The sequence below is a fragment of the Comamonas sediminis genome (genome assembly GCF_041107495.1).
Lineage (GTDB): Bacteria > Pseudomonadota > Gammaproteobacteria > Burkholderiales > Burkholderiaceae_C > Comamonas > Comamonas sediminis.
In genome coordinates, this window is the sequence record NZ_JBGBDC010000012.1 from 55,753 (window position 1) to 111,654 (window position 55,902).

The 55,902-nt window shown below is 63.5% G+C and carries 51 protein-coding genes and 1 tRNA gene (2 of these 52 cut by a window edge); 26 read left to right on the forward strand and 26 right to left on the reverse strand.

What is annotated here, in order from left to right; all coding sequences use genetic code 11:
• Together AB7A72_RS22530 and tsaE are read right to left on the reverse strand one after the other, a co-directional pair.
• On the reverse strand, positions 1-122 hold the beginning of the coding sequence (locus AB7A72_RS22530) for an N-acetylmuramoyl-L-alanine amidase (protein WP_407065013.1). The gene continues 1,480 nt to the left of window position 1, outside the view; only the first 122 of its 1,602 coding nucleotides appear in the window; the start codon lies at positions 120-122; its stop codon lies off the left edge, out of view.
• On the reverse strand, positions 119-610 hold the full coding sequence (gene tsaE, locus AB7A72_RS22535) for a tRNA (adenosine(37)-N6)-threonylcarbamoyltransferase complex ATPase subunit type 1 TsaE (RefSeq protein WP_239808821.1): 492 nt from the start codon (positions 608-610) through the stop codon (positions 119-121). The genes AB7A72_RS22530 and tsaE overlap by 4 nt, the downstream gene beginning before the upstream one ends.
• A 51-nt stretch (positions 611-661) precedes the next feature.
• Here tsaE and queG point away from each other — a divergent pair, with 51 nt between their 5' ends.
• Positions 662-1,744, forward strand: a complete 1,083-nt coding sequence (gene queG, locus AB7A72_RS22540) for a tRNA epoxyqueuosine(34) reductase QueG (protein WP_407065014.1) — start codon at positions 662-664, stop codon at positions 1,742-1,744.
• A 19-nt stretch (positions 1,745-1,763) separates the two neighbouring features.
• Here the strand turns inward: queG and AB7A72_RS22545 are convergent, their stop codons facing one another.
• Together AB7A72_RS22545 and AB7A72_RS22550 are read right to left on the reverse strand one after the other, a co-directional pair.
• Positions 1,764-2,438: a DUF459 domain-containing protein gene (locus AB7A72_RS22545; RefSeq protein WP_369461233.1), complete on the reverse strand. Its 675-nt coding sequence runs from the start codon at positions 2,436-2,438 to the stop codon at positions 1,764-1,766.
• A 40-nt stretch (positions 2,439-2,478) separates the two neighbouring features.
• The gene (locus tag AB7A72_RS22550; protein ID WP_239808819.1) at positions 2,479-3,408 is read right to left on the reverse strand and encodes an AEC family transporter; all 930 of its coding nucleotides are present in this window, start codon (positions 3,406-3,408) and stop codon (positions 2,479-2,481) included.
• Positions 3,409-3,667: 259 nt separating this feature from the next.
• On the opposite strand from AB7A72_RS22550, the gene AB7A72_RS22555 reads away from it, so the two are divergent.
• From AB7A72_RS22555 to xerD, 3 genes are all read left to right on the forward strand, one after another.
• Entirely contained in the window at positions 3,668-4,633 is a 966-nt protein-coding gene (locus AB7A72_RS22555; protein WP_239812740.1) for a tripartite tricarboxylate transporter substrate binding protein BugE, read from the forward strand.
• Positions 4,634-4,999: 366 nt separating this feature from the next.
• Positions 5,000-5,980 carry a tripartite tricarboxylate transporter substrate binding protein BugE gene (locus tag AB7A72_RS22560; protein ID WP_027011016.1) on the forward strand — a complete coding sequence of 327 codons (981 nt, stop codon included), beginning with the start codon at positions 5,000-5,002 and terminating at the stop codon, positions 5,978-5,980.
• Positions 5,981-6,038: 58 nt separating this feature from the next.
• Positions 6,039-6,989, forward strand: coding sequence for a site-specific tyrosine recombinase XerD (xerD, locus tag AB7A72_RS22565; protein WP_369461234.1), 951 nt, complete (start codon positions 6,039-6,041; stop codon positions 6,987-6,989).
• A gap of 18 nt (positions 6,990-7,007) precedes the next feature.
• On the opposite strand, the gene AB7A72_RS22570 is transcribed toward xerD, so the two are convergent.
• The 4 genes from AB7A72_RS22570 to mfd all read right to left on the reverse strand — a co-directional run bounded on the left by AB7A72_RS22570 (position 7,008) and on the right by mfd (position 13,513).
• Positions 7,008-7,796, reverse strand: a complete 789-nt coding sequence (locus tag AB7A72_RS22570; protein WP_369461235.1) for an SOS response-associated peptidase — start codon at positions 7,794-7,796, stop codon at positions 7,008-7,010.
• Positions 7,797-7,924: 128 nt separating this feature from the next.
• Positions 7,925-9,076, reverse strand: a complete 1,152-nt coding sequence (argE, locus tag AB7A72_RS22575; RefSeq protein WP_239808816.1) for an acetylornithine deacetylase — start codon at positions 9,074-9,076, stop codon at positions 7,925-7,927.
• A 183-nt stretch (positions 9,077-9,259) separates the two neighbouring features.
• A complete protein-coding gene (gene serB / locus AB7A72_RS22580; RefSeq protein ID WP_312415179.1) occupies positions 9,260-9,973 on the reverse strand; it encodes a phosphoserine phosphatase SerB in 714 nt (237 codons plus the stop codon).
• 60 nt (positions 9,974-10,033) lie between these two features.
• Entirely contained in the window at positions 10,034-13,513 is a 3,480-nt protein-coding gene (mfd, locus tag AB7A72_RS22585) for a transcription-repair coupling factor (RefSeq protein WP_369461236.1), read from the reverse strand.
• Positions 13,514-13,771: 258 nt separating this feature from the next.
• Between mfd and AB7A72_RS22590 the strand changes: the two genes are divergently transcribed.
• Both AB7A72_RS22590 and ispF read left to right on the forward strand, forming a co-directional pair.
• Positions 13,772-14,668: an IspD/TarI family cytidylyltransferase gene (locus tag AB7A72_RS22590; RefSeq protein ID WP_373450682.1), complete on the forward strand. Its 897-nt coding sequence runs from the start codon at positions 13,772-13,774 to the stop codon at positions 14,666-14,668.
• 86 nt (positions 14,669-14,754) lie between these two features.
• A complete protein-coding gene (gene ispF / locus AB7A72_RS22595) occupies positions 14,755-15,258 on the forward strand; it encodes a 2-C-methyl-D-erythritol 2,4-cyclodiphosphate synthase (RefSeq protein WP_239808813.1) in 504 nt (167 codons plus the stop codon).
• A 70-nt stretch (positions 15,259-15,328) separates the two neighbouring features.
• Here the strand turns inward: ispF and AB7A72_RS22600 are convergent, their stop codons facing one another.
• The 4 genes from AB7A72_RS22600 to AB7A72_RS22615 form a co-directional block, all read right to left on the reverse strand.
• Positions 15,329-15,724, reverse strand: a complete 396-nt coding sequence (locus AB7A72_RS22600) for a GFA family protein (protein WP_369461237.1) — start codon at positions 15,722-15,724, stop codon at positions 15,329-15,331.
• A 108-nt stretch (positions 15,725-15,832) separates the two neighbouring features.
• Positions 15,833-17,350 carry a sensor histidine kinase gene (locus AB7A72_RS22605; protein WP_239808811.1) on the reverse strand — a complete coding sequence of 506 codons (1,518 nt, stop codon included), beginning with the start codon at positions 17,348-17,350 and terminating at the stop codon, positions 15,833-15,835.
• A gap of 167 nt (positions 17,351-17,517) precedes the next feature.
• The gene (gene ompR, locus AB7A72_RS22610; protein ID WP_021027409.1) at positions 17,518-18,249 is read right to left on the reverse strand and encodes an osmolarity response regulator transcription factor OmpR; all 732 of its coding nucleotides are present in this window, start codon (positions 18,247-18,249) and stop codon (positions 17,518-17,520) included.
• A gap of 313 nt (positions 18,250-18,562) precedes the next feature.
• Positions 18,563-19,351 (reverse strand): 3-hydroxybutyrate dehydrogenase, encoded by a 789-nt coding sequence (locus tag AB7A72_RS22615; protein WP_312415197.1) that lies wholly within the window; start codon positions 19,349-19,351, stop codon positions 18,563-18,565.
• Positions 19,352-19,464: 113 nt separating this feature from the next.
• Between AB7A72_RS22615 and AB7A72_RS22620 the strand changes: the two genes are divergently transcribed.
• The 4 genes from AB7A72_RS22620 to AB7A72_RS22635 all read left to right on the forward strand — a co-directional run bounded on the left by AB7A72_RS22620 (position 19,465) and on the right by AB7A72_RS22635 (position 23,686).
• Entirely contained in the window at positions 19,465-20,400 is a 936-nt protein-coding gene (locus AB7A72_RS22620; RefSeq protein ID WP_312462909.1) for an alpha/beta fold hydrolase, read from the forward strand.
• Positions 20,401-20,436: 36 nt separating this feature from the next.
• A complete protein-coding gene (locus tag AB7A72_RS22625) occupies positions 20,437-22,677 on the forward strand; it encodes a RelA/SpoT family protein (RefSeq protein ID WP_394680727.1) in 2,241 nt (746 codons plus the stop codon).
• Between the two features lie 83 nt (positions 22,678-22,760).
• Positions 22,761-22,837, forward strand: a tRNA-Val gene (locus tag AB7A72_RS22630).
• 621 nt (positions 22,838-23,458) lie between these two features.
• Positions 23,459-23,686, forward strand: coding sequence for a hypothetical protein (locus tag AB7A72_RS22635; protein ID WP_239808807.1), 228 nt, complete (start codon positions 23,459-23,461; stop codon positions 23,684-23,686).
• A gap of 318 nt (positions 23,687-24,004) precedes the next feature.
• Here the strand turns inward: AB7A72_RS22635 and AB7A72_RS22640 are convergent, their stop codons facing one another.
• The gene (locus AB7A72_RS22640) at positions 24,005-24,340 is read right to left on the reverse strand and encodes a Rap1a/Tai family immunity protein (RefSeq protein WP_369461238.1); all 336 of its coding nucleotides are present in this window, start codon (positions 24,338-24,340) and stop codon (positions 24,005-24,007) included.
• Positions 24,341-24,503: 163 nt separating this feature from the next.
• On the opposite strand from AB7A72_RS22640, the gene AB7A72_RS22645 reads away from it, so the two are divergent.
• Positions 24,504-25,193, forward strand: coding sequence for a hypothetical protein (locus AB7A72_RS22645; protein WP_369461239.1), 690 nt, complete (start codon positions 24,504-24,506; stop codon positions 25,191-25,193).
• Between the two features lie 57 nt (positions 25,194-25,250).
• On the opposite strand, the gene AB7A72_RS22650 is transcribed toward AB7A72_RS22645, so the two are convergent.
• The 3 genes from AB7A72_RS22650 to AB7A72_RS22660 all read right to left on the reverse strand — a co-directional run bounded on the left by AB7A72_RS22650 (position 25,251) and on the right by AB7A72_RS22660 (position 27,528).
• Complete coding sequence (locus AB7A72_RS22650) at positions 25,251-26,522, reverse strand: serine hydrolase domain-containing protein (protein WP_369461265.1); 1,272 nt, start codon at positions 26,520-26,522, stop codon at positions 25,251-25,253.
• Between the two features lie 280 nt (positions 26,523-26,802).
• Positions 26,803-27,099, reverse strand: coding sequence for a DNA-directed RNA polymerase subunit alpha C-terminal domain-containing protein (locus tag AB7A72_RS22655; RefSeq protein WP_239808804.1), 297 nt, complete (start codon positions 27,097-27,099; stop codon positions 26,803-26,805).
• A 204-nt stretch (positions 27,100-27,303) separates the two neighbouring features.
• Positions 27,304-27,528: a hypothetical protein gene (locus AB7A72_RS22660; RefSeq protein WP_239808803.1), complete on the reverse strand. Its 225-nt coding sequence runs from the start codon at positions 27,526-27,528 to the stop codon at positions 27,304-27,306.
• Positions 27,529-27,806: 278 nt separating this feature from the next.
• Between AB7A72_RS22660 and AB7A72_RS22665 the strand changes: the two genes are divergently transcribed.
• The 5 genes from AB7A72_RS22665 to AB7A72_RS22685 all read left to right on the forward strand — a co-directional run bounded on the left by AB7A72_RS22665 (position 27,807) and on the right by AB7A72_RS22685 (position 31,343).
• Positions 27,807-28,016, forward strand: coding sequence for a CsbD family protein (locus AB7A72_RS22665; protein WP_133859091.1), 210 nt, complete (start codon positions 27,807-27,809; stop codon positions 28,014-28,016).
• A 103-nt stretch (positions 28,017-28,119) separates the two neighbouring features.
• Entirely contained in the window at positions 28,120-28,647 is a 528-nt protein-coding gene (locus tag AB7A72_RS22670) for an MgtC/SapB family protein (protein ID WP_239808802.1), read from the forward strand.
• A 124-nt stretch (positions 28,648-28,771) separates the two neighbouring features.
• A complete protein-coding gene (locus AB7A72_RS22675; protein ID WP_369461240.1) occupies positions 28,772-29,377 on the forward strand; it encodes a lipocalin family protein in 606 nt (201 codons plus the stop codon).
• Positions 29,378-29,620: 243 nt separating this feature from the next.
• The gene (locus AB7A72_RS22680) at positions 29,621-30,478 is read left to right on the forward strand and encodes a siderophore-interacting protein (RefSeq protein ID WP_369461241.1); all 858 of its coding nucleotides are present in this window, start codon (positions 29,621-29,623) and stop codon (positions 30,476-30,478) included.
• Between the two features lie 217 nt (positions 30,479-30,695).
• Positions 30,696-31,343 carry a LysE family translocator gene (locus AB7A72_RS22685; protein ID WP_312462925.1) on the forward strand — a complete coding sequence of 216 codons (648 nt, stop codon included), beginning with the start codon at positions 30,696-30,698 and terminating at the stop codon, positions 31,341-31,343.
• Between the two features lie 100 nt (positions 31,344-31,443).
• Here the strand turns inward: AB7A72_RS22685 and AB7A72_RS22690 are convergent, their stop codons facing one another.
• From AB7A72_RS22690 to AB7A72_RS22705, 4 genes are all read right to left on the reverse strand, one after another.
• Positions 31,444-32,412 (reverse strand): hypothetical protein, encoded by a 969-nt coding sequence (locus tag AB7A72_RS22690; RefSeq protein WP_369461242.1) that lies wholly within the window; start codon positions 32,410-32,412, stop codon positions 31,444-31,446.
• Positions 32,409-32,969, reverse strand: coding sequence for a sigma-70 family RNA polymerase sigma factor (locus AB7A72_RS22695; protein ID WP_239808797.1), 561 nt, complete (start codon positions 32,967-32,969; stop codon positions 32,409-32,411). The genes AB7A72_RS22690 and AB7A72_RS22695 overlap by 4 nt, the downstream gene beginning before the upstream one ends.
• Before the next feature lie 103 nt (positions 32,970-33,072).
• On the reverse strand, positions 33,073-34,008 hold the full coding sequence (locus AB7A72_RS22700) for a hypothetical protein (protein ID WP_369461243.1): 936 nt from the start codon (positions 34,006-34,008) through the stop codon (positions 33,073-33,075).
• 139 nt (positions 34,009-34,147) lie between these two features.
• The gene (locus AB7A72_RS22705) at positions 34,148-35,359 is read right to left on the reverse strand and encodes an ABC transporter substrate-binding protein (RefSeq protein WP_312415237.1); all 1,212 of its coding nucleotides are present in this window, start codon (positions 35,357-35,359) and stop codon (positions 34,148-34,150) included.
• Between the two features lie 213 nt (positions 35,360-35,572).
• Here AB7A72_RS22705 and AB7A72_RS22710 point away from each other — a divergent pair, with 213 nt between their 5' ends.
• Positions 35,573-35,851, forward strand: a complete 279-nt coding sequence (locus AB7A72_RS22710) for a hypothetical protein (RefSeq protein ID WP_239808794.1) — start codon at positions 35,573-35,575, stop codon at positions 35,849-35,851.
• The gene (locus AB7A72_RS22715; RefSeq protein ID WP_369461244.1) at positions 35,835-37,871 is read left to right on the forward strand and encodes a VC_2705 family sodium/solute symporter; all 2,037 of its coding nucleotides are present in this window, start codon (positions 35,835-35,837) and stop codon (positions 37,869-37,871) included. The genes AB7A72_RS22710 and AB7A72_RS22715 overlap by 17 nt, the downstream gene beginning before the upstream one ends.
• 99 nt (positions 37,872-37,970) lie before the next feature.
• On the opposite strand, the gene AB7A72_RS22720 is transcribed toward AB7A72_RS22715, so the two are convergent.
• The 5 genes from AB7A72_RS22720 to dnaG all read right to left on the reverse strand — a co-directional run bounded on the left by AB7A72_RS22720 (position 37,971) and on the right by dnaG (position 44,859).
• Complete coding sequence (locus AB7A72_RS22720; protein ID WP_133858562.1) at positions 37,971-38,324, reverse strand: FKBP-type peptidyl-prolyl cis-trans isomerase; 354 nt, start codon at positions 38,322-38,324, stop codon at positions 37,971-37,973.
• A gap of 111 nt (positions 38,325-38,435) precedes the next feature.
• Positions 38,436-38,741, reverse strand: coding sequence for a winged helix-turn-helix transcriptional regulator (locus AB7A72_RS22725; protein ID WP_027010615.1), 306 nt, complete (start codon positions 38,739-38,741; stop codon positions 38,436-38,438).
• 285 nt (positions 38,742-39,026) lie between these two features.
• The gene (gene fdhD, locus AB7A72_RS22730; protein ID WP_312836160.1) at positions 39,027-39,857 is read right to left on the reverse strand and encodes a formate dehydrogenase accessory sulfurtransferase FdhD; all 831 of its coding nucleotides are present in this window, start codon (positions 39,855-39,857) and stop codon (positions 39,027-39,029) included.
• Positions 39,858-39,973: 116 nt separating this feature from the next.
• Positions 39,974-42,442: an RNA polymerase sigma factor RpoD gene (rpoD, locus tag AB7A72_RS22735; protein ID WP_239808791.1), complete on the reverse strand. Its 2,469-nt coding sequence runs from the start codon at positions 42,440-42,442 to the stop codon at positions 39,974-39,976.
• A 353-nt stretch (positions 42,443-42,795) separates the two neighbouring features.
• The gene (dnaG, locus tag AB7A72_RS22740) at positions 42,796-44,859 is read right to left on the reverse strand and encodes a DNA primase (protein WP_369461245.1); all 2,064 of its coding nucleotides are present in this window, start codon (positions 44,857-44,859) and stop codon (positions 42,796-42,798) included.
• Positions 44,860-44,993: 134 nt separating this feature from the next.
• On the opposite strand from dnaG, the gene AB7A72_RS22745 reads away from it, so the two are divergent.
• Complete coding sequence (locus AB7A72_RS22745) at positions 44,994-46,640, forward strand: acyl-CoA synthetase (protein WP_369461246.1); 1,647 nt, start codon at positions 44,994-44,996, stop codon at positions 46,638-46,640.
• A gap of 65 nt (positions 46,641-46,705) precedes the next feature.
• Here AB7A72_RS22745 and AB7A72_RS22750 read toward each other — a convergent pair whose 3' ends face one another.
• On the reverse strand, positions 46,706-48,523 hold the full coding sequence (locus AB7A72_RS22750) for a glutamine--tRNA ligase/YqeY domain fusion protein (RefSeq protein ID WP_369461247.1): 1,818 nt from the start codon (positions 48,521-48,523) through the stop codon (positions 46,706-46,708).
• A 207-nt stretch (positions 48,524-48,730) separates the two neighbouring features.
• Between AB7A72_RS22750 and AB7A72_RS22755 the strand changes: the two genes are divergently transcribed.
• The 7 genes from AB7A72_RS22755 to gsiC form a co-directional block, all read left to right on the forward strand.
• Complete coding sequence (locus AB7A72_RS22755) at positions 48,731-49,078, forward strand: hypothetical protein (RefSeq protein WP_027010469.1); 348 nt, start codon at positions 48,731-48,733, stop codon at positions 49,076-49,078.
• A gap of 156 nt (positions 49,079-49,234) precedes the next feature.
• A complete protein-coding gene (gene aroQ / locus AB7A72_RS22760; RefSeq protein ID WP_239808786.1) occupies positions 49,235-49,696 on the forward strand; it encodes a type II 3-dehydroquinate dehydratase in 462 nt (153 codons plus the stop codon).
• A gap of 8 nt (positions 49,697-49,704) precedes the next feature.
• A complete protein-coding gene (locus AB7A72_RS22765; protein WP_369461248.1) occupies positions 49,705-50,586 on the forward strand; it encodes an alpha/beta fold hydrolase in 882 nt (293 codons plus the stop codon).
• Between the two features lie 52 nt (positions 50,587-50,638).
• Positions 50,639-51,649: an isoaspartyl peptidase/L-asparaginase family protein gene (locus tag AB7A72_RS22770; RefSeq protein ID WP_312460471.1), complete on the forward strand. Its 1,011-nt coding sequence runs from the start codon at positions 50,639-50,641 to the stop codon at positions 51,647-51,649.
• 321 nt (positions 51,650-51,970) lie between these two features.
• Positions 51,971-53,875: a dipeptide ABC transporter ATP-binding protein gene (locus AB7A72_RS22775; RefSeq protein WP_369461249.1), complete on the forward strand. Its 1,905-nt coding sequence runs from the start codon at positions 51,971-51,973 to the stop codon at positions 53,873-53,875.
• A 100-nt stretch (positions 53,876-53,975) separates the two neighbouring features.
• A complete protein-coding gene (gene gsiB, locus AB7A72_RS22780) occupies positions 53,976-55,508 on the forward strand; it encodes a glutathione ABC transporter substrate-binding protein GsiB (protein ID WP_239808782.1) in 1,533 nt (510 codons plus the stop codon).
• A gap of 3 nt (positions 55,509-55,511) precedes the next feature.
• On the forward strand, positions 55,512-55,902 hold the 5' end (the start) of the coding sequence (gene gsiC / locus AB7A72_RS22785; protein WP_239808781.1) for a glutathione ABC transporter permease GsiC. It continues 530 nt past the right edge of the window; the window shows 391 of its 921 coding nt (coding positions 1-391); it begins with the start codon at positions 55,512-55,514; its stop codon lies beyond the right edge, outside the window.

Consider the following 55,902-nt stretch of genomic DNA (forward strand, 5'->3'; position numbering starts at 1 on the left):
AGCAGCACCAGACTGCCACCGCGCAGCACATCGCGGCGCGACAGACCGGGGTGGCTGGCGGACGCGCCGTCAGCAGGGGTGAAAGGGGCAGAGGCGGGGAGATATTTCGGGGTGTCGCTCACGCTGAAAACCCTTGGACGATGGAGGCACCTGCCGGGGTGAAGGCCTGCAGATGCACCTGGCGTTCTGATTCGTTGATTGCTTCAATACTGATAGCTACATCGGCAATAGGTGTTACCGCTGCAGCCTTCTGCGGCCATTCTGCCACTTTCAGGCCGGGGCTGGCAAAAATATCCCGGAAGCCGGCGTCTTCCCACTCGCGCGGATCATCGAAACGGTAGAAGTCAAAGTGCCAGATGGGGAAATCGCGTCCCTCATGCGGTTCGACCACTGCGTAGGTGGGGCTCTTGATGCGGCCCTGCACGCCCAGGGCGCGCAGCAGGTGGCGCACCAGGGTGGTTTTTCCCGCGCCCAGATCACCATGCAAAGTTAGGTAAACATTGGACAGTGCTGGCTGCGCAGCCAGGCGCGCGGCAAAGGCTTCCGTATCGCGCTCGTCTTTCCAGACACCTTGGAGCGAAGGATAGGAGGGGCTGGCAGTAGCGTTCAAAATGTCGTTCCCGGGCCGCGCGGGCCCTCAGGTTTTTTACAATGGCAGCACATGGACGCCGCTGATCCCACCTTTATCCAACAGATCAACGACTGGGCGCTGGAGCTGGGATTTTCCCAGATCGGCGTGGCAGGCGTGGATCTGTCGACGGCGGAAGCTGGATTGATGCAGTGGCTGGAAAAAGGTTTCCATGGCGAGATGCATTACATGCAGGCCCATGGCCTCAAGCGTGCCCGGCCGGCGGAGCTGGTACCCGGCACGCTCAGCGTGATTACAGCACGCATGGATTATCTGCCGCAAAACACCCCGCCAGACTGGCTGCGGCTGGAGTGGGAGCGCCATGCGCGGCCCGGCGAGGGCCTAGTCAGCGTCTATGCCCGGGGGCGCGATTACCACAAGGTGCTGCGCAACCGGCTGCAAAAACTGGCCGAGCGCATTGATGCTGCGCTCAGTGAACACAACCTGGCGCACCGCGCGTTCACCGATTCAGCCCCCGTGCTGGAGGCTGAGCTGGCCAGCCGCAGCGGCCAGGGCTGGCGCGGCAAGCACACGCTGGTGCTGAGCCGCGATGCCGGCTCGATGTTTTTTCTCGGCGAGATCTTTGTCAATATCGCCTTGCCCGCCACCGCGCCGGTGACGGCGCATTGCGGCCAGTGCACGGCCTGCATCGATGCCTGCCCGACGGCGGCCATCATTGCGCCGCAGTCCATCGACGCGCGGCGCTGTATCTCTTACCTGACGATCGAGCTCGATGGCGCCATTCCGGAGGCGTTCCGCGCGCCCATGGGCAACCGCATCTATGGCTGCGACGACTGCCAGCTGGCCTGCCCCTGGAACAAGTTTGCCCAGCGCGCGGTGCTGCCCGATTTTGATGCGCGCGGCGCGCTGATGGACCAGCAGCTGCCCCATCTGTTTGCGTGGGACGAGGCCACGTTCCTGCGCATCACCGAAGGCAGCCCCATACGCCGTATCGGCCATGAGCGCTGGCTGCGCAATATCGCCGTGGCCCTGGGCAATGCCTGGCGCGAGACCGGCGATGCGCGCTACGCCCAGGCGCTGCACAGCCGTGCGGACCACGACAGCGCCGTGGTGCGCGAACATGTGGCCTGGGGGCTGGGCCAGCGTAACGCCTGAGGGCTGGCGGGCTCCATGGTCAGCCGTTGAAAAAGCCCAAGGCCTTGAGCTGCGCCACCAGCAATTCGGTAAAGCGCGCATAGCCTGCGGCATTGGCATGCACCTGGTCGGCGCGCATGGCGTCATTGGCCAGCACCTCGCTCCAGGCCTTGGCGAGCAGCGGCACCTGCTCCTCCTTGGCCAGCGCTTCATAAATGGGGTGGTCCTGCACGCGGCCCGTCAATGCTGCGGCCATGTTGAACTCGGGCACGGCGACCAGCAACACCGGAATGTTCTGCGCCTTGCACTGCTGCAGCATGCTGGCGATCTGTGCCTGGGCCGCCTGCGCGCTTTGCCGGCGCAGCCAGTCGTTGCCGCCGGCGCAAACGATCACCAGCGCTGGATGGTGGGCCTGCAGCAACTGCGGCAGGCGCTGCGCAATCTGGCTGCTGGTCTCGCCGGAGATGCCGGCATTGATGACATTCCAGCCGGTACGCTCGGCCAGCAACTGCGGATAGGACTGGGCGGCGCTGGCGCCCACGCCCTGGGTCAGCGAATCTCCCAGCGCCAGCACGGTGGCTCCGGCGGGCAGCGCGGTAGCGAGCGGGGCTTTCTTGCTGCAGGCGGCCAGCCCGGCAGTGGTCAGGCCCCAAAGGGGGAGGAGGGCCAGGCGCCGGAGGCTATGGCGGCGCGCGGTGTCACAGGTTTTCTGCATAGCCGCCGAGCTTAACCGATGGCCCTCGCTGAACGCGTTGTTAAACCGGCCAGGCATCCAGCAGGCTGAGCGCAAACGGCAGACTGGCCACGCCGCAGAGGGTCGACAGGGTGACGAGTCCGGCCACATAGGCGCCGTTGTAGCCCATGCGGGCGGCCAGCACATAGCAGGTGGATGCGGTGGGCAGCGCCGAGAAGACCAGCAAGATGGCGGCCTGCTGGGCCGACAGCGCCAGCCAGTGCGCCATGCACAGCGCCATCAGCGGGGTGACAAAGTGGCGGATGGCCAGCACCGAGGCGCTGAGCAGCTTGCCGCGCGCCAGCAGCCCCAGCTGCATGCCGGCGCCCGCTGACATCAGGCCCAGCACGATCGAGGCCTGGCCGATGCGGGCCACCGTGGGCTCGACGATGGCGGGCAGGCGCAGACCCAGCAGATTGCAGACCAGTGCGGTGAGCGTGGCAACGATCAGCGGGTTGCGCAGCAGCTCGCGCATGAAGCCATGCTGCGAGCCCCGGGCCATCGGGTAGACGGCGGCAATATTGAACATGGGCACACAGACGCCGATCAGCACCGAGATCAGCTGCAGACCTGGGGGGCCGGCCAGCCGGTCGGCCAGCGCCAGGCCGATGAAGGAGTTGAAGCGAAAGGCGATCTGCGCGCTGGCGGCGGCATCGCGGTGGTCCACCCGCTTGCCCAGCCAGGGCCAGTGCGGCAGGGTGTAGGTCATCGCGATGGCAACCAGGCCGGTGGCCACGCCGGCCAGCATCAGGCTGGAGGTGCCTTGCCAGTCGATCGGGCTGCGGATGATCGAATAGAACAGCAAGGTGGGGAAGAGGAAGTAGTACACCAGGCTTTCCACCGGCTGCCAGATGGCCCGGTTCAGTGCCGTGTAGCGGCAGACCAGGTAGCCAATCAGGATCAGCGAGAAATCGGGGAAAAGCAGTTGGGCGTAGTTCACCGGCGCAAGCATAGCGGAAGGGCGAGCGCGGCGGCGCTGTGGCTGTCGCCACCGTGAGAAGGTCCTGCGCATGCCGGGGTGCAAGCCCTGCCAAAGCAGTTGCCGATTGCGCTATCTGCGGCCCCGATGCGGGAAAACACGGGCCATCGGCCGCGCGCTTTGAGGCAGAACAGCCGGCCAACACCGCTAGCATGGAGGCTACATACATGCCGTCGCTGTAGGCGTTCCTGGCCTGCACACACACATTAGATCCGAGGAGAGCTCCACGATGATGAACCGCCGACTGTGCCTGGCCCTGGCACTGGCACTGGGCAGCAGCGCTGCCCTGGCCGCTGACCCCTATCCGAACAAGCCCATCCGCCTGATCGTGCCCTTTGCCGCAGGCGGCACCACCGACATCGTGGCGCGGGTCATCTCCGAGCCGCTGTCCAAGGCGCTGGGCCAGCCGGTGGTGGTGGACAACAAGAGCGGTGGCGGTGGCACCGTGGGCGCAGCCGAAGCCGCACGTGCCCAGCCCGACGGTTACACCCTGAGCATTGCGACGGTATCGACGACAGCCACCAACCCGGCCGTCAACCCCAAGATGCCCTACAACGTGCAGCGCGATTTCACGCCCATCATCAATGTGGCGGCCACGCCCAATGTGATTGCCGTGCATCCCAGCTTCCCGGCCACCAACTACCAGGAGTTCATTGCCGAGCTCAAGAAGAACCCCGGCAAGTACTCGTATGCCACCCCCGGCACGGGCAGCATTGCCCATTTGCTGATGGAAATGCTCAAGTCCGAAACCGGTGTGAACGTGGTCCACATTCCCTACCGGGGCGGCGGCCCGGCCTTGAACGACACGGTCGCCGGCCAGGTCAACATGATTTTTGACAACCTGCCCTCGGCCTACCCCTTTATCCGCGACAAGCGCCTGCGCGCCATCGTCGTGGCGGCGCCCAAACGCGTAGCGGGCCTGGAATCCATCCCCACGTTTACCGAAGTGGGCGCGCCTGTCGTCAACCGCAGTGCCTATTACGGCATCGTCGGCCCCAAGAACCTGCCCAAGGAGATCGTGGACAAGGTCAACGCGGCCACCAAAAAGGCGCTGGAAGACCCGAACGTGCAAAAGCGCATCGCAGAGACTGGCTCGGACATCCTGGGCACCACGCCCGAAGTGTTTGCCCAGCAGATGAAAGACGAATATGCCGCCTACAAGGCAGTGGTGGACAAGCAGGGCATCCAGCTGGATTGATCCGCCATTCCTGGTCTGTTCTGCCTCAAGGCGCGTGTTCCCCTCGGGACCCTCTGCAAAACTCCCTGCCGTGGTCTGAACGCGGGCTCGGGCGATCCGCTGCGTTGTCTTCCTTGTCAATAGCTCGCTATTGACTGCAAAAGACGCCTTGCGGCTCATCCCGATCCGCGCCCATCCCATTGGGCGAGGGTTCTGCAGAGGATCCCTAGGGAAATCACGCGCCTTTTGTGCGGTTGCAGCACGGTGGCGGCCGTATTAATCCGGTATAAACGCGCTGTGCTGAAAAAGCATTCAGTGGCCGTGCGCCATGCGGGTGACCCCGGCAGGCGAACCACGGCCACACCATTTCTAATGAGGAGATTCATCATGCAACGTCGCTCTCTCGTGGGCCTGACCTTGATCGCTGCTGCCGCAGCCACCTTGAGCACTGGCGCTCTGGCCGATACAAAATACCCTAACAAGCCCATTCGCCTGATCGTTCCTTTTGCAGCTGGCGGCACCACCGATATCATTGCGCGCGTGATCGCCGACCCCCTGGGCAAGGAGCTGGGCCAGCCCGTGGTGGTGGACAACAAGGGGGGTGCTGGCGGCACCATCGGCGCGGTGGAAACGGTGCGCGCTGCGGCCGATGGCTACACGCTGGGCATTGCCACCGTCTCGACGGTGGCAACCAACCCCGCGATCAACCCCAAGATCTCCTACGACCCGATCAAGGACTTCACGCCCATCATCAATGTGGCGGCCACGCCCAACATCATTGCGGTGAACCCGAAGTTCCCGGCCAAGGACTACAAGGAGTTCGAGGCCGAACTCAAGAAGAACCCCAACAAGTACGCCTACTCGTCCTCGGGCACCGGCGGCATCCAGCACATGCTGATGGAGCTGTACAAGAGCCTTACCGGCATCCAGATGACCCACATCGCCTACCGTGGTGCGGGCCCGGCGCTCAATGACACGGTGGCCGGCCAGGTCAACATGATCCTGGACAACCTGCCCTCGACCCTGCCTTTCGTCAAGGACAACCGCCTGGTGCCCATCGTTGTCGCCGCGCCTGAGCGCCTGGCCGTGCTGCCCAATGTGCCGACCTTCAAGGAAGTGGGCCTGGAGCCGGTGAACCGCATGGCTTTCTACGGCATCCTCGCGCCCAAGGGCGTCTCCAAGGATGTGGTGGACCGCATCAATGCCGCCACCAAGAAGGTGCTGGCTGACCCTGCGGTGAAAAAGCGCATCGAGGACACCGGCTCGCTGGTCGTGGGCAACACGCCCGAGCAGTTCGCCGAGCAGATCAAGGCCGAGTTCGACGTCTACAAGGACGTCGTGAAGAAGCAGGACCTGAAGCTGGACTGACCGCCGCTTCCCAAGTCCCCAGCCGCCCGCGCAAGCCGGCGGCTTTTTTCATGCCATGATGCCGGGCATGGCTCGCTCTCCCTCTGCATCCACCCCCTCTGCCACCCCCGGCGGCGCCGCTGCGGCGCACCCGGTGATCGACCGCTTCATCGATGCGGTGTGGCTGGAAGACGGCCTGGCGCGCAATACCTTGGCGGCCTACCGGCGCGACCTGGTGCTGTACGGCCAGTGGCTCGCGCAGGAGCACCCGGGCCAGGCGCTGGAGCGCAGCGATGAGGCCCAGCTGCAGGCCTTTTTTGCCACCCGCATGGGTGACAAGTCCAGCACGGCCAACCGGCGCCTGACGGTGCTGCGGCGCTTCTTCCATTGGGCGCTGCGCGAGTCGTTGATCAGCGCCGATCCCACCCTGCGCATGCTGGCAGCACGCCAGCCGCTGCGGGTGCCCAAGACGATGACCTCGGCCATGGTCGATGCCCTGCTGGAAGCACCGGACGCCGGCAACCCGCTGGGCCTGCGCGACCGCGCGATGCTGGAGCTGATGTATGCCAGCGGCCTGCGCGTGTCCGAATTGGTCGAGCTGCAAAGCGTGCAACTGAGCCTGGCCGATGGCATCGTGCGCGTGGTGGGCAAAGGCAGCAAGGAGCGGCTGGTGCCCTTTGGCCAGGTGGCCCAGCAGTGGCTGGAGCAGTACCTGGCCGAGAGCCGGCCTGCCATTCTGGCCGGGCGGCAAAGCGCGGACCTGTTTGTCACCCAGCGCGGCAGCGGCATGACGCGGGTCGCCTTCTGGATGATCGTGAAGAAATATGCGCAGCGCGCCGGCATCACCGCGCCGCTGTCACCCCACACCTTGCGCCACGCCTTTGCCACGCATTTGCTCAACCATGGCGCCGATTTGCGCGTGGTGCAGCTGCTGCTGGGCCATGCCGATATCTCCACCACCACCATCTACACCCATGTGGCGCGCGAGCGCCTCAAGGTGCTGCACAGCCAGCACCATCCGCGTGGCTAGCGCGGCGGGCAGCGGCAATCAGATGCCCAGCGGGTTCTTGCGGCCCTTCTCGACCGGGTTGGCCAGCAGCTTTTGCGCGGGGTAGGCGCGCAGAAATTCCTTGGCCTTGTAGGCCGATGAACGCAGCCAGGCGTCATAGGCGCCTTCGTTCAGGATGGCGGGCATGGTCTTGTCGTTACCGGGCTGCTGGTAGCGGTTCATCAGCGCATGGGCATTGGCGTTGACGGTGATGATGGCGTAGCTCAGCAGCTCGGTGCCGTCGTCATCGGTCCAGCGGGACCAGATGCCGGCGACGCCCATCGGCAGGCCATCGACGCGGGCAATGCGCGTGGGCTTGGCCTTGCCGGTGCGGTAGTCGTCGGTGACAAAGGCCATCATCGGCACGATGCAGCGCTGGTTGTTGAGCCAGGCATCGCGAAAGGCGGTGCTGGTCGATGCATTGTCGGATTTCACGTTCACCAGTTTGGTGGCGCGCAGCTGGCCATCGGAGGCGGACTTGACCCAGTGCGGCACCAGCCCCCATTGCGCGGGCACCAGCAGGCGGGCTGTGGCCGCCGGCGCAGCGGCGGGTGCGGGCTCGGTAGCAGCGGCGGCGCCGCCCGCTGCTGCCTCTGCAGCGGCCTGCTCGGCCAGGGCCGCCTTGCGCGCCGCGTTCTCGGCATCGGTGGCGCCCGTCAGGCTGTTGGTGATGAAGAAGCCGGGCCGGCGCGGCGTCATCTTGCGCTCGCCCATCTCTGCAGGCGGCTCCACCTGGAAGGCGCTGAGGTACAGCTCGGGGGCTTTGAGGGCTTCGTATTGGGTGCTCATGGGCGCAATGTTACGTGAAGGCTGCAGCGGTGCCCGCTGGCGCCGGTTTCTGGCAGAAGATAAAAAGCCCACCCTGGGGCAGGGTGGGCTCGGTGGCAGGCACTTGCGGCCGCAGTGCGTATTTTAAATCAGAGCGACTGGCCCAGCTTGCGCAGAAAGCGCTCGCAGGCCTCGAGCTGGCTGATCTCGACAAACTCATTGGGCTTGTGGGCCTGCTCGATATTGCCCGGGCCGCAGACCACGGTGGGGATGCCCAGGTTCTGAAACAGGCCGGCTTCGGTGCCATAGGCCACCTTGCGCGTGGCCTGGTCGGCAGTCAGCGCACGCACCAGCGCAGTGATGGCAGCTTGCTCGCTGGCTTCCAGCGCCGGGGCGGCAGGGCCGGTTTCGATGTCGATGCGGGCATCGGCAAACTCGCGGCGCATGCGTGGCAGCAGCTCGCCGGTGACATAGCTTTGCACCTTGGCCTGGATGCTCTCGGCCGTCATGCCGGGCAGGTTGCGGAACTCGTAGTTGAACTCGCACAGCTCGGGGATGGTGTTGACCGCGATACCGCCCGAGATCTGGTTGGTCGTCATGGTCGTGAACGGCACATCGTAGAACTCGTCGTAGGGGCCATTGGCCTTGAACTGGTCGGCCACATCGCGGATGTGGCAGATCAGGCGCGCGGCGTATTCAATGGCATTGCAGCCCTTGGGGGTCAGCGACGAATGCGCTGCCTTGCCGTGCACCTTGCAGCGGTACAGGTTGATGCCCTTGTGCGCGACCACCACCTGCATGCTGGTGGGCTCGCCCACCACGCAGCCATCGGCCTGCTGGCCGCGTGCCTTCAAGGCGCGCAGCATCACCGGGGCGCCGGCGCAGCCCACTTCCTCGTCATAGGACAAGGCCAGGTGGATCGGCTTCTTGCGCGGCATCGCGATGAACTCGGGCACCAGCGCGATCGATGCGGCGATATAGCCCTTCATGTCGGCACTGCCACGGCCGTACAGACGGCCTTCTTTTTCAGTCAGCGTGAACGGATCGCTGTCCCAGTTCTGGCCATCGACCGGCACCACATCGGTGTGGCCCGACAGCACGATGCCCCCCTGGGTGCTGCCGTCATCGGCCGGCAGGGTGGCGAACAGGTTGGCCTTGTCGCCCTCGGGGGAGTGGATCAGCTCGACCTTCAGACCCTGGTGGGCCAGTGCATCACGCACGGTTTCAATAAGGGCGAGGTTGGAGTTGCGGCTGGTGGTGTCGAATGCGACCAGCTTTTCCAGCCAGGAGCGGGTGTTCATAGCGCTTCACTTGGTGTTACATGCAAGGGACCGAGTGTAGGGCGCTTGCGCCTTCGCGGCAGCGCGCGCTGCCTAAGCTGGGGTTGGGTGTTGGGGTTTTAGATGGGTTGGCCCAGTGGCTGGGACGGAAAGAAAAACGGGAGCATCTGGCTCCCGTTGTGATCCCGGTGGCTCGGAAGGCCATCAGCCCAGCACTTCGAGCAGGCGGTCCAGCCCGCCGGTGTTGATCGCCACCTTGGCCTCGGCGCGCACGCGCGGCTTGGCGTGGAACGCGACCGACAGGCCCACGGCACGCATCATCGGCAGGTCATTGCTGCCATCGCCCACGGCAATCACCTGCTCGGGCTCGATGCCCATCAGCGACGCCAGGCCCAGCACGGTGTTGCGCTTTTCCTCGCCGTCGCAGATATCGCCCCAGCTCTGGTCGATGAGGCCGCCGGTCAGCTGGCCGTCCTTGACCTCGAAGCGGTTGGCACGCACAAAGTCGATGCCCAGCAGGCTTTTGACATGGTCGGCAAAGAAGGTGAAGCCGCCCGAGACCAGCAGCACCTTGAGGCCGGCGGCATGCGCCGCATCGACCAGCGTCTTGGCGCCTGGGGTCAGGGTCAGGCGCTCTTGCAGCACCCGCTCGATCGAGGCCATGGGCACGCCCTGGAGCAAGGCCATGCGCTGGCGCAGACTGTCCTTGTAGTCGGTGATCTCGCCGCGCATCGCCGCTTCGGTGATCGCCGCGACCTCGGCCTTCTTGCCGGTGATGTCGGCGATCTCGTCAATGCACTCAATGGTGATCAGGGTCGAGTCCATGTCGAACGCGATCAGCTTGTAGTCGGACAGCTTTTGCGGCGTGGCCAGGTTCTGGAGGGTTAGGCCGGGGGCGAATTCGGTGGAGGCACTCATGGGAGCTTTACAGGGGTGAGAGTAGGGGGAATGATAAACGGGCGGGTTCAGACAGGCTGCTCAGGCCGTAGCCGCAGCGGCTGCCGCCACCGGCTTGCCCAGGCTGCGCACCACATCGCGCACCATCTGCACGCGGTCCTTGACCTCGGGCAGGGCGCGCTCGATGCGCAGCTTGTCGTTGCCGGCCAGCTTGATGGCCTTGTTCTTCTGGATCAGGCTGATGATGGTCATCGGCTCGATCGGCGGGTTAGGGTAGAAGGTGATGTTGATCACGCCGGGCGCGGCATCGACCTTCTGCACACCAAAGGGCTCGCACAGCACGCGCAGGCGGTGCACATCGACCAAGGTCTGGGCCTGCGGCGGCAGCTTGCCGAAGCGGTCCACGATCTCTTCGAGCAGGTTGTCGATCTGGTCGCTGGTCTTGGCGGTTGCCAGCTTTTTGTAGAACGACAGGCGCAGGTGCACATCGCCGCAGTAGTCGTTGGGCAGCAGCGCTGGGGCATGGAGGTTGATGTCGGTGGCAGCAGACAGGGGGCTGAGCAGGTCGGGCTCCTTGCCTTCCTTCAGGCTGCGCACGGCCTCGGACAGCATCTCGTTGTAGAGCTGGTAGCCGATCTCCATCATGTTGCCGCTCTGGTTGTCGCCCAGCACTTCGCCGGCGCCCCGGATTTCCAGGTCATGCATGGCCAGGTAAAAGCCGCTGCCCAGCTCTTCCATTTGCTGGATGGCTTCGAGGCGCTGCGCGGCCTGCTTGGTCAGGCCATCCAGATCCGGCACCATCAGATAGGCATAGGCCTGGTGGTAGCTGCGGCCCACACGGCCGCGCAGCTGGTGCAGCTGCGCCAGGCCAAACTTGTCGGCGCGGCTGATGATGATGGTGTTGGCGCTGGGCACGTCGATACCAGTCTCGATGATGGTCGAGCACAGCAGGATGTTGTAGCGCTGGGCCACAAAGTCGCGCATCACGCGTTCGAGCTCGCGCTCGGGCATCTGGCCATGGGCCACGGCAATGCGGGCTTCGGGCAGGATTTCTTCGAGCTTCTGGCGGCGGTTCTCGATGGTCTCGACCTCGTTGTGCAGAAAGTAGCACTGGCCGCCCCGCTTGAGCTCGCGCAGCACGGCTTCGCGGATCACGCCGGTGCCTTCGCTGCGCACAAAGGTCTTGATCGCCAGGCGGCGCTGCGGTGCGGTGGCAATCACCGACAGGTCACGCAGACCATCGAGCGCCATGCCCATGGTGCGCGGGATGGGGGTGGCCGTGAGCGTGAGCACATCGACCTCGGCGCGCATGGCCTTCATCGCCTCTTTGTGGCGCACGCCAAAGCGGTGCTCTTCATCGATGATGAGCAGGCCCAGGTTCTTGAACTGGGTTTTTTCAGACAGCAGCTTGTGGGTGCCGACCACGATGTCGACGGTGCCGTCGTCCAGGCCCTTGATGGTGGTGCTGACCTCTTTGCCGGAGCGAAAGCGCGACACCAGCGCCACCTTGATCGGCCACTTGGAGAAGCGGTCGGCCAGGGTCTGGTAGTGCTGCTCGGCCAGCAAGGTGGTGGGCGCAAGCAGGGCCACCTGCTTGCCACCGGTGACGGCCACAAAGGCGGCACGCAAGGCCACCTCGGTCTTGCCAAAGCCCACATCGCCGCAGACCAGGCGGTCCATTGGCTGGGGCGAGATCATGTCCTGGATCACCGCATGGATGGCGGCGCGCTGGTCGGCGGTTTCCTCAAAGCCGAAGTCGTTGGCGAACTGCTCATAGTCCTGCGGGCTGTAGCGGAAGGCATGGCCTTCGCGGGCGGCGCGGCGGGCGTAGATGTTGAGCAGCTCGGCTGCCGTATCGCGCACCTGCTCGGCGGCCTTGCGGCGGGCCTTTTCCCACTGGCCGCTGCCCAGCTTGTGCAGGGGGGCTTCTTCGGCGGATACACCGGTGTAGCGGCTGATCTGCGCGAGCTGGCTGACGGGCACATAGAGCACCGCCTTGTCGGCATATTCCAGGTGCAGGAACTCCTGCAGCGCCGGTGTGCCATCGGGGTTCTTCTGGCCCACATCCATGTTGATCAGGCCGTGGTAGCGGCCAATGCCGTGCTGGGCATGGACGACCGGGTCGCCGACCTTCAGCTCGGACAGGTCCTTGATCAGCGCCTCGACATCGCTGGCCTGCTCCTGGCGGCGCTTGCGGCGGGCACCGCCGGTGGCGGCGAACAGCTCGGTCTCGGTGACAAAGTCAATGCCTTGCTCGGCCCAGCGAAAGCCCTTGGCCAGCGCTGCCGTGGCAATGCCGACCGGCTCGTCGGTGGTCTGCTGGAACTCGGCCAGCGAATCAAAGGCCGGTGGGTTGAGGCCGCTGGCGCGGAAGAAGTCGAGCAGGCTCTCGCGCCGGCCATCGCTTTCGGCCAGCAGCAAGGTGCGGGCCTGGCGCTGGGCAATGTGCTGCTGCAGCTTGGCCAGTGGGTCCTCGGCACCGCGCACCACGGCCAGGTCGCTGAGTTTCTGGAAGATGGCGCTGTGCTCCACGTCTTCCAACTGCGGGCGCAGCGACAGCTGGGCCATCTGCTTGGCGGTGGCGTAGAACTGGTCGGGGCTCAGGAACAGGCTGTCAGGCGGCAGCACCGGGCGTTCCGGGTCGCCCTGCACGAGGCGGTAGCGGTCGCGCGTGTCTTGCCAAAAGCGCTGGAAGGCCGGCTCGATATCGCCATGCAGCACCACGGTGGCCTGGCCGCCCAGGTAGTCGAACACGGTCGCGGTCTCGTCAAAGAACAGCGGCAGGTAGTACTCGATACCGGCGGTGGCCACGCCATTGCCCATGTCCTTGTAGATGCGGCTCTTCGTGGGGTCGCCTTCGAGCATCTCGCGCCACTTGTTGCGGAAGCGGGCGCGGGCCTCGTCGTCCATCGGGAACTCGCGCCCGGGCAGCAGGCGCACATCCTTGACCGGGTAGAGGCTGCGCTGGGTGTCGGGATCAAAGGTGCGGATGGAATCGATCTCGTCATCGAACAGGTCGACCCGGTAGGGCACGAGCGAGCCCATGGGGTAGAGATCGATCAGGCCGCCGCGCACCGAGTATTCGCCATGGCTCACCACCTGGGAGACATGGTTGTAGCCCGCCAGGGTGAGCTGGGCCTTGAGGCGCGCCTCATCCAGCTTTTGCCCGGCCTTGAACGCAAAGGTGTAGCCCGCCAGGAAGGAGGGGGGCGCCAGGCGGTACAGCGCCGTGGTGGCGGGGATCAGCACCACATCGGCCTCGCCCTGACTGATGCGCCACAGCGCCGCCAGCCGCTCGCTGATCAGGTCCTGGTGCGGCGAGAAGGTGTCATAGGGCAGGGTTTCCCAGTCGGGAAAGAGTGCGACGCGCAGCTCAGGTGCGAAAAAAGCCAGCTCATCCTGCAGACGGTGGGCGTCGCCCGCATCGGCGGTGATGATCGCGGTGACGCGCTGGCCGGCCGCCTCCCGCGTGGCCAAGGTGGCGAGCAGCAAGGCATCGGCGCTGCCGGGAGGCATGGGCAGCTGAAAACGTTTTCCGGCGGTGAGTTTGGGGAGTTCCATAGGGGGTCTACAACCAGTCCATAGACGGACTACAGCCCGGGGCGGCATGCCGCGCCTGGGCCTATCAAAGCCAAGCGCGCCCAACGGGCGCACCTGACCACACCAAGTTCTAAAAATATCCAGGGTTCTGCTGCTGAATCCACGCCCCAAGCCAGGGGTGCGGACCGGGTGGAGGCGCAAGGCCTCTTTTGCAGCGGAACCCTCCATCACGGGTCTGGCTGACAGCCCCATGCGACCTCTGCATTCTAAAATACCCCCATGAACCAGACCGTCCGCAACGAATTGATCCCTGCTGTACCCAGGGCCGCACCCGACGTGGCTGCGCCGCTGACGGTGCCCGCAACGGTGCCGCCCGCAGACCCGGGCGCCCAGACCCAGGCGCTGGGCCAGATGCGGCAGGAGGTGGTGGCCAGGTTCTGGGCCTTTTTGCCCTGTGCCGGCGTGGGTGCCCGGGCGGTGGATGCCAACCGACCAGCCCATGTGCCCAAGCAATACCAGGAGGTGGCAGGTTGGCCGCTGGTGTTGCACACCTTGGCCGCCTTCATCGCGGCCAAGCCGCTGTCGGGCGTGCTGGTGGGTGTCAGCCCCGGCGATGACTTTTTGCAGCGTTACCAGCGGCCAGGCTTTGCGATCAGCCCCTGCGGTGGCCCCAGCCGGGCCGATACGGTGGCCGGCGGCCTGCGCAGCTTGCTGGGTGACTCGGGCCTGGGTGCCCAGCCCCATGACTGGGTGCTGGTGCATGATGCGGCGCGCTGCCTGATCAAGCCCGGCCAGATTGAACAGCTGATGCAGGAATGTGCGGCCGATGAGGTGGGTGGCCTGCTGGCACTGCCATTGCCCGATACACTCAAGGCCGCTGCCACCGATGTCCATGGCCAAAGCCGGGTCAGCAGCACCTTGCCACGGGTGGACAAATGGCTGGCGCAGACGCCGCAGATGTTCCGCATCGGTACGCTGCTTGAAGCGCTCGAGCGTTGCAACGATGTGACCGATGAAGCCAGTGCCATCGAGGCGCTGGGCTTGCAGCCCCGCCTGGTGCCGGGCAGCAGTTTCAACTTCAAGGTCACCTTTCCGGATGACTTTGCGCTGGCCGAAGCCTTGCTGCTGCAGCGCATGGCCAGCGGGGACAGCCAGGTGGCCGCACTGTTTGAATGATTCCCCGGTGATGCGTTGCCAAACCCTCGCGTGAGGGTTTGGCAGTGGCTTGCACCGCGGGGTGATGTAGATGGACGAGATAAGGGATGCAAATGCTGCAAATGCGCATTGGTGAGGGTTGGGATATTCATGCGCTGGTGCCCGGGCGCGACTTGGTTTTGGGTGGCATCAAAGTGCCGCACACCACGGGCCTGCTGGGCCACTCGGATGCCGATGTGCTGCTGCATGCGATCACCGATGCCTTGGTGGGCGCCGCTGGTATGGGCGATATCGGATCGCATTTTCCCGATACCGATGCCGCTTTCCGGGGCGCAGATTCGGCCGTGCTGCTGGCCGAGGCCATGCGCCGCGTCGCGGCCAAGGGCTGGCAGGTCAACAATGTCGACAGCACCGTGATCGCCCAGGCACCCAAGCTGGCGCCGCATATACCGGCGATGCGCGCCAATATTGCCAAGACCTTGGGTATTGATGAATCCCAGGTCAATGTGAAAGCCAAGACGGCCGAAAAGATGGGCCCGGTGGGCCAGGGCGCGGCCATGGAGGCGCGTGCGGTGGTGCTGCTGGTGCGTGCGGCTGGCGAGCAGGGCTGAGCAAACGGCTGCCTTGAAAGGATGACGCCCTGCCAGAGGCGGTCATCGTGGCCGCTGTGAAGGCGCCTTCTCAGCTCTCTTCGTACTGCGCCAGGACTTGCGCCCCGGTGAGCTTGGGCGTTTCGTTGGCCAGGTCGTAATAGGCCGGTTTTTCGTCGATGAAAATCTGCGCCGACAGCTGCAGGCCATCCTCATCCTGGAACAGGCCGGCCGACAGGAAATGTTCGTTGGTGGCCAGCAGGCGGTAGAACAGGTGCGTGCCGCAATGGCTGCAAAAGGCGCGCTCGGCCCAGGGAGACGAGGCATAGCGGGCAACGGGACCGGTCAGCTCCACCTCGGTGCCGCCATGCAGCGTAAAGGCGGGGCCCTCACCCCAGCGTCTGCACATGCTGCAATGGCATACATGGACATCTTGTACGGTCGGTGCGGTCACATGGACTGCACCGCAAAGGCACTGGGCTTGCATGTCAACTCCTTGGGCAGGCATTGAGGTGCCAGCATTCTATGCACAGACATCGCTTTGTGCCAGCGCTGTGTGCCCGCCGGCATGCGAAGCCATGCCGGCGGGCGCTTCTTACTGCAGATCTGCCAGATTGGTCGGCGCGCCTGGCAGATGCCGCTTGATCTGCGGGCGCAGCAGGCGGCGCTTGGGCTCCTTGCCGATCGCCTGGTCGGGCGCGCGGCGCAGGTAGATGCTGGTGACCAGGCCCGTGCTGCCGTCCGAGGCATTGACCATGCTCAAGCGTCCGCCCATGCGTTGCACGGTTTTCTCGACGATCGACAGGCCCAGGCCTGCGCCTGCCGCAGCGGTGCGCGCGGTGTCGCCGCGGTAAAACGGCTTGGTCAGGCTGCTCAGCTGGTCCTTGGAGACGCCCGGGCCATGGTCGCGCATGCGGATGGTGACCGTGCTTTCGCTGAACTTGACGGTGATGTCCACCCGGGTGTGCGAGGCACCCGGTGTCTTGCCATAGCGGCGTGCGTTTTCCAGGACGTTGGAGAGCACACGCGAGAGCTCGATCTCATCGGCGTTGACCATCAGCTCTTCGGGCACCTTCATGTGCACCTGCAGCTCCTGGTGGTCCTGCACCGCGTAGACGCAAGAGGACACGACGCCATAGACATTGACGGGGGCGAGCTTGGCAGCGTGGTCGGGGCGGGCGTAGTCGAGGAACTTGTCGATGGTGGCATCGAGCTGCACGATGTCGGCGACCATGTGCTCGCGCGCGACCTGGTCGAACACGCTCATCTCGGTCTCCAGCCGCAGCCGGGCCAGCGGGGTGCGCAGGTCGTGCGAGATGCCGGCGAGCATCACCGCGCGGTCTTGTTCCAGCTTGGACAGGCGCTCACTCATGCGGTTGAAGCCGATGTTCACCTCGCGGATTTCGCTGGTGACCGCGTCTTCATCGAGCTGCGCTGCAAAATCGCCTTCGCGCAGCCGGTTGGTCGCGCTGGAGAGCTGCTTGAGCGGCCGGTTGATGAGGCCGGCAATCACTGCCGCTCCAGCCAACGACAGCGCCGCAGCGGTCAGCACCCACACCAGCCAGGTCTTGCCGCCGGCCGGGTTGAAGCGCGAAGGCTCGATCAGAAACCAGTTTTGGTCGCCATCGATGGTGAAGCCCACCCACAGGCCTTCTTCGCCGTTGACGCTGCTGGCCACGATGGTGCTGGGGCCCAGGCGCTTGGTGACTTCCTGCGTCAGGCGCGCGCCCAGCGGGGTGGAGTTGTCGATGGATTCATACACGTCCTTGGGCTCACGCGGGACGATGCGCACGCCTTCCTGGTCTGCCATGGTCTTGACCAGGGAGACGCGGGCGATGGCATCGGAGTGCATCAGCGCGGCACGGCTGAGGTTGACCAGCGAGGCGATCTGCTGGGCTGTCTGGATGGCGCGCGGTTCCGTCTCCAGCGAGCGCAGGGTCTGCACCCAGGCCAGGATGCTGCCCGTCAGCAGAATGGCGAGCAGAAAGAAGGTGCGCCAGAAGAGATTGAGGCCGACGCGGGTGCGCTTGTTGCTGTGCGCGGCCGCTGTGGTGCTGCCTTCCAGCGGGGCCAGGCCGGATTGGTCGGGATCGTTGACGGGGGTAGGAGCCATGGGCCGTGTGCGTGTAGAAGAGTCGGATCAATAAAGACCGGGATTGCCTGGTATTTTCGCTGTAAAGCCGGTGGGGCACCATGCCGTGCCCCAGCGTGGGGGTATCTCCCAAAAAAAACCGCCTCTCAGCCAGGCTGGGGCGGTTTTTGGGGGGTGACGGTCAGGAATCAGTTGGCGCCATCGGGTACGAAGACATAGCCCACGCCCCAGACGGTCTGGATATAGCGCGGTGCGGCTGGGTCGACCTCGACCAGCTTGCGCAGACGCGATACCTGTACGTCCAGGCTGCGGTCAAAGGGCTCGAACTCACGGCCACGCGCCAGCAACGCGAGCTTTTCACGCGACAGCGGCTGGCGCGGGTGGCGCACCAGGGTCTTGAGCATCGCGAACTCGCCGGTGGTCAGCGGCAGCTCTTCGCCGTCCTTGGTCAGCACGCGGGTGCTCATGTCGAAAGTGAAGGGGCCAAAGTTCACCACTTCGTTTTCGCCCGAGGGGGCGCCAGGCGCTTCCTGCGGTGGGCGGCGGCGCAGCACCGCATGGATACGGGCCAGCAATTCACGCGGGTTGAAGGGCTTGCCGATGTAGTCATCGGCGCCGACTTCCAGACCCACGATGCGGTCGACATCCTCACCCTTGGCGGTCAGCATGATGATCGGGGTGCGGTCATTGCTGGCGCGCAGGCGGCGGCAGATGGACAGGCCGTCTTCTCCAGGCATCATCAAATCGAGCACGATCAGATCCACCGTCTCGCGCAGCAAGATGCGTTGCAGGCCTTTGCCATCTTCGGCAATCATGACTTCAAAGCCTTCGTGCGACAGGTAGCGGCGCAGCAGATCGCGGATACGTGCGTCGTCATCAACGACCAAGATTTTGTCGACGCGATTGGTGGCAGTAACCATGGGCGGAGTCCTCCGGTTGATATGTAATATTTACATTTTGACCGGTTTTTGTGAAAAGTGCGCAATCCAGCACGTTTTTTTGACCCAAAGTTACAAAGTTTGCGTTACATATGCAGTCTGGGAGATGCATTCTTACGCAAAAAATCGACTTTTTCCTGCATTTTTTAAGGAATTTTCTGGTTTTAAAGAACCTGGTGCGACAGATTTCAAAAATGTTTCATAACTATGCGTTTGGTGCATGGATGGCGCTAGGCCAGAAAAAAGGCGTCTTCGCGCCTGGGTGAGGGGGCTCGCGCCCCGACCGGATCCTGCTTTATTGCGCGACCCAGCCTCCATCCATGTTCCAGGCCACGCCGCGCACATTGTTGGCAGCGGGCGAGCAGAAGAACACAGCCAGCTCCCCGAGTTCTTCAGGTGTGGTGAACTGCATCGACGGTTCTTTTTCTCCGAGCAACTGCTTTTTGGCCTCTTCATTGCTGACACCCATCTGGGCAGCCTTGGCATCGACCTGCTTTTGCACCAGCGGCGTGAGTACCCAGCCCGGGCAGATGGCGTTGCAGGTGATGCCGCTGGCGGCATTCTCCAAGGCGGTGACCTTGGTGAGCCCGACAATGCCATGCTTGGCGGCCACATAGGCCGACTTGCCGGCCGAGCCCACGAGGCCATGGACCGAGGCGATATTGATGATGCGGCCCCAGCCCGACTTCTGCATCGTGGGCAGTGCCAACCGGCTCGTGTGGAAGGCGCTGGTGAGGTTGATGGCGATGATGGCATCCCAGCGCTCGACCGGGAAATCCTGCACATTCGCCACATGCTGGATGCCGGCGTTGTTGACAAGGATATCCACCTGGCCGAAGGCCTCGGTGGCATAGGCGAACATGGCCTCGATGTCGGCGGCCTTGCTCATGTCAGCGCCGTGGTAGCCGACCCGCGCGCCCGAGCCGCTGCTGGCGATGACGTCTTGTACTTCCTGGATCGGGCCTTCTGAATCCCCAAAGCCATTCAAGATGATGTTGGCACCCTGGCGCGCCAACGCCTTGGCAATCCCCAGTCCGATACCGCTCGTCGATCCGGTGACGAGCGCTGTTTTTGCTTTCAACATCCAATATCTCCAGTTACTCGGTTAGTATTCATGCAAACGCTTGCATCCATCCTAAGGCAAACCCCAGCCACGGTTTGCCTGGTAGCGCTGCGTTCATCCATATAAGAGGGACCATGTACCAAGATCCACGCTTGCAGTATGTCACCTGTGCGGTGGCGGGGAATACGGACACGGGTCGCCAGAGTGCCACGCACCGCATGGCCTATTGGGAGTGGAACGACACCGGGGATCTGAACCACCCGCATGTGATCATCTGCGCCCATGGCCTGACCCGGCAAGGGCGTGATTTTGATGTGCTGGCGCGGCAGCTGGCGCTGCAGGCGCGGGTGATCTGCCCCGACGTGGTAGGCCGCGGCTACAGCGATTGGCTGGAGGACCCCGCCGGCTACCAGGTGCCCTTGTATGTGGCCGACATGCTGGCGATGCTGCAGCAGGTACACCGCGCGGCACCCATTGGCAAGCTCGATTGGGTGGGTACCAGCATGGGCGGTCTTATCGGCATCGGCCTGGCGGGCGAGCCGAGCATCCGGCCGCTGATGCCTGCACCCATCCGCCGCCTGGTACTGAATGATGTCGGGCCGACCATCGAGCCCTCGGCACTGGCGCGCATTGGCAGCTATGTGGGGCAGCATATGCTGTATGCCTCCGAGCAGGAAGCCGTGGCGGCCATGGGCCAGCTGTCCAAAGGTTTTGGCCCGCACAGCGATGAGGAGTGGCTGGCGTTGTCGCGCCCGATGCTTCGGCCCGAAGGCGCAGGCGCGGTACGGCTGCATTACGACCCGGCCATTGCACAGCCCATGCAGGCGATGACGCCGGAGATGGCTGCCGCCGGCGAGCAGCTGCTGTGGCGTTTGTACGAGCAGATCGATGCCGTCACCCTGGTGCTGCGGGGCGCAGATTCCGACTTGCTTTCTGCCCAAACGGCCCAATCTATGGCGCAACGTGGCCCCCGGGCACGGGTGGTGGAGTTTGCCGGTGTCGGCCATGCTCCCACCTTGGTATCTTTTGATCAAACGGCTGCAGTGCTGGCTTTTTTATGCGGTGCGTAGCGCACGTCCCTGTCAGGGCGTGATGGTGGTGACAACATGAAAAGTCTTACAGCAGTCGCTCAGCCCGCGCCCGGCGCGGAACATCTCCCCCCAGAACCCGTCTCGCCATTGGTGGCGGCCACTGCCAACGCCCTGCCGATGCAAGACAACGTTCTGGCGCGGGCCCGGGCCTTCTCTGTTCCGCTGATTGCAGAAGAGACGCTGGACACGGGCGAGAACGCGCTGCAGCACGCCGATGCCGTGGCTGCCATCCTCAAACATATTGGCGGCTCCGAAGCCATGCAGGCCGCTGCCTACCTGGTGCACACCAGCGAGCAGCTCAACAAGCCGCGCGAAGTCATCGGCAAGGCTTTTGGTGAAAGCTATGCGGTGCTGGCCGTAGAAACCGTGGCGCTGATGAAGGTGCAGGCCCAGGCGCGCCAGGCCGATGCCGGCCATCTGGTCGATGATCCGGCCACGCAGACCGAGAACATCCGCAAGATGCTGCTGGCATTCTCGCGCGACTTGCGTGTGGTAATGCTGCGCCTGACATCCCGCCTGCAGACCTTGCGCTGGTATGCGGCCACCAAGGGGCCAGTGTCGCCTGCAGTGGCGCGCGAGAGCCTGCAGGTCTTTGCGCCGCTGGCCAACCGCCTGGGTATCTGGCAGATCAAGTGGGAGCTGGAGGACCTGGCTTTCCGCTTTCTGGAGCCTGACACCTACAAGAAGATCGCCAAGCTGCTGGACGAGACGCGGGTGGAGCGCGAGCTCTATATGGTGGGCCTACGCGAGCGGCTCGAATCCGACCTGCGCGCGCACAGCATCAGTGCCACCGTGGCCGGCCGCCCCAAGCATATCTACAGCATCATCAAGAAGATGCGCGGCAAGTCGCTGGGCTTTGACCAGCTTTTCGATATCCGCGCGCTGCGCGTCGTCGTGCCCACGGTCAAGGACTGCTATGCGGCGCTGTCCTTTGTGCACGAGGCCTTCAGCCCGGTGGAGTCGGAGTTTGACGACTACATTGCCAAGCCCAAACCCAATGGCTACCAATCGCTGCACACGGTGGTGCGGGACGAGCATGGCAAGGCCATCGAGATTCAGATCCGCACCCAGGCCATGCATGACCATGCGGAAAACGGTGTGGCCGCCCATTGGGCCTATAAAGAGGCGGGCACCAAGGGCTATGCCGGTGTATCGGCTACCAGCGACTATGACGCCAAGATTGCGGTGCTGCGCCAGCTGCTGGCCTGGCGCAAGGACATGGTCGGGCAGACCCAGGACAGTGGCCTGTTTGACGACCATATCTATGTGCTGACGCCCAACGCTGCAGTGATCGAGCTGCCCCAGGGCGCTACCCCGGTGGACTTCGCCTATTCGGTCCACACCGATCTGGGCCACCGCTGCCGGGGTGCCAAGGTCGATGGCCAGATGGTGCCGCTCAACACGCCACTGCAAAACGGGCAGACGGTGGAGATCGTTTCCGTCAAGGAAGGGCGGCCATCGCGCGACTGGCTCAATGCCGAGCTGGGCTACCTGGTCAGCTCCCGCGCCAAGGCCAAGGTGCGTGCCTGGTTCAATGCCCAGGTGATGCACGAGACAGTGAGCCGTGGCCGTGAGCTGGTCGAGAAGCTGCTGCAGCGCGAAGGCAAGACGGCCCTCAAGCACGACGACCTGGCAGACCAGCTGGGCTTCAAGACGGCAGAGGCGCTGTTCGAGGTGGTGGGCAAGGATGAACTGTCGCTGCGCACCATTGAGAACATTCTGCGTCCCCCCGAGCCGGTGCAGGCCGACGATGACCTGGTGCTGAGCCGCCCACGCAAGGCGACGGAAGGCTCGGGCAAGGGTGGGGTGCTGGTCGTGGGCGTCGATTCGCTGATGACCCAGCTGGCCAAGTGCTGCAAGCCCGCGCCGCCCGATCGCATCGGCGGCTTCGTCACGCGCGGCAAAGGGGTCAGCGTGCACCGCCACGATTGCAGCAATTTCCGCGAGATGTGCGCGCGCAACCCCGAGCGCAGTATCGATGTGGAATGGGGGCAGCCCACCAGCGGCCAACGCTCGGCCGAAGCGGTCTACCCGGTGGATGTGGCGGTGGAGGCCCACGACCGCCAAGGCCTGCTGCGTGATATCTCCGAGTTGTTCGCGCGGGACAAGACCAATGTGATCGGTGTGCAGACCCAGTCCGTCAAGGGCACGGCCTGGATGACGTTCACCGTGGAGGTCTCGGATTCGGGCAAGCTGGCCAAGGTGCTGGCCTCTGTGGCGACGGTATCGGGCGTCCGTTCGGTGCGCCGGAAATAGGGTCGAAAAGCACTATTTTCAAAAAAAGCCGCAACTTTCCATTTGGGCCGTTTTTTCTGGCTATAATTTGAGTCTTCAACGACAGGCGCGTAGCTCAGCTGGTTAGAGCACCACCTTGACATGGTGGGGGTCGTTGGTTCGAGTCCAATCGCGCCTACCAAATTTTCCCTCTGAAGAGAACCAGACTTCAGGATAACAGGGATTTGGTAAGAAACCTCTCCAAGGTTTCTATTTTGAACAAACCGCCTTCTGGGCGGTTTTTTCATTTCTGCGCTGCTTTTCAAGCTTTGGCTTATCCTGCGCCCGATCTGAGCCGTCAATCCCATTGGGGCGGCCGGTGAAAGCATCTTTGTTGCGTTCTTGTGTCCCATCTGCCTGGCGATGCAGGTCAGGTTCACGCCGGCGCGCAGGGCGTTGGTCGCGTAGGTGTGCCGCGTCTGCTACCCATGCAATGCGTCCTTGCGTTATGTGCAGTATTTGCAGAAGGCCTTGTAATTAGATCGGGTTGCCATCGCAGTGCGCGGCACAGCTGCGGCTAGGCTATCGCAGGGCTGAAAGCTTCATGCGCCAGGCGTGCATGCATCTTATGCATGCTTGGCCAGTGGTGCTGGCTCTGCGCTTCTTGGAATGCCGAGCAATGCCGGATTTTTGCGCTGAGCGTGCTCTCGGCGCTGGCTTGGATGAAGGGACGTCGGCCCACATCCAGCGGGACGGGCTGAGAGAGTAGGCTTCGTTGATTCCATCCAGAGTGACTCATGCGTTAGAGCCTGCACATTGAGAAATGTGCACCCGGTCGGTACTGGCCCGGTTCAAGAATGCGCATTCTGAAGCCCTGATTTTCACCCGTGACGCGATCAGGGATACGGCCCAGGCGTTGCCCAAGTCCTTCGCCTTCCACGCCTGGTATGAGTATGTGCGCATGGGCACCACGCCCGTCCTGCATATGTCGCATGATCCAGAAATCCTGGCGTTGCGGGTGAAACTGTTGCACCGGCAGTTTTGGGGTTGATGTAGTTAAAACTTGCTTTGAGAAAGTTCAATTCTCAAGAAGGTCTTCTTGAAGTATCGGCAGCTCTATCGTTGTATGCTGGAAAGAATGAAGTGCACGTCCATCTGGAAGCGCTGCGGGTGATAGAAATCCAAAATAAAAATTTTCATTCGGTATGAGGAAGAAGATATTATGCGTTTTATTTCTAAAATTTATTATCTGTCATAATGCTTTGAACTAGAGCGCCAGGCCCAAAGCTGGCGGTCTTAACGCGAGGGTAATCTCGGTTGTGGTGATACCATTCGGATTAATAAATGCAGAAATGTGAATTCTAAAAGACTACTTCTTGCAAGGAAAGTTCACTGTAAGGGCTATATAAACGAGAAGCGCCGCCTGCGCATCTCTCTTTTCGGGGTTTCCTTCCAAATACTTCTGCACCGCAGAGCTAATTTGTCCATTTTTTATGTTCTTGGGATAGCACACGGCCTCAGATTGGATCAGCATGTCACTGGCGCCCATGATATATCCCATTCCAACCCCGTCGTGCAACGCGTTGCCAGGTGTAAGACCATTGCGCTTGGTACTTGTGAGGTCGTTAAGAAGGTCGTTGCCGGAGTATGCGTTTGCGTTGGCGGCAGCTACGAGGCAGAGCGCGGAAATCAGATGGCGAATCAATTCAATCTCCTAAGCAAATGAGCGAGATCTTACAGTGCCGAGCGTGGCAGGGAACAACGCACGACCATCGATCTCCGGATCGCGGGGATGCTGTAGATAAACTGAGCACCACATTGCGGCATCGCTGCTATGCTCAAGGAATCGACTTCAGAAATTGGCTTCTATGCGTTACGTCCTGATTCCCGCTTTGCTTTTTTCACTGTCTGCTTGTACCACCATCCAAGTACAGAAGGCGCCAAGTGTTGAGCCAACCATCGGCACAGATCCGAGTATCGGAAGTACCTCCACTGCCACTGTTGGCTCTGCCGTGCTGTCGCAATACAAACTCTGGAAGAAATCCGGCATGCAGCTTGCCGAACCGTATTCTGGAAGGATTGGGGGCGCTCCCGTAGACGTCTCCCAGACTGACTATTTGGTCAAGGCAGTAGCAGACTCGAAAGAGGCCTACTGCACAGAGCGTATGACAATGCGCAATCTGCTCGGTGTGGCCATCAAACCCACATGCTTTTCTGGTCTCACGGCGGATGGCCATGTGACGGAGGTCATGGTACCGGCGGACTCCGTATGGTGGCACAAAGACTTGCCTCGCCCCATTGCGATTAGAGCGGTAGAAGAGTCCATTCTTCGGCCTGAGGCCTTTCGCAATGAGTTGGTATTTTTGGGTTCTGCGGGCAAGACACTGAGGCTGCTGTACCGCGAGTACTCCGGTGACTTTGTACGCCCGGCGTTTTCTCAGGATGTGGCCTACGACGTCGAGGCACTCCCCATGGAGATCCAATTCCGGACGGCACGTATCCAAGTGCTTGAGTTGCCGGGAAGCTCCATCAAGTACAGGGTTCTTTCATCCTTTTAACGGCCATCGAAAAAACCTGCGTAGGCACTTGGCTGGCGATGTTTTCGCTGGCCTGCATCAGCGCCGAGCCCGCATCAAATACCGCGCCAGCGCCTCAAACGCCGGCAATGAGGTTGGGTCATTTGCCGCATTCCCAGCCACCGGGTGCGAGCCATAGCGGGCAATGACCATTTCCGCTTTCGGATCGATATAGAGCGCCTGGCCATGCACACCGCGCGCGGCAAAGGCGCCGTGGTCGTTGTGCGTGATCCACCACATATTGCGGTAGCTCCAGCTGGGCAAGAGGGTGTAGCCGGCTTTGGCGAAATCGGCCGGCTTGCCGCCTTGGCGGATGTCGGCGATGGCTGCAGCGGGAATGATCTGCTGTCCGTTGAAAAAGCCCTTGTTGCGGACCATTTCGCCAAAGCGCGCAAGGTCTCGCAGGCCTGTGTTCAGGCCCCCGCCGGCAAACGGGGTGCCGGTTGCGTCTACCGACATATATGCATCCTGCTCGGCGCCCAGGCGGCTCCAGATCCGGCTGGACAAGAGCTGCGCGACGGATTGGCCGCTGACCCGCGCGATGATCCAACCGAGTGCATCGGTATTGGCGGTGCGGTAGCCAAAGGCCTCGCCGTGCTGGCCTTGCGGTTGTACGGTCTGCAGAAACTCGTAATAGCTGCGGGGGCCGCTGAAGTCTTTGGGTTTGGGCAAGGGATTGCCTGCGGCCGCATGGGCCCAGACCTCCGCGTTGGGATCGGCATAGTCTTCGCTGAACCGGATGCCGGTGGTCATGTCCATCACCTGGCGCACGGTGGCGCTGCCAAAGGCTGATTCGGAGAGTTCCGGCACATAGTCCGCCACCTTGCGCTCAGGGTCGAGCTTTCCTTCTGCGACCAGCATCGCTGCCAAGGTGCCGATAAAGGACTTGGTGACCGACATCGCTGCATGCTGGCCATCGGGCTGGAGCGCGCCGGCATAGCGTTCGTAAACGATGCGGCCTTGGTGCAGCACGACCATGCCGTCGGTGTAGTTGGCGGCCAGCGCGTCACGCCAACGCATGGTTTCTCCGGTATCCAGGCGCTTGAATTCCAAGCCGTCGATATCGTCACGCAAAGCCCTCGGCAATGGGGCGGCAGGCCGCAGGCCGCGTGAAACATTCACCGTCGGCATCAGCTCGCGAAAGTGCGCCACACTCCAGCGCATCGCGGGAAATTGGAAATAGGAGCCGTCTTCAAACCGCAGAATGCGGTTCGCAGGCGGCGGCGATCCGACCATCCAGCCCAGTTTGACGGGATCGCTGTCTGCGGCATCGGGGTATGCAGATGCGGGCACCGCTTGCGCTGCAGCCATATGGCAGACCAGCAAAAGCGATGCTGCGCCCAGGCCCGGTGCGCGTTTCAACCACTGCGTTACTGCCATCTGTAGCTCCATTCATGCATGCTCTTCGCCGTATCTTATAGAGCCCAAAAGCATGCTGCCTTCATCTGCCGCAAACAGTGTGGATGGGTGACGGGAATCATCGCGTTTTGCACGGTCTTCGCATCGAGGCGCTCGCTGTACGGGAGCGCACCAAGGTGGGCGGGGGGACCGGCGCGTACCGGTTTGTCTTGCGTGGCGGTTGAGCCTGTATTCAGGCGGTTGAAGCCAGTCCTAATCCTGCAGGCGCTGCAATATGCATTTTCTTCGAGGGGCGTTGGCCATCTTTGAGGTCAGCCAGATAGCACTGGCCGGGGAAGAACACTGCTTCGACCTCTCGCAGCGACTGCAGGCCAAAACCGGCCAGTTTGAGCAGCCGCTCGGGGTAGGCCGCAATGACTGCTTCCACGGTCGTGATGTTGTGGCGGGCCAGGGCGTTGAATGCGCGGTTGGAGAGCTTTCCTGCAAGCGGGGTGGCGTGCGCAAATGGCGCATCGTTCAGCGGAGACATCAGATAGAGACAGGGTTGTGTTGCGAGCCTTGATGCTAGCACCCGAGTCCTAATACAAGCTTACAACCCAGGGGCGCAGTGCGAGATGCGGCGCCTGCCCCTGCGCGCATGAAAAAGCCCTCTGCAGAGGGCTGGTGGACAGAGAAATGGATGCATCTGCCAGCACCCATGGAGGGCCATGCTTGCTTGCACACTTGGAGGCACTCAGGATGGGGTGCTGGGGCTCGCGCTACTGCCCAGGGTCACGATGGTTTTGGGCTTCTGGCCGCGGTAGCTGAGTTCATTGCCTTTGTATTCTGGCCTTTCTATCCAGGTAATACGGGAGTCGGGAACACCATCGGGATAGGAAATTCGGTCCCTTTCATAACGGGCTTGAATCTCTTCCTGGCTCAGTGCCTGAGCCGGAAGGGGTTTGGATGCATATGTCATGGCTTTCAACTCCTTGAATATCGCTGGAATGCCGGTTCTATGCGAGGCCGCTCCTCGTCGCCACCGCCAGTATGCGCTGCGGCGCATGTACTGGGTATCGAATTCCCATAGAAAAAGCTTTGGTCTGACGTGACTTAGGCACAAATCGTCCGTTCAGCGATGGCTGTGGGAGAGCCCTTACGGCCATGCAGCTTGCACGACTGCAATACCGGACTGGTGATGGTGTGACACTGGTTGCACGCCAATCTTTTAACCCTCAAACCATCAAGGAGTGACTGATGAACGAAGACACGATCAAGGGCAACTGGAAGCAGTTCAAAGGCAAGGTGCAGGAGCAATGGGGCAAATTGACCAATGATGATCTGGATGTCGTCGATGGCCAGCGTGAACAGTTGGTGGGGCGCATTCAGGAGCGCGAAGGCATTGCCAAGGATGCAGCCGAGCAGCAGGTGAAGGACTGGGAAACCAAGAACAACTACCGCTGGTAATCAAGGCGGCCTCTCCGGTTCACACCGGGGAGGTTTTTAATGTGCTGGCGAGCGGCCCTGAATGCATGGCCGCTTTGCTGCGTTATGCACCAAGGCTTGTGCGATGAATTCTTCCGACTCTGCTTTCCAGACCATTGTCAATACCGTGGCTGGTGAACTGTCCGACCTCACGGATCTGGCCCAGGCCACACGCATTATTTTCAAGTTGTTGCTGGCCGCATTGCTGGGCGGCATGCTGGGCTATGAACGAGAAGCCAGCGGCAAGGCCGCAGGTTTGCGCACCCATATGCTGGTGGCGATGGGTTCTGCCACTTTCCTTGCGGTGGCGCAGCTGATGGGCATGACGCCTATGGATTCGAGCCGCGTGATCCAGGGGCTGGTGGCCGGTGTCGGCTTTCTGGGCGCCGGTGCGATTCTGAAGCCGGCCAAGGAGAGCACCGAGGATGTGAAGGGCCTGACGACCGCTGCGGGGATCTGGTTCACTGCGGCGATCGGCATGGCTGTGGGCGCAGGGGAGGAGGCAGCTGCCATTCTCTGCGCCTTGTTTGCGCTGTTCGTGTTGATGGTGCTACCCAAGAATGTGGTGCCGCGCAAGGATGGCTCTCCGGCGGAGCAGCGCCAGCCCGAGTGAAGGCGGGCCGCGTCCCGCTTCCGGCGCGGCATTGTCAGAATCCACCTAGACCCTCGCATTGGCCGGGCCTACGCCGCTGCCGCGGCATGCGCGGTACAAAAGGGTTTTGTTCAAAGGAGCCCCAATGCGCAGTACCCCTCGGGCGGCGGCCACCGCCAAAACCTCGTCATTTCCGCTGGCCATGGTGTTGACAGCCGCCGTCTCGGCGCTGTGGTATGCCGGCCAGCGGGTACGGGTGCCTCAGAACGTGCGCCCCGTGCAGGACTTTGATGCGGAGCAGTACATGGGCCACTGGTATGAGCTGGCCCGAATCGACTATGTGTTTGAGAGGGGTCTGACCTCCTGCACCGCCGACTATGTGTTGCAAAGCGACGGCACGGTGCAGGTGACCAATCGCGGCTTCAATCCGGCGAACGGGCGGTGGAAATCCGCAACAGCGGTCGCCAAGCTGCTGGCAGGGCCGGAAGTTGGCTCGTTGAAAGTCTCTTTCTTTCGTCCTTTTTATGCGGGCTACCATGTGGTCTACGTCGATCACGATGCAGGCCATGCGGTGGTGGTGGGCGACGGGGCGAAATACGCCTGGATTCTCTCGCGTACGCCCAGCATCGATGACGCTGCCTATACGCGTTTGGTAGCGATTGCCGTGAGCAACGGCGTCGATGCGAGCCGCCTGGTGCGCGTGCCGCATGGCGCCGCGCTGGAAATGGTGGAAAGCTCCAAGGCGGCTTGAAAGCGGGACAAAGGCTGCGTGCGTGGCATGGGTATTAAATGATATTCATTCTCAACTGATTTATCATCAGCCCATCGAGAGATGCAGCCACGGCGCTGCTCTCGGCATCTGTTTCATCGTGGGGCGACCCGGGACCTCAGCGTCTCCAAGGTCGTTTTTGCTAGCCACCGGTCGGCCTCAAGGGCCTGCCAGCCAGCCAAGCTCTTTTCCACGCTATCGATGGCCTGCGCGGTCTGTATGTCGATGTCCCATGCTTCCCACCCTTCCCAGCCCTCTAGCAGCCAAACGGCCCCCGATGTGCGCCGTGACACCGAGCACCAACGCGGACTGCAGCTGCTCGATGCCACGATCATTTCGCTCAAGCGCCCGTCACCGCATACCTTGCGGGTCGGCATGCATCTGGGTGACGCCGGCAACGACCCGGTGTGGGACGGCGTGAACGTCGCCTTCCGGGTCTATCCTGATCCGCAATGGCCTGCCATCTCGCGTGTCTACACCGTCAGAAGCTTTGCGCCGCATACGCGCTGCGCCGAGTTCGATGTGGTGATGCATGGAGGTGACAGCCCGATGATGCGCTGGGCCGCACAGGCGGCCATTGGCCAGCAAGTGCGGCTGACAGGCCCCCGTGGCAATATCGTGCTGCCCCGGGGCGAAGGACGCCCGGTGGCGTTGTTCTGTGATGACTCGGGACTGCCTGCGCTCTATGCGATCCTGCGCCGCTGGCCCGCAGGGGTTCAAGGCGTAGGCTGGATCGCCAGTGATGATCTGCATGGGATCGGGGAATTGCCGACAGTGCCTGGCCTGCAGTTGCAGCGGCTGCCAGCGCATGGCACCGACCTGTTGCTGCAGCAGGCGCGCCAGTTGCAGTCCCCTGCGCAGCATCTGATCTGGGGTGCGGGCGAGCGCGATGAAATGCGCGCTATCCGCAAGTATTTTCAAACCGAGCTCGGCATGGACAAGGCGGATGTGTCCATCGCCGGATACTGGAAGCGCGGCGCGAGCAATACCGACATTGATGCCGAGCGCCAAAGTGCCTACCAAAAGTTCTGCGCCGCCGGCGGCAAGCTGGCCGATTGGGACGACTTAGGCATCGCGCTGTAGGCGCACGGCACGCCGCAGAACGCCTAGGGGCCACCTGCTGGTTATCAGGTGCGCGCGTGGTGCCGCTTCGCCGGGCTTCAGCGGTCGTGGCGCGGTCGGGACGGTCGCAATAGCGTTCACCACGGCTGCCGTGCATTGATTGACGCGGGGCTTGGCGGCACAATCGTTCGCTTTGGCCTGCGCCGCAGGCACGCACTATCTCCCCAGTTCGCAGCCCATGTCTGATCTCAATCTATCGCTGGTTTTTCTGTTCGCGCTGTCGGTCATTACCTTGCTGGTCACCCCGGGCCCGGTGACCTTGCTGGTGGCCCGTGCCGGGCTGGTGGGTGGCATGCGCCGGGCGTTTGCCACCATTTGCGGCACCAACCTGGCCTCGCTGGTGCTGATTTTCCTGTCGGCGCTGTTGATCAAGGGCTTGCTGGTCATCGATGAATCCGCGTTCAAGCTGGTGCGCCTGGCGGGCTGCCTCTACATCGTCTGGATCGCCTGGGGCATGGTCGGCGATGCCTGGGCGATGGATGCCCAAACTGGCACTGCCATGTCTGCAGAACCTGCCACGGGCAGCAAGCAGGGCGGCTTCAGCCAGGGCTTTATCCTCGGTGTCTCCAACCCCAAGGACATCATTTTCTTTGCCTCGTTTCTGCCGCAGTTCATCGGCGTGCTGCCTGCGCCTGACCACAGCCTGGCGGTGCTCACCGTCATCTGGGTGGTGCTGGATTTCAGCATGCTCGGGCTGATTGCGCTGCTGGTACGCCGCTTGATTTCTCCCGCCCGCGAAAAGCGCATCTTGCTGGTGGCCTCCTGCCTGCTGCTGGCCATCGGTGTTGCCGGTTTTGGCTATGGGCTCTACGACCTGGTGGCGTAGTGCGGCGTCAACCCTGCGCTGCCTCTTCGCTGGTACAACGCCAACAGGCCTGCCCTATGCAGGCCTGTTTTTTTATGCACACGCGCCGTTGGGCGGCGCCTCAGCGGCTGTCAACCGGCTGTCCAGGCGCTGCCTCATGGGCGGGCGCTGGGCGGCACAACGGCGCCGGCACAGGCACGGGCAGGCCAGCGGCCAAGGCCTGGTCATAGACCTGGATGCGGCGGCGCTGTTCGGCCAGCGCCTTGGCATCCAGATCGGGGCCGCATGAGGGCAGGGGGGGGGCCGCGGCAAGTGGGGCGCTGGCTTCTGAGGCTGCCGGTGCAGCGGCCATGGGGGGGGCTGGCCGCTCGGCTGCGCGACTTGCTTCGGCTGCCTGCTTTCTGACAGCGGGTGGGGCCGCAGGGTATGCGGGTGCCACAGCGGCTGCGGCAGGTGCGGGCAGGGGCGGGGCAACAGGCGCTGGTGTGGATGCAGGTGCCGGGAGCGTGCGGCGCTCTGCCTGTGGCGCGGGTGCGCGGGCAGGCGCGGGGCTGGTGTTGGCGCTGCCCGCGCCTGCGTTAGCGGCAGAGGCGGGCGCAGGCGCGGGCGCCGCGCCGGTGGCAGGGCTTGCTGCCTTGCCCATCGGTGCAGCTTCGCTGCGCATCTTGGCGCTGCCGGGGGCCGCTGCGCTGTCTGCGGCGGCATGTGCCGGGGGCGCGCCAGGTGGCGGAGGCGGTGCCGATGCTGCGCTGGGCGCGCTGTCCATCCGCGGGGCTTCCAGCTGCGGCGCGCCGTGTTCATGCAGCTGCTGCAGCGCCAGCCAGCTGACCAGGCCAATGGCGGCCAGGCTGCCCAGTGCCTGCAGCCACCAGCGGCGGTCGTTGGCGGCCTCGCCACCGAAGTGCTGGCCTTGTTGGCCGGCGCCGTCCAGATCGCCAGGCGCAGCGGCGGGGTTCTGTGCTGCTTTCGCACGCGCATGGGCCAGGATGCGCGCGGTGCTGGCATCGCTGGGGCCGGCATCCTGCGCGCTGGCCTCACGGTAGAGGTCGACCAGCGTATCGGGCCGCTTGGGATCTTGCGGGGCGTTCATGCGGTCACCTCGATGGCCTGGCGCAGTTTGGCGCGGGCATAGCGCAAGCGGCTTTTGGCCGTTTCCTGGGTCACCTGTGTGGCCGCCGCGATCTCGGCCAAGGACATATCGGCCTCGGCCTGCAGCAAAAATGTCTCGCGCTGTTCGGGGGGCAACTGGGCCAGGGCGTCGAGCAGCGCGCGCGCCAGGTCCTTGCGGCCCTGCAGCCGCTCGGGATCAAAGCCGGAGTTGGCAAACAAGGTCTCGGCCAGGCGCATGCCTTCGCTGTCCTCTTCATCCAGGCTGCGGTGGGCCTTGTGGCGGCGCCAGTGGTCCACCAGCTTGTGGTGGGCCAAGGTGAAGGCCCAGGTAGTGAACTGTGCCTGCGGCTGGTAGCGGGCGGCGCCATCGACCACGGCAAACCAGGTCTCCTGCGCCAGGTCATCGGCCAGCGCGGCATTGCCGGTATTGCGGAAAAAATAACGCCACAAGCGCTGGCTGTGGCGCTGGTAGAGCTGCTCGAACGCCGCTACCTGACCGCTGGCGTAGGCCAGCATCAGCGCTTGGTCGTCTGGCATCTCGGCTTGCATGCGGCAGATTATGCAAAAGCCTGCGCCCGCTGGTGGTCGATGTGGAGAAAATCGCACGCCGCAGCACAGCTTTGGCTGCGGCGGCGGGCCTTCAGTAGGCAGGCGGATCAGGTACATAGCCAGAGGGCGATGCCGGAAAAGGGCGGGGCGCCGGCTGCACGGCGGGCTGCGGCGCGCGGATGATGCCCTGGGCCACCAGGTTGGCATGGCTGTCATAGCGGATGCGGATGATTTGCGCCGGGCTGCTGCTGGCGCTGTGGAACTCGGTGGTCCGCGTCACAGAGCGCTCCAGTGCACCATGGCCGGTGCCCAGGCGCGGCGCCACCGGTGCCGGGGCAGCGGGTGCGGTGGCCTGGCGGGATTCTGCAGCGACCGGGGCACTGGGCGCGGCGGAGGCGGCGGGGCTGGCCGGTGGCGGCATCGCTGGCGCTGCGCTGTCGGCGCTGCTGGCCTCGGCGGCCGGTGCCGAGCTTTTTTGCGCCTCGCGGTTGCGCAGGATGGGTGGCTGGGGCTGGGGTTCGCGCTCGCGGAACACCGCGACCCCGATCACGCCGATGTCGCGGGGCCGGCCGGTGCGTGCGGCATAAGAATCGTCGCTGTGGGAGAAGTAGAAGGCGGCGACCTGCTGGTCGCTCTTGCGCCAGCCGGAGATGGCCCATTGCTGGCGGCCGCCCAGCACATAGCCATCGTCGGGCACGGCAGCCGCTGCCTGGCCGCTGATGGCGTTGATGCCGTCAATGCTGAGCACTGCGAGGATGCGGCCTCGGCTGCGGTTCTTGATATCGACGGCATAGCTGCTGCCCGGTTGGCCTGCCACCCAGTACTCGCCTTGGTGGTAGTACAGAGGCAGGCGTTGGCCACTGCTGCGGTCGATGATCTGCACATCGGCCAGCTGGCTGGCCTGCGCGGGCAGGCCGCCCCCCAGGCTGCCAGCAAGCAGGGTGAGTGATGCCAGGGCTTTGATGCCGAGGCGCTGGTGCGGGCGAGTGGAGAAGAACGCAGAAACCGGGGCAGAGGGGGCGTGCATGGCAGGGCTTTGCAGAAGTGGTGGTCTGCCCTGAATCGCGCCATCCGCCCGCAAGGGGTTAAATGGCGCTGCACCCAAACGTATTTATTTGTAAGCCTCGCGGACAGGCCGTTGCAGCGGGCCTGCCCGAAAGCCGCGCTTACTTCTGCGTCACCAGCGAGCAGGTGCTCTTGGACAGTGGCTGGAAAGCCTGCTCGCCCGGGATGGTGTCCAGGATCTTGTAGTAGTCCCAGGGGCCCTTGGATTCCTTGGGTGTCTTCATCTGCACCAGGAACATGTCATGCACCATGCGGCCGTCTTCGCGCACATAGCCGTTTTGCGAGAACATGTCGTTGATCTTCATGGTCTTGAGCTGCTTGGTCACCGCCAGGCCATCATCGGTGCCAGCCGCCTCGATGGCCTTGAGATACTGGGTGACGGCCGAGTAGACGCTGGCCTGGTTCATCGAGGGCATTTTCTTCATGCGGGCCTGGTATTTTTTGGACCACTCGCGCGAGGCATCGTTACGGTCCCAATAGAACGCGGTCGCAAAGGTCAGGCCCTGGCCCAGCTCCAGCCCCATCGCATGGGCATCGTTGATGTAGATGAGCTGGGGCACAAAGGTCAGGTTCTTGGTCATGCCGAACTCGCGCGCCGTCTTGATGGAGTTGACGGTGTCCTGCGTGGCGTTGGCCAGTGCGATCACCTGGGCCTTGCTGGCCTGGGCCTGCATCATGAAGGACGAGAAATCGCTGGCATTGAAGGGGTGGTAGACGGTGCCCAGCACCTTGCCGCCGCCTTCCTTGACGAAGTCGGTGACGGTGGCGGCCGTCACCTTGCCATAGGCGTAATCGACGGCCACGATGTACCAGTCCTTCTTGCCCTGGGCCAGGATACTCTGCACCGCAGACTTGCCCAGCGAGTACGAATCCACCGTGTAGTGGATCGATGTCGGGCCACAGAATTCATTGGTCAGCCCGGTGGACAGCGCGCCCGTGCTGATGGCGACCTTGCCACGCTCCTTGGCCATCGTGAACACCGCACCGGCAATGGCCGAGTTGTTGATGTCGACGATCATGTCCACCCCTTCGGCATCCCACCACTGGCGCGCCTTGGTGCCGCCAATATCGGCCTTGTTCTGGTGGTCGGCAAACACCACTTCCACCGGCTTGCCCAGCACCTTGGCGCCAAAGTCTTCGACCGCCATCTTGGCCGCTTCTACCGAGCCCTTGCCGCCCGAGTCTGCGTACTGGCCCGACATGTCGCTGAGCACACCGATCTTGACCTTGTCATCGGAGATGCCGGCGGCCTGGACGGCCAGGGTGGCGCATGCCAGCAAGCTGGCAGCAGCGGTGGATGTGCGAAGGGTCATTGCTTGTCTCCTGTCTGTTGTTGTCGTCACCGGCGGGTCCTGGCCTGGCTGCGGCGTGGCCACCGGCCTTCGCAGGAATTATCAAAAGCGTTGCGGCAGCCCATTACGGTGCTTCCCCTAGGACGCTGGGCAAACCAGTCCCATCTGCGACAAAATGCAAGAATGCTGGCTGCGCCCTGCTGCTGTCTCAGTCATACGGCTTGAAAGGCCCCGATGGATCCCTCGCACACCCACCCCGCCCCCTTTGAGACCATGCCGCTCAACGCGATGAAGCTGCTGGTCTTGCTGGTGCTGGTGCTCAGCACTTTTGGCGGCCTGTACTGGGCGCCGGAGATCGATGCCCTCTGGGGCAATGGCACGGCCTATCTGTACGGCGCATCGGTGCTGCCGGTGCTGTATGTGCTGCTGGTTGGCGGCTACGCCTTGTACATGCACCGCCACCCGGAGAAGGATGTGCAGGTTGCCCGCAATGACCATGGCACGAAACCATAAGTTCTTTGTGCTGTACCTGCTGGGCCTGGGCTGCTTTATCGGCCTGGTCGCCTGGGCCGAGCGCGCCGGTCTGTCGCGCCAGTGGATTGGTCCGCTGTTCCTGTTTGTCCCGGTGATGATGTATGCGGCCATTGGCGTCTGGGGGCGCACGGCCGATTCGGAGGAGTACTACGTGGCCGGGCGCCGCATACCGCCGGTCTACAACGGCATGGCCACGGCGGCCGACTGGATGAGCGCGGCCTCCTTTTTGTCGCTGTCGGGCGCGCTGTACCTGCAGGGCTTTGCCGGCACCAGCCAGCAAGCGGGGGGCCTGGCCTATCTGCTGGGCTGGAGTGGCGGCTTTGTATTGGTGGCGCTGCTGATTGCGCCGCAGCTGCGGGCGCTCAATCTCTACACCTTGCCCGATTTCTTTCAACTGCGCTATGGCGGGCGCTGGCCGCGCGTGATTGCTGCGGTGGCAGCGGTGATGTGCTCGTTTTCCTATGTGGTGGCGCAGATCTATGCGGTGGGCCTGATCGCCTCGCGGCTCACCGGCGTGCAGTTCGAGATCGGCATCATGCTGGGCTTGGGCGGTGTGCTGGTGTGCTCCTTTCTGGGCGGCATGCGGGCCATCACCTGGACCCAGGTCGCGCAGTACGTGATGCTCCTGCTGGCCTTCCTGATCCCGGTGTCGTGGCTGGCCTACCAGCGCCTGGGCAACCCGGTCGCCGCCGTGGCCTACACCCAGGACCTGGGCAAGATCGCCGACCTGGAAAAGCAGCTGCTGAGCGACCCGGCCGAGCGCGATGTGGAACTGGTCTATCTGCAAAAGGGCATGCTGTATGAATCGCGGCTGCGCAACATCCCCGCTGCGCTGGAGGCGGAGCGCACGCGCCTGCACGAGAAAGTGCAGCAGTTGCGCATCAGCAATGCGGACCTGAGCCAGGTGCTGGCCGCAGGACGCGAGCTGGCCGCCTTGCCACAGGACGTGGCCAGCGCCCGTGAGCTGTGGACGGCAGCCATGCGCGAGAACTATGCCCGTGCCCAGCCGCTGGGCGGCATGCCGCAGCACACCTTGCCCTATGCGCCGATGCTGGGCACCGAACAAAGCGCGCAGGAGCAGGAGAGCCTGTCGCGCCGTAACTTCATGGCGCTGATGTTCTGCCTGATGCTGGGCACGGCCGGTCTGCCGCATCTGCTCACCCGCTTCTACACCCTGCCCAGTCCGGCGGCTGCGCGCAGCTCGGTGGTCTGGACCTTATTCTTCGTGGTGCTGCTCTACACCAGTGCGCCGGCGCTCGCTGCGCTGGTCAAGCTGGAGGTGATGCAAAGCCTGGTCGGTAGCCATTTCGATGCGTTGCCGGCCTGGATCGCGCAGTGGACGCGGATGGACAACGCCTTGCTGTCGATCGAGGATGCGAATGGCGATGGCATTGTGCAATGGGGCGAAATCCACCTTGGTGCGGACCTGATCATGCTGGCTACGCCGGAGTTGGGAGGCCTGCCCTTTGTGGTCTCGGGCCTGGTGGCGGCCGGCGGGCTGGCCGCTGCGCTGTCCACCGCCGATGGCCTGCTGCTGACCATCAGCAACGCGCTGGTGCGTGACCTCTACCTGGTCGAGCGCGGCAAGTCGGTCACGCCGCAGCAGCGCGTGATTCTGTCCAAGTTCACATTGCTGATGGTGGCGCTCGCTGCGGCCGCAGTGGCGTCGGTGCGCAGCTCGGGCATTCTGGTGCTGGTGTCCGCTTCATTCTCGATTGCCGCTGCCGCCTTTGTGCCGGCCATGCTGCTGGGCCTGTACTGGCGCGGTGCCACGCGGCGCGGGGCCGTGTGCGGCATGGCGGCCGGGCTGGGAATTACGCTGTACTACATGGTCGTCAACATGCCGATCACCAGCCTGGTGCCCGGCGCCCAGGCCTCTGCGCATCTGTGGTGGGGCATTCAGCCCACATTGGCAGCGGTGTTTGGTGTGCCGCTGGGCATCTTCGTGACCTGGGCGGTCAGCTGCTGCACCCGGCAGTCCTTGCCCCGGGCCCCATAGCGCAGGCCAGGCTGGCCCGGACATGAAAAAAACTGCACAGGCTGGGCGCCATGTGCAGTTCTTATGGGGGTGGTTCAGAGGCCCGCAGGCATGTGGGTCTTAGACCTTCAGAAGTTCCACGTCGAACTTGAGCGTGGCGTTTGGAGGAATCACGCCGCCTGCGCCGCGTGCACCATAGCCCAGCTCCGCAGGGATGATCAGGGTGCGCTTGCCGCCCACCTTCATGCCTTGCACGCCTTCGTCCCAGCCCTTGATGACCATGCCGGCGCCCAGCGGGAACACGAAGGGGTCGTTGCGGTCCTTGCTGGAGTCGAACTTGGCGCCTTGCTCACCATTGTTGTAGAGCCAGCCGGTGTAGTGCACGGTGACTTGCTTGCCCTTGGCCGCTTCGGCGCCGGTGCCAACTTCCGTGTCTTCGTACTGCAGGCCGGATGGGGTGGTGACGGTGGTCATGTGATTCCTTTGTGAGTGCTTTGCTACCAGCTGCGATCATACCCGCCCACAAACGCAGAGCCCGCACAAGGCGGGCTCTGCAGGACAAAAATGGCTTTGGTGCGCGGGAATTTACTTCTTGGTCTGGGCTGCCACCCAGCGTGTCGCAAAGGCCTGCACATCGGACAGGCGCTTGAGCAGGTCCTGGCCGGAGGGGGTGACGGTGTAGCCATCGCTGTTGTGGTCGAGGAAACCGGCCTCGCGCAACTCCTTGATGCGGGTGTTGAGCGTGTTGGGCGTAATGCCGCCCACACTGTCCTGCAGCAAGCGGAAGGTCTGGGGATGCCCGTCGCGCAAGGCCCAGAGCACACGCAAAGCGTAGCGGCATTCCAACCGCTCGAAGAGCTGGTTGATGGCGGTGTTTTCCTTGGCGCTCATGTAAGGGTCTCCTTGCGCTGTGTTGAGGAGCGAGGTCCAGGCCTTCGCATGCAAATCCACTGAGAGGGTGCGATCGGCGTCGCGGCAACATCTGCTACAAGTTTAATAGCTCTTCATCGGCGGTGTATAGGCGCAGCTGTCGAATGGGCCTAGGCGGCATCCTAAGTGTTGTTCAATTGCTACGGTTTTTGAGTGTGCAAAGGCCGCCCAGAAGGCGCTGCAGCGCAGAAGTGGCCCTCTCGCACGCCCGCGCCCGTGCCCTGGTCTACAGGGGGCGCGAGCCGGTCAATGGGCGCTGTAGCGCACCATGCGCGGACCCCGGCACAGGCCAAACAGGCGCATGCCGGCCTGGTTGGCTACCTGGATGGCGAGGCTGGTGGGGGCGGAGATGGTGGCCAGCACCGGCAGACCCATGCGGGCGCATTTGCGCACCAGTTCATAGCTGGCACGGCTGGTCATCACCACAAAGCCGGGTTGGGCCAGCATCTGCTGCTGCGCCATGTGGCCCAGCAGCTTGTCCAACGCATTGTGGCGGCCCACATCCTCCAGTGCGGCCTGCAATTGGCCATCGGGGGTGGCCCAGCCAGCCGCATGAACGGCGCCGGCCTGCTGGTTGAGCAGCTGCAGCCCGGGCAGCTGAGAAAATGCCGTCTGCAACGCAGCCAGGTCCAGCTGGCTGGCCCAATCCGCCAGCGCTGGCAGAGGCTCGGGCACCAGGTCCAGCGCGTCCATCGAATCAATGCCGCAGATGCCGCAGCCGGTGCGGCCGGTGAGGGCGCGGCGCCGCTCCTTCAGGCGCACAAAGCAGCGGCTGGCGATCTGCATCTCCACGCTGATGCCCGGTGCCTCCGGGTCCGTGCCGCAAGGCGCCAGCGGCTGCACCTCGATGCCATAGCAGTCGGCCACCTGGTCGATGATGCCTTCGGACAGCGCAAAGCCCAGTGCAAACACCTCCAGGTCCTGGGGGCTGCACATCATCACCGCATGCGAGATGCCGTTGAACACCAGGGCCACCGGCACTTCGGCCGCAACCGCATCCAGGCGCGAGACCGAGGCCTCAGGCGTGATCACGGTGGCAGGCAGTTGCTGGACGGCGCGGGGCAGATCGGAAGACATGGCGCTGATTGTGACGCAAAGCGAATGCCGGCGTTCGGGCCGTGGGCAGGCGTGCAAAAAAGCAAACCCCGCCGAGGCGGGGTTTGCGGACAAGACCGGATCGGTCTTGAGGACGTTCAGATGAAGCTGCGCAGCTTGTCCGAGCGGCTGGGGTGCTTGAGCTTGCGCAGCGCCTTCGCTTCGATCTGGCGGATGCGCTCGCGCGTCACATCAAACTGCTTGCCCACTTCTTCCAACGTGTGGTCGGTGGACATTTCAATACCAAAGCGCATGCGCAGCACCTTGGCTTCGCGGGGAGTCAGGCCATCGAGGATGTCCTTGACCACATCGCGCAGGCCGGCCTGCATCGCGGCATCGACTGGCGCAGTGTTGGCGCTGTCTTCGATGAAGTCGCCCAGGTGGCTGTCGTCATCGTCACCGATCGGCGTTTCCATCGAGATCGGCTCTTTGGCGATCTTCATGATCTTGCGGATCTTGTCTTCCGGGATCTCCATCTTCTCGGCCAGGATGGAGGCATCCGGCTCGAAGCCGAACTCCTGCAAGTGCTGGCGGCTGATGCGGTTCATCTTGTTGATGGTCTCGATCATGTGCACCGGAATGCGGATGGTACGAGCCTGGTCCGCAATGGAGCGCGTGATCGCCTGGCGAATCCACCAGGTTGCATAGGTCGAGAACTTGTAGCCGCGGCGGTATTCGAACTTGTCCACGGCCTTCATCAGGCCGATGTTGCCTTCCTGGATCAGATCGAGGAACTGCAGACCACGGTTCGTGTACTTCTTGGCAATCGAGATCACCAGGCGCAAGTTGGCCTCGATCATTTCCTTCTTGGCATTGCGCGAGGCGCGCTCACCATCGTTCATGCGCTTGTTGATGAGCTTGAGCTCATCGAGCGGCACGACGACGCGGGCTTGCAGGTCGATCAGGTTCTGCTGCAGCTCCTGCACCGGCGGGATATTGCGGCCCATGATGGCGCTCCAGCTGTTGCCCGCTTGCGCTTCCTTCTCGATCCATTGCAGGTTGAGCAGATTGGCCGGGAACAGCTGGATGAACTTCTCTTGGGGCAGACCGCACTTCTCGACAATAATTTTGCGCAGTGCACGCTCTTTCTGGCGCACGCTGTCGACCTGCTCGCGCAGCATGTCGCAGAGCTTTTCAATGGTCTTGGCGGTAAAGCGGATGGTCATCAGCTCGGCCGACAACTGGTCCTGCACCTTGGTGTACTGGGGCGAGCCGTAGCCGCTCTTGTCATAGGCGGCGTGCAATTGCTCGAACAGCGACTGCAGCTTGGCAAAGCGCGACAGCGCCTCGTTCTTCAGCTCTTCGAGCTTCTTGGTCAGCGCCTTGGAGCCGCCCTTGCCGTCGTCGTCGTCTTCCTCGTCGTACTCGTCGAAGTCTTCTTCAGCGACGTAGTCGTCGTTTTCGTCGGCGTCGGAGAAGCCGTCCACCACGGTGGAGATGACGACCTTGCCTTCGCGGATCTCTTCGCCCATCGCCAGAATCTCGGCAATGGTCGCGGGCGATGCGCTGATGGCCAGCATCATGTCCTGCAGGCCGCCTTCGATGCGCTTGGCGATTTCAATTTCGCCTTCGCGGGTCAGCAGCTCGACAGTACCCATTTCACGCATGTACATGCGGACCGGGTCGGTGGTGCGGCCGAACTCGGAATCCACCGTTGACAAAGCCGCTTCGGCTTCTTCTTCGGCTTCTTCTTCGGTGGTCGCGGACTGGCCGGTGTTGTTCAGCAGCAGGGTTTCTGCGTCGGGCGTCTGCTCGTAGACGGCCACCCCCATGTCGTTCAACATGGAGATCACCACTTCCAGCGTCTCGGCATCGACCAGCTTGTCGGGCAGGTGGTCGGAGATTTCGGCATTGGTCAGGTAGCCGCGGGTCTTGCCCAGCTTGATCAGGGCCTTCAGGCGCTGACGGCGGGTGGACATTTCCTCTTCGGTCAGCACGGCTTCGTCGAGGCCGAACTCCTTCATCAACGCGCGTTCCTTGGCCTTGGAGACCTTCATGCGCAGCGGCTTGACCTTCTCGGTCGGCGCATCAGGGGAGGAGGTCGAGGCCTCTACCACCTCTTCGCTGTCGCCGGCGATGTCTTCTTCGATATCCGAGAAGTCGGTATCGTCGATATCTTCATCGCCCTTGTCCTTGGCTTTGGCCTTGGTCTTGGCGGCAGCCGTCTTGCGAGGCGCCTTGGGCTTGTCGTCTTCGGCCTTGGCCGTCTTGGCCTTGGCTGCAGTCTTGGTGGCGGCCTTGGCCTTCACCGGGGTCTCTTCATCGGCGGCTTCGCTTTTCTTGGCGGCGCGCTTTTTGGGGGCACCTGCGTTGAGCAGGGCATCGGCTGCCTTGAGCAGTTCGGCCTGGGACAGGCGTTGTTTTTCGGACACGGAGCTAACCTTCTTCGTCGCTGCCTTGGCTGGGGTGGGCGCAGCACTGGCTTTTACGGTTTTGCCTGCTGCAGCAGTAGCACGCTTGGCCGCCGGTTTGGCGGCAGGGCTGGCTGCTGTAGCTTTGGCACTTTTGGCCGCGCTGGTGTTGGTAGACGACTTGACGGACGACTTCGCGGACTTTGTAGCTGGCATGGACACCCTCAGAGCAAAGAGAACACACAAAGAAAACTGGCAAGCGCCATCACCGGCGCATGGGAACTGCAGCGGTCAATCGCAACAAGTGCGGCGAACAACGCGGCTGCACGAGGCGCTAAGCCTCAAGGCAAGATGTGGGGGCGATCATTTGGAATGCAGTCCTTGCGGTATTTTGGGCACTTGCGCTGGTGGCAAATCGCATGATCCTTCATGCGGGCCCGGTCCGGAGGTGCTGCTGTCGCTCTTGCCGATGTGTCAAATATTATACCTTTTTGCCCAATGTCAAGGGCCTGTACGGCCATCGGGCTAAATATTTTTGCAGGCCCTTCCCGGCGATGGAGGGCCGGGGCTTATTTGTTGACCTGGCGCTTGAGCAGGCCGATGCGGTGGAAGTTGCTCTGGTAGCGGCGCAGCGCCTGCGGATCGGAAGCCTGGGTGACCAGATGGCGGTTTTGCTCTTCGAGCTGGTCCAGCACGATGCGGCTGAGGGAGTCGCGCAACTCGGCGCGGATCTCGTCGAGCGGGCCGTCAATCTGCGCATGCTGGCCTTGCATCAGCTCCGTTGCGAAGGCCTCGACCGGGTGACCGCGCATATGCTCGCGCAGTACTGCCCAGGATTGGGCGCCATGGGCGAGAAACTGCTGCTCCACCCAGGCAAAGAGCGGGCCATGGGGACTCGGCAGCTGGGCCAAGGTGGCGGCGTCTTCGGGTGAGAAGTTCTCCAGAAACGCCATGTGCGACAGCAGCAGGCGGGCGGCCTGGTCCTCGCGGGTGACCGCCACGCTGGGCATTGGCGGCTGTGGTTCGGGCCGGGGCTGCCAACCGCCTTTGCGGCCGCCCTGGCCGGGGCGCCACTCGCCACTGCGCTTGGTGTAGCCGTTGCCGCCGCCATGGGGGCTGCGTGGCTCTCCGTAGTGCTCGTTGCGCTGGCCGGGGTAGCGGTCCATCGTGGTGTCGCTGCCCCAGGGCGGCGCATCGCCATAGGCAGGCATGCTTTCGGCACCCGTCTGCGGGGCATCCCAGGCGGAGGCATGGCGCGGGCCGCTGCTGGCGGCCGCCTGGCTGCCGCCGCTTTGGCGTGCCAGCTCTTGTGCGGTAGTCTTTTGCCACAGATTTTCCAGCTCGGCAGCGGGCAGCTGGGCCTTGTCGGCTATCTCGCCCAGCAATTGGCGCTTGAGCGCGCCATCGGGCAGCAGGTTCCACAGCGGGCGCGCGTTGCTGGACATGCGCGCGCGGCCTTCGGCCTGGCCCAGGTCACACATTTCGCTGGCCACTTCGAGCAAGAAGCGTGACAGCGGCGTGGCGTCATGCACATGGCGGGCAAAGGCGTCCGCGCCGTACTCGCGCACAAAGCTGTCCGGGTCGTGCTCGGCCGGTAGAAACAGAAACTTGATGCTGCGCGTGTCGCTGGCATAGGGCAGTGCGCCGTCCAGTGCCTTGCGCGCGGCGCGGCGGCCGGCGGCATCGCCGTCAAAGCTGAAGACCACGGTATCGGTAAAGCGGAACAGCTTGTGCACATGGTCAGGCGTGCAGGCGGTGCCCAAGGTGGCGACCGCATTCGGAAAGCCCAGTTGGGCCAGCGCCACCACATCCATGTAGCCTTCGGTCACCAGCACATAGCCATGCTCGCGAATGGCCGTGCGGGCCTCGAACAGCCCATAGAGTTCGCGCCCCTTGTGAAAGACCGGGGTTTCGGGCGAGTTCAGGTATTTGGGTTTTTCATCGCCAAACACCCGGCCGCCAAAGCCGATGCACTCGCCCTTGACGTTGCGGATGGGGAACATCACCCGGTCCCGAAATCGGTCGTAGCGTTTGCCTTCGCCGTCGTCCGATTCGATCACCAGGCCGCATTCGACCAGCTTGGCATCGTCATAGGCAGGGAAGATGCTGGCCAGGCTGCGCCAGCCCTCGGGCGCATAGCCCAGGCCAAAGCGCTTGGCGGTGATGCCGCTGACGCCCCGGCCCTTGAGGTAGGCAATGGCCTTGGGCGATTGCGACAGCTGCTTGCGGTAGGCGTCTCCGGCTTTTTCGAGCAGATCGGTGAGCGAGGCCTGTTTTTCGCGCGCCTGCGCGGCGCGCTCGCGCTGCTGGGGCGATACATCGTCCTCGGGCACTGGCAGGCCCACGCTCTGGGCCAGGTCGGTCACCGCTTCGCGAAAGCCCATGCCGGTATGGTCCATCAGAAAACCAATGGCATTGCCGTTTTTGCCGCAGCCAAAGCAGTGGTAGAACTGCTTGGAGGGGCTGACGCTGAAGGAGGGCGATTTCTCGCCATGGAAGGGGCACAGCCCCATGAGGTTGGCGCCGCCTTTTTTCAGCTGCACATAGCGGCCGACCACGTCGACCACGTCGACGCGGGACAGCAGCTCCTGGATAAATGACTGGGGAATGGACACCCGGCTATTGTCGCGCATGCCGGGCTGCGCTGCCGCGCCGCCACCCCAATCCGCCCGTGGTCGGTGGCCATTGCCGGCTATCGAAAGCGTGACAGCGCGCAATCTTCGCGTCAGCAGCCTGTGGCACAGTGCTGCCCAGGAGACCAACCGCCATGAGCAGCATTTTTGACACCGGGCTCGCCCGCAATGGGGCCAACCATACGCCGATGACACCGCTGGGCTTTATCGCCCGCACCGCCGAGGTCTACCCGGAGCGGCTGGCCATCATCCACGGCGAACTGCGCCAGACCTGGGCGCAGACCTATGCGCGCTGCCGGCAACTGGCCAGCGCCTTGCAGCAGCATGGCATTGGCAAGAACGACACGGTGGCGGTGATGCTGCCCAACACCCCGCCGATGGTGGAGGCGCATTTTGGCGTGCCGATGGCGGGCGCGGTACTCAATACGCTCAACACCCGGCTCGATCCACAGACCATTGCCTTCATGCTGGACCATGGCGAGGCCAAGGCGCTGATCGTGGACCCGGAATACGCCAGCGTCGTGGCCAAGGCCTTGGCGCTGCGCCAATCGCAGACGCCCATCCTGCTGGTGGATGTGGAAGACGCGCTCTACGGCGAGGCCAGCGAGCGGCTGGGCAGCCTGAGCTACGAGGCCTTGCTGGCCCAGGGCGATGCCGGTTTTGACTGGCAGCTGCCTGGCGATGAATGGGATGCGATTGCGCTGAACTACACCAGCGGCACCACCGGCAACCCCAAGGGCGTTGTGTACCACCACCGGGGCGCGGCCGTGAATGCCATCAGCAACGTGCTGGAATGGGACATGCCCAAGTTCGCGGTGTACCTGTGGACCTTACCGATGTTCCACTGCAACGGCTGGTGCTTTCCCTGGACGGTGGCGCTGCGCGCCGGCGTCAATGTCTGTTTGCGCCGGGTCGATGCGCAGGCCATTTTTGCGGCGATCAAGCAGCATGGCGTCAGCCACTACTGCGGCGCGCCGATTGTGCACAGCCTGCTGGTCAACGCGCCTGCGGCGTTGAAGGAGGGCGTGCCTGCCGGCGTCAAATGCATGGTGGCCGGTGCTGCGCCGCCGGCAGCGATGATCGAGGGCATGGAGCAACTGGGCTTTGACCTGACCCATGTCTATGGGCTGACCGAGGTCTATGGCCCGGTGATGGTCTGCGCGCAGCAGGCCGACTGGCAGACCATGGACGTGGGCGAGCGTGCCCGCCTCAATGCCCGCCAGGGCGTGCGCTACCACCTGCAGCGCGATGCCCAGGTGCGCGATCCGGAGACCCTGGCGCCAGTGCCCTGGGACGGCCAGACCATGGGCGAGATCATGCTGCGGGGCAATATCGCGATGAAGGGCTACCTGAAAAATCCCGAGGCGACGCAGGAGGCGTTTCGCGGTGGCTGGTTCCACACCGGTGACCTGGCGGTGCGGGACCCGGATGGCTATATCAAGATCAAGGACCGCAGCAAGGACATCATCATCTCGGGCGGGGAGAACATCTCGTCGATCGAGGTCGAGGACGTGCTCTACCGCCACCCCGCCGTGCTTGCAGCGGCCGTGGTGGCCAAGCCCGATGCCCGCTGGGGCGAGACGCCCTGCGCCTTTGTCGAGCTCAAGCCAGGGGCGCAGGTGAGCGCGGAGGACATCGTGGCCCACTGCAAAAAGCACCTGGCTGGCTTCAAGATTCCGCGTGCAGTGGTGTTTGGCGAGCTGCCCAAGACCAGCACCGGCAAGATCCAGAAGTTCGAGCTGCGCAAGCAGGCGGGGTCTGCGGACGCGATAGACCGTTGATGCGCATGAAAAAACCCGCCGCAGCAGGCTGGGCGGGTTGGGATCGACTCGCTGGGCGCTGACCTTTACTTGCCCCAGGAATCCTTCAGGCCGGTGATCTTGTTGAACACCGGCTTGTCGCTGCGGTGGTCGTGGCGGTCGGCCACAAAGTAGCCAAAGCGCTCGAACTGGAACTTGTCATCGGGCTGCGCCGTCTTCAGCGATGGCTCGACATAGGCGGTCACGACCTTGAGGCTTTCGGGGTTGAGCAGGGCCAGGAAGTCCTTGCCGCCGGCATCGGGCTGCGGATCGGTGAACAGGCGGTCATAGAGCCGCACTTCGGCTTGCACGCCATCGGCCACGCCCACCCAGGTGATGGCGGCCTTGACCTTGACGCTGTCCGCACCAGGCGTGCCGCTCTTGGTGTCGGGCACCACGGTGGCCAGCACCTTGGTGATCACACCATCGGCATCCTTCTCGCAGCCCGTGCACTCGATCACATAGCCGCCCTTGAGGCGTACCTTGTTACCGGGGAACAGGCGTTTGTAGCCCTTGGGAGGCACTTCGGCAAAGTCTTCGCGCTCGATCCAGACCTCGCGGCCCAGCGTGAAGTGGCGCTCGGGGGCGATCTGGCCTTCTGCCGGGTGGGGCAGGGCGGGCAGGCTGCAGGCTTCCAGGTGGTCGGCACTGCCGAACACCTCGGCCCAGTTGCTCAGCTCCAGCTTGACCGGGTCCAGCACCACCATCGCGCGGTGGGCCTGGTTTTCCAGGTCTTCGCGCAGGCAGCCGTCCAACGTGGCGTAGTCGATCCAGGCGTAGTCCTTGGTGACACCGATGCGCTCGCAGAAATTGCGGATGGACGCGGGGGTGTAGCCACGGCGGCGCAGGCCGACGACGGTGGGCATGCGTGGGTCGTCCCAGCCGCTGACCAGTTGGTTGTCCACCAGGTGCTTGAGCTTGCGCTTGCTGGTGATCACATAGGTCAGGTTCAGGCGCGAGAACTCGTACTGGCGCGGCTGGGGCGCATCGATCAGGCCACCGGCACGCAGGTGGTCCAGCAACCAGTCATAGAAGGGGCGCTGGTCCTCGAACTCCAACGTGCAGATCGAATGGGTGATGTGCTCGTAGGCATCCTCGATCGGGTGCGCAAAGGTGTACATCGGGTAGATGCACCATTGGTTGCCGGTGTTGTGGTGCTCGGCATGGCGCACCCGGTAGATCGCAGGATCGCGCAGGTTGATGTTGGGCGCCGTCATGTCGATCTTGGCGCGCAGCACGGCAGCGCCATCGGGCAGCTTGCCCTCCTTCATGTCGGCAAAGCGCTGCAGGTTCTCGGCCACGCTGCGGTCGCGGAACGGGCTGTTGACGCCCGGGCGCGTGAAGTCGCCCCGGTTGGCCTTCATCTCTTCGGCAGACTGCTCGTCCACATAGGCCAGTCCCTGCTCGATCAGGTAGACCGCGCAGCGGTGCATGAAGTCGAAGTAGTTGCTGGCGTAGTACAGATTCTGCTCGCCGCTCGGGTCCTTCCAGTCAAAGCCCAGCCAGCGCACGGCATCGATGATGCCGTCCACATACTCCTGGTCTTCCTTTTCCGGATTGGTGTCGTCAAAGCGCAGGTGGCAGACGCCGCCGAAGTCGCGCGCGAGACCAAAGTTCAGGCAAATGGCCTTGGCATGGCCCACATGCAGGTAGCCGTTGGGCTCGGGCGGGAAGCGGGTGCGGATCTTGGCCTGGTCGACGGGGCCTTGCTGGTGGTGCTGGGCATCGCCAGGCGAGCCACCCCAGTGGCGCTGGGCATAGCTGCCTTTGTCGAGGTCGGCCTCGATGATTTGTCGCAGGAAATTGGTGGGTTTGACCACTTCGTCACTACCGTTGTGCGAAGCGCTCGGGGCAGGTGCATTCATAGAGGTGTATTCTAAGGGAGTACCCTGATGGCTGGAACGGATTGCGGTTTATGGGGCTCTGACACTGCATCAGGCATGTCATTTACGCTTTGCAACAGGATAGCTGGTCTTGAAACCATAATTTGCAGAGCGTTTGGTATCTTTCTGCCTGCTTGCCGCGTTGAAAGTTCAATGACATTTTTCAGGGATTCTCGCAAGGAGATCAATATGCGCAACTCGATGCTGAAACAAGGCTCTCGCTGGGCCGCTGCCGCTGTGCTGACTGGCTTGGCGCTGATGAGCGCTGGCGCCCATGCCAGCCGGGTGTCCTGGTCGGTGGGTATCAATGTGCCAGCCCCGGTGTATGTCGCTCCTGCGCCGGTGTATGCACCGCAGCCGGTGTATGTGGCACCGCCCCCTGTGTATGCGCCCCAGCCGGTCTATGTGGCACCTCCACCTCCCGCTGTGGTCTACCGCCCCGCACCGGTCTACCGCCCGGCGCCCGTGTATTACGGCCCACCTCCCGGCCGCTACTACCGCCACCATCGCCACGACCGCGATTACTACCGCTATTGAGGCAGCCGCCCTGTCCAAGCAGCCCACGCCCTGGCCCGCCAGGGCTTTTTTATGGGCGCCTGGCAGCGCGCCAGCCGCTCGGCTGTCGCTTGGCTGATGCAGCAACGGTTGGAATGCTCGGATAATCCACAGCTGTTGTCCGTTGTGGAAGCTGAGATGAAAACTGTTTTTGTACTGAACGGCCCGAACCTGAACCTGCTGGGTCTGCGCGAGCCCGCCATCTATGGTGCCCACACCTTGGCCGACGTCGAGCAGCTCTGCGCCCAGGCGGCCGCGCGCAACCAGCTGGCCTTGCGTTTTCACCAGAGCAACCATGAGGGCGCGCTGATCGACTGGCTGCACGAGGCGGGCCAGCTGCAGCGCGAGGGCCAACTGGCCGGCGTGGTGCTCAATGCCGCCGCCTATACCCACACCAGCGTGGCCCTGATGGATGCGATCAAGGGGGCGGCGCTGCCGGTGATCGAACTGCACATCAGCAATGTGCATGCCCGCGAGTCCTTCCGCCACCATTCCTATATCGCCCCCGTCGCCAAGGCAGTCATCTGTGGCCTGGGCGTGCAGGGCTACAGCATTGCGATCGATGCGGTAGCGCAGGTGCTGCTGTCGCCTGCGGCCTGAAGGTTGCGATGTCGGATGTTCCAGACACCGGCGCGGCGGGCTTGCTGCCCTTGCCGGCGCTGTACCAGCGTTTGCTGGCCCAGGCCATACGGCACACCACGATTTTTGAAGGCCGAACCCTGGTCTGGCATACCTGGGGCGGGCGCCGCCCTGGCAGGCTGCCCCTGGTGATGCTGCATGGCGGCAGCGGCAGCTGGACCCACTGGATCCGCAATATCGATGCGCTGCTCGCCCAAGGCTACGAGCTCTGGCTGCCCGATCTGCCGGGTTTTGGCGATTCCGACCCGCCAGCGCTGGGCGCCGATGCCGATGCGATGCTGGCGCCTTTGCATGCCGGCATGGCGCAGCTGGATCTGCTGCCTTGCCAGTTGATGGGTTTCTCGTTTGGCGGCATGACGGCGGCCATGCTGACCGCCGCCTACCCGCAGGCGGCCGAGCGCCTGGTGCTGGTCGGTGCCCCGGCGATGGGTGTCGTGCCGGAGAAGCAGTTCAGCCTCAAAGGCTGGCGCCATCTGAGCGACCCGGCCGAGCAGCTGGAGATGCACCGCTACAACCTGGGCGCGCTGATGCTCTGGGATGCTGCGAAGATCGACGAGCAGGCGCTGGCCTTGCACCAGCACAATGTGCTGCGCGATCGCCTGCCGCGCCGGCGCCTGGCCAACACCGATATCCTGGCGCAGTCGCTGCCGCAGATCGCCTGCCCGGTCGCTGCGATCTATGGCGCTTATGACGCCTTGTACAAAAGCTATATGCCCGCGCTGGAACACCAATACCGTGCGGTCACCCCCCATCTGCAGGCCTTTGTGCGGTTGCCGGACAGCGGCCATTGGGTGCAGTACGAGCAGCCCGAGGCTTTCATGGCGGCACTGCTGCCGCTGCTTTCTTCCTGATTGATTCACCTGGAACCGGCTGGCAGCGCAAGAGGCGACCGGCCCTAAAACTATGACGACCTCCACCACCTTCCGTCCCGTGATCGCCATCCATGGCGGCGCCGGCACCATCACCCGTGCCTCCATCACCCCTGCGCAACAGCAGGCCTACCGCGACGCCTTGCGCGATGTGCTGCAAGGCGCGCAGCAAAAACTGGCTGCAGGCGCGCCTGCCGAAGAAGTGGCCGTGGAGGCCGTGCGCCTGCTCGAGGAATGCCCCCTGTTCAACGCCGGGCGCGGCGCCGTGTTCACGGCCGATGCCACGCATGAGATGGATGCCTGTGTGATGCGCGGGCGCGATCTGGCCTGCGGATCGCTGGCCGGTGTCAGCACCGTGCGCAACCCGGTGCGTGCGGCCTTGGCGTTGATGGAGGCGGGCGGTCCAGTGTTCATGATTGGCGAGGCCGCCGAGCGCTTTGCCCAGGCCCAGGGCTGCGAGATGGTGGCGCGCGACTGGTTCTCGACCGAGCAGCGCCTGACCCAGTTGCGTACCGTGCAGGCGGCGGCGCTGGCATCGGGCCGCGAGCAGGTGGCGCTGGACCACACCGCCCAAAGCCAGACCCAGGCCGCGCCGCTGGATGAGCGCAAGAAGATGGGCACCGTCGGCGCGGTGGTGCTGGATGTGCAGGGCCAACTGGCCGCTGCCACCTCGACCGGCGGTCTGACCAACAAGAAGCCCGGCCGTGTCGGCGACTCGCCCGTGGTGGGCGCGGGCACCTATGCCAAGCATGGCGTCGTGGCCGTCTCCTGCACGGGCGTGGGCGAGGCCTTCATCCGGGGCTCGGCCGCCCACACGGTGGCGGCGCGCATCGAACTGCTGGGTGAGTCGGTGGCCGAGGCGACGGCCGAGGTCATCCACCGCGTGCTGCCCCCGCTGGGTGGCGATGGCGGCCTGATTGCGGTGGGCGCCGACGGGGAGGTCTCGCTGTGCTTCAACTCCGAAGGTATGTACCGGGGGCAGATCGGCATCGACGGCGAGGCGCTGGTGGCCATTTATGCCAACGACGCGTTGGCGCCGGCCTGATGGCGCATCGCTGAGCCAGGGGGCAGCAGCTATACCCGACCCCCGCCCCGGTGAAGTGGCTTGCCTGCAACGGGCAAGCCACGCAATGCAGTGGTGCGCACTACTGCGGATATTGCGTAGGTGAAAACCATAGGAGGTTTTGCATCCAAACCCCATCCCCGGCTTTCTACAATTGCTAGCACTGTCACCCAGGTGAATGTGTAAGCCCCAGTGTTCTTGCTATCACGGGGATTTTTCTCAAGGATTTGTCCCAACCCGGGTGCCTGTCCTGCATTACGGCTCGTGCCTTCTTTCCGAAGTCCCGCACTGCCCCATCTACCTATGTCCAACCCCAGTTCTACTCCCGTGCACGATGACCTGACGCCGCCCGTTTTGCAGGTGCGGGATCTGTCCGTGAGCTTCAAGACCGAGCAGGGGCGGGTGCAGGTGGTCAAGAACCTGAACCTCGATGTCTATGCCGGCCAGACCCTCGCGGTGGTGGGCGAATCGGGCTCGGGCAAGTCGGTCACATCGCTGGCGCTGATGCGGCTGGTGGAAACCGGTGGCGGCCAGATCGACAGCGGCTCGATGCTGCTGCGCGGCCGCCATGCCGGCACGATCGACCTGGCCAAGGCCACGCCAGCGCAGATGCGCCAGGTGCGCGGGGCCGATATGGCGATGGTGTTCCAGGAGCCGATGACCTCGCTGAACCCGGTGTTCACCGTCGGTGAGCAGATTGCAGAATCGATTCGCCTGCACCAGGGCAAGTCCAACAGCGCCGCAATGGCCGAGGCGCTGCGCATGATGGAGCTGGTGCGCATTCCGGAGGCGCGCAATGTGCTCACGCGCCACCCGCACCAGCTGTCGGGCGGCATGCGCCAGCGCGTGATGATTGCGATGGCGCTGTCGTGCAAGCCCTCGCTGCTGATTGCCGATGAACCGACGACGGCGCTGGATGTGACCATCCAGGCCCAGATTCTGGCGCTGGTGCAGGAGCTGCAGCGCGAGATGTCGATGGGCGTGATCTTCATCACTCACGACATGGGCGTGGTCGCCGAGGTGGCCGACCGCGTGCTGGTGATGTACCGTGGCGACAAGGTGGAAGAGCAGGACTGCGTGCAGCTGTTTGCCAACCCGCAGCAGACCTACACCCGCAACCTGCTGGCCGCCGTGCCGCAGCTGGGCGCCATGCGCGGCAAGGATCTGCCCGAGCGCTTCAGCCTGCTGGGCCAGAGCACGCAGGCCGAGGCGCCCGCAGCCCAGCCATCGACCGTGCAAGCGGGCGAGCCGGTGCTGCAGGTCAACAAGCTGGTCACGCGTTTCCCGATCAAGGAAGGCCTGTTTGGCGGTGTCAAGCGCCAGGTCTATGCGGTCGAGCAGGTGAGCCTGAGCCTGCAGCCGGGCGAGACCCTGGCGGTGGTCGGCGAATCCGGTTGCGGCAAGTCCACCACCGGCCGCGCGCTGGCCCGTTTGATCGATTTCCAGTCCGGCGATGTGCAGGTGGCCGGGCGCGATATTGCCAAGCTGCAGGGCGCGCAACTGCAAGCGCTGCGCCGTGATATCCAGTTCATTTTCCAGGACCCGTTTGCCTCGCTCGACCCTCGGCTGACCGTGGGCTACAGCATTCTGGAGCCCATGCTGATCCACCAGCTGCTGCCGCGCGAGCAGGCCGAGAAAAAGGTGGAGTGGCTGCTGGAGAAGGTGGGCCTGCCACCGGCTGCCGCCAACCGCTACCCGCATGAGTTCTCGGGCGGCCAGCGCCAGCGCATTGCCATTGCCCGTGCACTGGCGCTGAACCCCAAGGTGGTGATTGCCGACGAGGCGGTCTCGGCCCTTGATGTGTCGATCCGCGCACAGATCATCAACCTGATGATGGACCTGCAGCAGGAGTTTGGCATTGCCTTTCTGTTCATCTCGCATGACATGGCCGTGGTGGAGCGTGTCAGCCACCGCGTGGCTGTCATGTACCTGGGCCAGATCGTCGAGATCGGCCCGCGCCGCGCGGTGTTCGAGAACCCGCAGCACCCCTATACCAAGCGCCTGATGGCGGCCGTGCCGATTGCCGACCCGACGCAGCGCCGCAAGCACACCTTGAATGTGGCCGAGATCCCCAGCCCCGTGCGTGGCGTGGATGACCCGCCACGCGTGCTGCCGATGCGCGAGGTGGGCCCGGGCCACTGGGTGGCGCAGGAGATGCCCCAGCCTGCGGTGCCAGCGGGCGAAGTGCAGGATCTGCAGCCGGCGTGAGTCTGCGCAGTGTGCCAAGGTGCGTAATGCCAAGAATGTAGTGGGTCTGGTCGCCGCCGTGGTGGGCCAGCCGATGCAAAACCTGAAGAGGAGAGTTGATATGCAACGACGTTTGACTTCGATCGCCGCAGCCATGCTGCTGGCGGGCTCGGCTTTGCCGGCGTTTGCCGCCAAGGATGTGACGGTGGCGGTGTACTCGTCTTTCACGACGACGGACCCCTATGACGCCAATGACACCCTGTCGCAAGCGATGGCCAAGTCCTTCTACGAAGGCTTGTACAGCTTCGACAAGGACATGAAGATGATCCCGGTGCTGGCCACCGGCTACGACGTGAGCAAGGACGGTCTGGTCTACACCTTCAAGCTGCGCAGCGGCGTGAAGTTCCATGACGGCACCCCTTTCAACGCCGAAGCGGTGAAGGCCAACTTTGACCGCGTGACCAACCCGGACAACAAGCTCAAGCGCTACAACCTGTACAAGAACATTGCCAAGACCGAGGCGGTGGACGAGCACACGGTCAAGTTCACGCTCAAGGAACAGTTTGCGCCTTTCGTCAACTCGCTCGCCCACCCCTCGGGCGTGATCATCTCGCCCGCTGCGCTCAAGCAGTATGGCAAGGACATTGCGCAGCATCCCGTGGGCACCGGCCCCTTCAAGTTCGTCGAGTGGAAGCCCTCGGACTATGTCAAGGTCAGCAAGTTTGATGGCTACTGGCAGTCCGGCCTGCCCAAGGTGGATTCGATCACCTGGCGCCCCGTGGTGGACAACAACACCCGCTCGTCGATGATGCAGACCGGTGAGGCGCAGTTCGCTTTCAGCGTGCCGCCCGAAGCAGTTGAAAACCTCAAGAAAAATGCCAACCTTGACATCGTCGTGGCGCCTTCGATCATTGCGCGCTACATCTCGCTGAACACCACGCAAAAGCCTTTCGACAACCCCAAGGTGCGTGAGGCGCTGAACTACGCGATCAACAAGGAAGCACTGGCCAAGGTGGCGTTTGCCGGCTATGCCATCCCGTCCGAAGGCGTGCTGCCCAAGGGTGTGGAATTTGCCACCAAGCTGGGCCCCTGGCCCTACGATCCTGCCAAGGCCAAGGCCTTGCTGAAGGAAGCCGGTTACCCCAATGGCTTTGAGAGCACCTTGTGGTCGGCCTACAACCACTCCACGGCCCAGAAGGTCATCCAGTTTGCGCAGCAGCAACTGGCCCAGGTGGGAGTGAAGGTAACGGTGCGCGCATTGGAAGCAGGCCAGCGCGTCGCGGAAGTGGAATCGGTGCAGGATGCGAGCAAGGCCGCCGTGCGCATGTACTACGTGGGCTGGTCCTCGTCCACCGGCGAAGCCGACTGGGCGATGCGCCCACTGCTGGCCGGTGAGAGCCAGCCTCCACGCGGCTTCAACACTGCGTACTACAACAACGCCGAAGTCAATGCCGGCATTGCCAAGGCGCTGGTGACCACCGATGCGGCCGAGCGCGGCAAGATCTATGCCGATGCACAGCAAAAGATCTGGAAGGACGCGCCCTGGATTTTCCTGAACACTGAGCAATTGGTGTCTGCCAAGTCCAAGAAGCTGTCGGGCTTTTACGTGATCCCGGACGGCAACTTCAATTTCACCGATGTCGACCTGAAGTAATCCATGTATCGCTACCTGCTCAAACGCTTGCTCGGGCTGATACCGACACTGCTCATCGTGGCGGTGCTGGTCTTTGGTTTTGTGCACATGCTGCCCGGTGACCCCGCGCGCCTGGCGGCTGGCCCCGAAGCCGGCCCGGAGACGATCGAACTGGTCCGCAAGGACCTGGGGCTGGACCTGCCCCTGCACCAGCAGTTCGTCCGTTTCTTCAGCAATGCGTTGCAGGGCGATTTTGGAAAATCCATCCGGACCAAGCGCCCGGTCTCGCAAGAGATTGCCGAGCGCTTTGGCCCGACCTTCTGGCTCACCGTCGTGGCGATGGCCTGGTCGGTGGTGCTGGGCATGTTCCTGGGCATTGTCTCGGCCGTCTGGCGCAACCAGTGGCCCGATCGCC

Excerpts from the sequence above, each read along its gene's own strand:
- queG (WP_407065014.1), top strand. The coding sequence starts at position 662 with ATGGACGCCGCTGATCCCACCTTTATCCAACAGATCAACGACTGGGCG.
- AB7A72_RS22545 (WP_369461233.1), bottom strand. The coding sequence starts at position 2,438 with ATGCAGAAAACCTGTGACACCGCGCGCCGCCATAGCCTCCGGCGCCTG.
- AB7A72_RS22550 (WP_239808819.1), bottom strand. The coding sequence starts at position 3,408 with ATGCTTGCGCCGGTGAACTACGCCCAACTGCTTTTCCCCGATTTCTCG.
- AB7A72_RS22555 (WP_239812740.1), top strand. The coding sequence starts at position 3,668 with ATGAACCGCCGACTGTGCCTGGCCCTGGCACTGGCACTGGGCAGCAGC.
- AB7A72_RS22560 (WP_027011016.1), top strand. The coding sequence starts at position 5,000 with ATGCAACGTCGCTCTCTCGTGGGCCTGACCTTGATCGCTGCTGCCGCA.
- xerD (WP_369461234.1), top strand. The coding sequence starts at position 6,039 with ATGCCGGGCATGGCTCGCTCTCCCTCTGCATCCACCCCCTCTGCCACC.
- AB7A72_RS22570 (WP_369461235.1), bottom strand. The coding sequence starts at position 7,796 with ATGAGCACCCAATACGAAGCCCTCAAAGCCCCCGAGCTGTACCTCAGC.
- argE (WP_239808816.1), bottom strand. The coding sequence starts at position 9,076 with ATGAACACCCGCTCCTGGCTGGAAAAGCTGGTCGCATTCGACACCACC.
- serB (WP_312415179.1), bottom strand. The coding sequence starts at position 9,973 with ATGAGTGCCTCCACCGAATTCGCCCCCGGCCTAACCCTCCAGAACCTG.
- mfd (WP_369461236.1), bottom strand. The coding sequence starts at position 13,513 with ATGGAACTCCCCAAACTCACCGCCGGAAAACGTTTTCAGCTGCCCATG.
- AB7A72_RS22590 (WP_373450682.1), top strand. The coding sequence starts at position 13,772 with ATGAACCAGACCGTCCGCAACGAATTGATCCCTGCTGTACCCAGGGCC.
- ispF (WP_239808813.1), top strand. The coding sequence starts at position 14,755 with ATGCAAATGCTGCAAATGCGCATTGGTGAGGGTTGGGATATTCATGCG.
- AB7A72_RS22600 (WP_369461237.1), bottom strand. The coding sequence starts at position 15,724 with ATGCAAGCCCAGTGCCTTTGCGGTGCAGTCCATGTGACCGCACCGACC.
- AB7A72_RS22605 (WP_239808811.1), bottom strand. The coding sequence starts at position 17,350 with ATGGCTCCTACCCCCGTCAACGATCCCGACCAATCCGGCCTGGCCCCG.
- ompR (WP_021027409.1), bottom strand. The coding sequence starts at position 18,249 with ATGGTTACTGCCACCAATCGCGTCGACAAAATCTTGGTCGTTGATGAC.
- AB7A72_RS22615 (WP_312415197.1), bottom strand. The coding sequence starts at position 19,351 with ATGTTGAAAGCAAAAACAGCGCTCGTCACCGGATCGACGAGCGGTATC.
- AB7A72_RS22620 (WP_312462909.1), top strand. The coding sequence starts at position 19,465 with ATGTACCAAGATCCACGCTTGCAGTATGTCACCTGTGCGGTGGCGGGG.
- AB7A72_RS22625 (WP_394680727.1), top strand. The coding sequence starts at position 20,437 with ATGAAAAGTCTTACAGCAGTCGCTCAGCCCGCGCCCGGCGCGGAACAT.
- AB7A72_RS22635 (WP_239808807.1), top strand. The coding sequence starts at position 23,459 with ATGTGCACCCGGTCGGTACTGGCCCGGTTCAAGAATGCGCATTCTGAA.
- AB7A72_RS22645 (WP_369461239.1), top strand. The coding sequence starts at position 24,504 with ATGCGTTACGTCCTGATTCCCGCTTTGCTTTTTTCACTGTCTGCTTGT.
- AB7A72_RS22650 (WP_369461265.1), bottom strand. The coding sequence starts at position 26,522 with ATGGCTGCAGCGCAAGCGGTGCCCGCATCTGCATACCCCGATGCCGCA.
- AB7A72_RS22655 (WP_239808804.1), bottom strand. The coding sequence starts at position 27,099 with ATGTCTCCGCTGAACGATGCGCCATTTGCGCACGCCACCCCGCTTGCA.
- AB7A72_RS22660 (WP_239808803.1), bottom strand. The coding sequence starts at position 27,528 with ATGACATATGCATCCAAACCCCTTCCGGCTCAGGCACTGAGCCAGGAA.
- AB7A72_RS22665 (WP_133859091.1), top strand. The coding sequence starts at position 27,807 with ATGAACGAAGACACGATCAAGGGCAACTGGAAGCAGTTCAAAGGCAAG.
- AB7A72_RS22670 (WP_239808802.1), top strand. The coding sequence starts at position 28,120 with ATGAATTCTTCCGACTCTGCTTTCCAGACCATTGTCAATACCGTGGCT.
- AB7A72_RS22675 (WP_369461240.1), top strand. The coding sequence starts at position 28,772 with ATGCGCAGTACCCCTCGGGCGGCGGCCACCGCCAAAACCTCGTCATTT.
- AB7A72_RS22680 (WP_369461241.1), top strand. The coding sequence starts at position 29,621 with ATGTCCCATGCTTCCCACCCTTCCCAGCCCTCTAGCAGCCAAACGGCC.
- AB7A72_RS22685 (WP_312462925.1), top strand. The coding sequence starts at position 30,696 with ATGTCTGATCTCAATCTATCGCTGGTTTTTCTGTTCGCGCTGTCGGTC.
- AB7A72_RS22690 (WP_369461242.1), bottom strand. The coding sequence starts at position 32,412 with ATGAACGCCCCGCAAGATCCCAAGCGGCCCGATACGCTGGTCGACCTC.
- AB7A72_RS22695 (WP_239808797.1), bottom strand. The coding sequence starts at position 32,969 with ATGCCAGACGACCAAGCGCTGATGCTGGCCTACGCCAGCGGTCAGGTA.
- AB7A72_RS22700 (WP_369461243.1), bottom strand. The coding sequence starts at position 34,008 with ATGCACGCCCCCTCTGCCCCGGTTTCTGCGTTCTTCTCCACTCGCCCG.
- AB7A72_RS22705 (WP_312415237.1), bottom strand. The coding sequence starts at position 35,359 with ATGACCCTTCGCACATCCACCGCTGCTGCCAGCTTGCTGGCATGCGCC.
- AB7A72_RS22710 (WP_239808794.1), top strand. The coding sequence starts at position 35,573 with ATGGATCCCTCGCACACCCACCCCGCCCCCTTTGAGACCATGCCGCTC.
- AB7A72_RS22715 (WP_369461244.1), top strand. The coding sequence starts at position 35,835 with ATGGCACGAAACCATAAGTTCTTTGTGCTGTACCTGCTGGGCCTGGGC.
- AB7A72_RS22720 (WP_133858562.1), bottom strand. The coding sequence starts at position 38,324 with ATGACCACCGTCACCACCCCATCCGGCCTGCAGTACGAAGACACGGAA.
- AB7A72_RS22725 (WP_027010615.1), bottom strand. The coding sequence starts at position 38,741 with ATGAGCGCCAAGGAAAACACCGCCATCAACCAGCTCTTCGAGCGGTTG.
- fdhD (WP_312836160.1), bottom strand. The coding sequence starts at position 39,857 with ATGTCTTCCGATCTGCCCCGCGCCGTCCAGCAACTGCCTGCCACCGTG.
- rpoD (WP_239808791.1), bottom strand. The coding sequence starts at position 42,442 with ATGCCAGCTACAAAGTCCGCGAAGTCGTCCGTCAAGTCGTCTACCAAC.
- dnaG (WP_369461245.1), bottom strand. The coding sequence starts at position 44,859 with ATGCGCGACAATAGCCGGGTGTCCATTCCCCAGTCATTTATCCAGGAG.
- AB7A72_RS22745 (WP_369461246.1), top strand. The coding sequence starts at position 44,994 with ATGAGCAGCATTTTTGACACCGGGCTCGCCCGCAATGGGGCCAACCAT.
- AB7A72_RS22750 (WP_369461247.1), bottom strand. The coding sequence starts at position 48,523 with ATGAATGCACCTGCCCCGAGCGCTTCGCACAACGGTAGTGACGAAGTG.
- AB7A72_RS22755 (WP_027010469.1), top strand. The coding sequence starts at position 48,731 with ATGCGCAACTCGATGCTGAAACAAGGCTCTCGCTGGGCCGCTGCCGCT.
- aroQ (WP_239808786.1), top strand. The coding sequence starts at position 49,235 with ATGAAAACTGTTTTTGTACTGAACGGCCCGAACCTGAACCTGCTGGGT.
- AB7A72_RS22765 (WP_369461248.1), top strand. The coding sequence starts at position 49,705 with ATGTCGGATGTTCCAGACACCGGCGCGGCGGGCTTGCTGCCCTTGCCG.
- AB7A72_RS22770 (WP_312460471.1), top strand. The coding sequence starts at position 50,639 with ATGACGACCTCCACCACCTTCCGTCCCGTGATCGCCATCCATGGCGGC.
- AB7A72_RS22775 (WP_369461249.1), top strand. The coding sequence starts at position 51,971 with ATGTCCAACCCCAGTTCTACTCCCGTGCACGATGACCTGACGCCGCCC.
- gsiB (WP_239808782.1), top strand. The coding sequence starts at position 53,976 with ATGCAACGACGTTTGACTTCGATCGCCGCAGCCATGCTGCTGGCGGGC.